The organism is Planococcus sp. ISL-110 (genome assembly GCF_018613575.1).
In the GTDB taxonomy this organism is placed as follows: domain Bacteria; phylum Bacillota; class Bacilli; order Bacillales_A; family Planococcaceae; genus Planococcus.
Genome location: NZ_JAGGPX010000017.1, coordinates 1 through 56567, shown reverse-complemented (window position 1 = coordinate 56567; position 56567 = coordinate 1). Strand labels below are relative to the sequence as shown.

Annotated in this window: 60 protein-coding genes, 7 tRNA genes, 1 pseudogene and 1 riboswitch (1 of these 69 running past the window's edge); of the genes and pseudogenes, 17 read left to right on the top strand and 51 right to left on the bottom strand. The window is 45.8% G+C overall.

Annotated elements, in window-relative coordinates; genetic code table 11:
• The 3 genes in view from J7I83_RS12410 to J7I83_RS12400 are tightly spaced (at most 53 nt apart) and all read left to right on the top strand, a layout consistent with a single transcriptional unit that may run on beyond the window.
• Positions 1 to 94, top strand: the end of a protein-coding gene (locus tag J7I83_RS12410) for an ABC transporter substrate-binding protein (RefSeq protein ID WP_215101232.1). Its footprint begins 1166 nt before the window's first position; 94 of the gene's 1260 nt are visible here — the last part of the coding sequence; the start codon falls outside the window, past its left edge; its stop codon occupies positions 92 to 94.
• Positions 95 to 98: 4 nt separating this feature from the next.
• Complete coding sequence (locus tag J7I83_RS12405) at positions 99 to 974, top strand: carbohydrate ABC transporter permease (RefSeq protein WP_215101176.1); 876 nt, start codon at positions 99 to 101, stop codon at positions 972 to 974.
• 53 nt (positions 975 to 1027) lie between these two features.
• Positions 1028 to 1837: a carbohydrate ABC transporter permease gene (locus J7I83_RS12400; protein WP_215101174.1), complete on the top strand. Its 810-nt coding sequence runs from the start codon at positions 1028 to 1030 to the stop codon at positions 1835 to 1837.
• A 70-nt stretch (positions 1838 to 1907) separates the two neighbouring features.
• On the opposite strand, the gene J7I83_RS12395 is transcribed toward J7I83_RS12400, so the two are convergent.
• The 5 genes from J7I83_RS12395 to J7I83_RS12375 form a co-directional block, all read right to left on the bottom strand.
• The gene (locus J7I83_RS12395) at positions 1908 to 2339 is read right to left on the bottom strand and encodes a hypothetical protein (RefSeq protein WP_215101230.1); all 432 of its coding nucleotides are present in this window, start codon (positions 2337 to 2339) and stop codon (positions 1908 to 1910) included.
• A gap of 7 nt (positions 2340 to 2346) precedes the next feature.
• Positions 2347 to 2694 (bottom strand): ASCH domain-containing protein, encoded by a 348-nt coding sequence (locus J7I83_RS12390; protein ID WP_215101172.1) that lies wholly within the window; start codon positions 2692 to 2694, stop codon positions 2347 to 2349.
• 102 nt (positions 2695 to 2796) lie between these two features.
• Positions 2797 to 3420: a cell wall hydrolase gene (locus tag J7I83_RS12385; RefSeq protein ID WP_215101170.1), complete on the bottom strand. Its 624-nt coding sequence runs from the start codon at positions 3418 to 3420 to the stop codon at positions 2797 to 2799.
• Positions 3421 to 3693: 273 nt separating this feature from the next.
• On the bottom strand, positions 3694 to 4224 hold the full coding sequence (locus J7I83_RS12380; protein WP_215101168.1) for a dihydrofolate reductase family protein: 531 nt from the start codon (positions 4222 to 4224) through the stop codon (positions 3694 to 3696).
• A gap of 67 nt (positions 4225 to 4291) precedes the next feature.
• Positions 4292 to 4576: a hypothetical protein gene (locus J7I83_RS12375; protein ID WP_215101166.1), complete on the bottom strand. Its 285-nt coding sequence runs from the start codon at positions 4574 to 4576 to the stop codon at positions 4292 to 4294.
• Positions 4577 to 4714: 138 nt separating this feature from the next.
• Here J7I83_RS12375 and J7I83_RS12370 point away from each other — a divergent pair, with 138 nt between their 5' ends.
• Positions 4715 to 5215 carry a metallophosphoesterase family protein gene (locus J7I83_RS12370; RefSeq protein WP_215101164.1) on the top strand — a complete coding sequence of 167 codons (501 nt, stop codon included), beginning with the start codon at positions 4715 to 4717 and terminating at the stop codon, positions 5213 to 5215.
• Between the two features lie 151 nt (positions 5216 to 5366).
• Here the strand turns inward: J7I83_RS12370 and J7I83_RS12365 are convergent, their stop codons facing one another.
• The gene (locus tag J7I83_RS12365) at positions 5367 to 6236 is read right to left on the bottom strand and encodes an STAS domain-containing protein (protein WP_353048274.1); all 870 of its coding nucleotides are present in this window, start codon (positions 6234 to 6236) and stop codon (positions 5367 to 5369) included.
• A 336-nt stretch (positions 6237 to 6572) separates the two neighbouring features.
• Between J7I83_RS12365 and J7I83_RS12360 the strand changes: the two genes are divergently transcribed.
• Complete coding sequence (locus J7I83_RS12360; RefSeq protein WP_215101162.1) at positions 6573 to 7766, top strand: DUF3238 domain-containing protein; 1194 nt, start codon at positions 6573 to 6575, stop codon at positions 7764 to 7766.
• 69 nt (positions 7767 to 7835) lie between these two features.
• On the opposite strand, the gene J7I83_RS12355 is transcribed toward J7I83_RS12360, so the two are convergent.
• From J7I83_RS12355 to J7I83_RS12335, 5 genes are all read right to left on the bottom strand, one after another.
• On the bottom strand, positions 7836 to 8234 hold the full coding sequence (locus tag J7I83_RS12355; RefSeq protein WP_215101160.1) for a thiol-disulfide oxidoreductase DCC family protein: 399 nt from the start codon (positions 8232 to 8234) through the stop codon (positions 7836 to 7838).
• A gap of 56 nt (positions 8235 to 8290) precedes the next feature.
• Entirely contained in the window at positions 8291 to 8653 is a 363-nt protein-coding gene (locus J7I83_RS12350; protein ID WP_215101159.1) for a nuclear transport factor 2 family protein, read from the bottom strand.
• A gap of 89 nt (positions 8654 to 8742) precedes the next feature.
• A complete protein-coding gene (locus tag J7I83_RS12345) occupies positions 8743 to 9270 on the bottom strand; it encodes a TraR/DksA C4-type zinc finger protein (protein ID WP_215101157.1) in 528 nt (175 codons plus the stop codon).
• Between the two features lie 94 nt (positions 9271 to 9364).
• Positions 9365 to 10300, bottom strand: coding sequence for a phosphotransferase family protein (locus tag J7I83_RS12340; protein WP_215101155.1), 936 nt, complete (start codon positions 10298 to 10300; stop codon positions 9365 to 9367).
• A gap of 149 nt (positions 10301 to 10449) precedes the next feature.
• On the bottom strand, positions 10450 to 11352 hold the full coding sequence (locus tag J7I83_RS12335; protein ID WP_215101153.1) for a cation diffusion facilitator family transporter: 903 nt from the start codon (positions 11350 to 11352) through the stop codon (positions 10450 to 10452).
• Between the two features lie 105 nt (positions 11353 to 11457).
• Positions 11458 to 11505, top strand: a riboswitch (PreQ1 riboswitch).
• 97 nt (positions 11506 to 11602) lie between these two features.
• Here J7I83_RS12335 and queF point away from each other — a divergent pair.
• Both queF and J7I83_RS12325 read left to right on the top strand, forming a co-directional pair.
• Positions 11603 to 12097 carry a preQ(1) synthase gene (gene queF / locus J7I83_RS12330; RefSeq protein WP_215101151.1) on the top strand — a complete coding sequence of 165 codons (495 nt, stop codon included), beginning with the start codon at positions 11603 to 11605 and terminating at the stop codon, positions 12095 to 12097.
• A 12-nt stretch (positions 12098 to 12109) separates the two neighbouring features.
• Positions 12110 to 12763, top strand: a complete 654-nt coding sequence (locus J7I83_RS12325) for a queuosine precursor transporter (RefSeq protein ID WP_215101148.1) — start codon at positions 12110 to 12112, stop codon at positions 12761 to 12763.
• A gap of 44 nt (positions 12764 to 12807) precedes the next feature.
• Here J7I83_RS12325 and J7I83_RS12320 read toward each other — a convergent pair whose 3' ends face one another.
• From J7I83_RS12320 to J7I83_RS12290, 7 genes and pseudogenes are all read right to left on the bottom strand, one after another.
• A complete protein-coding gene (locus tag J7I83_RS12320) occupies positions 12808 to 13647 on the bottom strand; it encodes an endonuclease/exonuclease/phosphatase family protein (RefSeq protein WP_215101146.1) in 840 nt (279 codons plus the stop codon).
• A 234-nt stretch (positions 13648 to 13881) separates the two neighbouring features.
• A pseudogene (locus J7I83_RS12315) lies at positions 13882 to 14626 on the bottom strand (MerR family transcriptional regulator).
• Between the two features lie 62 nt (positions 14627 to 14688).
• Positions 14689 to 16428: an ABC transporter ATP-binding protein gene (locus J7I83_RS12310; protein WP_215101145.1), complete on the bottom strand. Its 1740-nt coding sequence runs from the start codon at positions 16426 to 16428 to the stop codon at positions 14689 to 14691.
• Positions 16429 to 16456: 28 nt separating this feature from the next.
• A complete protein-coding gene (locus J7I83_RS12305) occupies positions 16457 to 17017 on the bottom strand; it encodes a GNAT family N-acetyltransferase (RefSeq protein WP_215101144.1) in 561 nt (186 codons plus the stop codon).
• 60 nt (positions 17018 to 17077) lie between these two features.
• Positions 17078 to 18295 (bottom strand): MFS transporter, encoded by a 1218-nt coding sequence (locus tag J7I83_RS12300; protein WP_215101143.1) that lies wholly within the window; start codon positions 18293 to 18295, stop codon positions 17078 to 17080.
• A gap of 136 nt (positions 18296 to 18431) precedes the next feature.
• Positions 18432 to 18743, bottom strand: coding sequence for a DUF3817 domain-containing protein (locus J7I83_RS12295; protein WP_215101142.1), 312 nt, complete (start codon positions 18741 to 18743; stop codon positions 18432 to 18434).
• A gap of 132 nt (positions 18744 to 18875) precedes the next feature.
• Positions 18876 to 20069 carry a class I SAM-dependent rRNA methyltransferase gene (locus J7I83_RS12290; RefSeq protein WP_215101141.1) on the bottom strand — a complete coding sequence of 398 codons (1194 nt, stop codon included), beginning with the start codon at positions 20067 to 20069 and terminating at the stop codon, positions 18876 to 18878.
• Positions 20070 to 20187: 118 nt separating this feature from the next.
• Here J7I83_RS12290 and J7I83_RS12285 point away from each other — a divergent pair, with 118 nt between their 5' ends.
• The gene (locus tag J7I83_RS12285; protein ID WP_215101140.1) at positions 20188 to 20388 is read left to right on the top strand and encodes a hypothetical protein; all 201 of its coding nucleotides are present in this window, start codon (positions 20188 to 20190) and stop codon (positions 20386 to 20388) included.
• Between the two features lie 81 nt (positions 20389 to 20469).
• Here J7I83_RS12285 and J7I83_RS12280 read toward each other — a convergent pair whose 3' ends face one another.
• A complete protein-coding gene (locus J7I83_RS12280; protein ID WP_215101138.1) occupies positions 20470 to 20826 on the bottom strand; it encodes a SpoIIAA family protein in 357 nt (118 codons plus the stop codon).
• A gap of 34 nt (positions 20827 to 20860) precedes the next feature.
• Positions 20861 to 21217: a SpoIIAA family protein gene (locus J7I83_RS12275; RefSeq protein WP_215101136.1), complete on the bottom strand. Its 357-nt coding sequence runs from the start codon at positions 21215 to 21217 to the stop codon at positions 20861 to 20863.
• A 182-nt stretch (positions 21218 to 21399) separates the two neighbouring features.
• On the opposite strand from J7I83_RS12275, the gene J7I83_RS12270 reads away from it, so the two are divergent.
• Positions 21400 to 22062 (top strand): GntR family transcriptional regulator, encoded by a 663-nt coding sequence (locus tag J7I83_RS12270; protein ID WP_215101134.1) that lies wholly within the window; start codon positions 21400 to 21402, stop codon positions 22060 to 22062.
• 100 nt (positions 22063 to 22162) lie between these two features.
• Here J7I83_RS12270 and brnQ read toward each other — a convergent pair whose 3' ends face one another.
• Positions 22163 to 23533, bottom strand: coding sequence for a branched-chain amino acid transport system II carrier protein (gene brnQ / locus J7I83_RS12265; protein WP_215101132.1), 1371 nt, complete (start codon positions 23531 to 23533; stop codon positions 22163 to 22165).
• Between the two features lie 474 nt (positions 23534 to 24007).
• Here brnQ and J7I83_RS12260 point away from each other — a divergent pair, with 474 nt between their 5' ends.
• On the top strand, positions 24008 to 24382 hold the full coding sequence (locus tag J7I83_RS12260; RefSeq protein ID WP_215101130.1) for a CidA/LrgA family protein: 375 nt from the start codon (positions 24008 to 24010) through the stop codon (positions 24380 to 24382).
• A gap of 2 nt (positions 24383 to 24384) precedes the next feature.
• Complete coding sequence (locus tag J7I83_RS12255; protein ID WP_215101129.1) at positions 24385 to 25077, top strand: LrgB family protein; 693 nt, start codon at positions 24385 to 24387, stop codon at positions 25075 to 25077.
• A 66-nt stretch (positions 25078 to 25143) separates the two neighbouring features.
• On the opposite strand, the gene J7I83_RS12250 is transcribed toward J7I83_RS12255, so the two are convergent.
• From J7I83_RS12250 to J7I83_RS12240, 3 genes are read right to left on the bottom strand one after another with little or no spacing between them, the layout of a single operon-like run.
• A complete protein-coding gene (locus tag J7I83_RS12250) occupies positions 25144 to 26748 on the bottom strand; it encodes an ABC transporter permease (protein WP_215101128.1) in 1605 nt (534 codons plus the stop codon).
• On the bottom strand, positions 26748 to 27665 hold the full coding sequence (locus J7I83_RS12245) for an ABC transporter ATP-binding protein (protein WP_215101127.1): 918 nt from the start codon (positions 27663 to 27665) through the stop codon (positions 26748 to 26750). The genes J7I83_RS12250 and J7I83_RS12245 overlap by 1 nt, the downstream gene beginning before the upstream one ends.
• 11 nt (positions 27666 to 27676) lie before the next feature.
• Complete coding sequence (locus tag J7I83_RS12240; RefSeq protein ID WP_215101126.1) at positions 27677 to 28300, bottom strand: TetR/AcrR family transcriptional regulator; 624 nt, start codon at positions 28298 to 28300, stop codon at positions 27677 to 27679.
• Positions 28301 to 28531: 231 nt separating this feature from the next.
• Here J7I83_RS12240 and J7I83_RS12235 point away from each other — a divergent pair, with 231 nt between their 5' ends.
• Complete coding sequence (locus tag J7I83_RS12235) at positions 28532 to 29329, top strand: transporter substrate-binding domain-containing protein (RefSeq protein WP_483313458.1); 798 nt, start codon at positions 28532 to 28534, stop codon at positions 29327 to 29329.
• A 111-nt stretch (positions 29330 to 29440) separates the two neighbouring features.
• Here the strand turns inward: J7I83_RS12235 and J7I83_RS12230 are convergent, their stop codons facing one another.
• From J7I83_RS12230 to J7I83_RS12215, 4 genes are read right to left on the bottom strand one after another with little or no spacing between them, the layout of a single operon-like run.
• Positions 29441 to 30703, bottom strand: coding sequence for a TIGR02679 family protein (locus J7I83_RS12230; protein WP_215101124.1), 1263 nt, complete (start codon positions 30701 to 30703; stop codon positions 29441 to 29443).
• On the bottom strand, positions 30700 to 34797 hold the full coding sequence (locus J7I83_RS12225) for a TIGR02680 family protein (protein WP_251047635.1): 4098 nt from the start codon (positions 34795 to 34797) through the stop codon (positions 30700 to 30702). Before J7I83_RS12225 ends, J7I83_RS12230 begins: the two co-directional genes overlap by 4 nt.
• Positions 34798 to 34804: 7 nt before the next feature.
• Complete coding sequence (locus J7I83_RS12220) at positions 34805 to 35977, bottom strand: TIGR02678 family protein (RefSeq protein ID WP_215101120.1); 1173 nt, start codon at positions 35975 to 35977, stop codon at positions 34805 to 34807.
• The gene (locus J7I83_RS12215; protein WP_215101119.1) at positions 35974 to 37446 is read right to left on the bottom strand and encodes a TIGR02677 family protein; all 1473 of its coding nucleotides are present in this window, start codon (positions 37444 to 37446) and stop codon (positions 35974 to 35976) included. Before J7I83_RS12215 ends, J7I83_RS12220 begins: the two co-directional genes overlap by 4 nt.
• Before the next feature lie 147 nt (positions 37447 to 37593).
• Here J7I83_RS12215 and pxpB point away from each other — a divergent pair, with 147 nt between their 5' ends.
• The 3 genes from pxpB to J7I83_RS12200 are packed head-to-tail and all read left to right on the top strand — an operon-like array spanning position 37594 to position 40017.
• Positions 37594 to 38292 (top strand): 5-oxoprolinase subunit PxpB, encoded by a 699-nt coding sequence (gene pxpB, locus J7I83_RS12210; protein WP_215101118.1) that lies wholly within the window; start codon positions 37594 to 37596, stop codon positions 38290 to 38292.
• Complete coding sequence (locus J7I83_RS12205) at positions 38276 to 39250, top strand: 5-oxoprolinase subunit C family protein (RefSeq protein ID WP_285228698.1); 975 nt, start codon at positions 38276 to 38278, stop codon at positions 39248 to 39250. Before pxpB ends, J7I83_RS12205 begins: the two co-directional genes overlap by 17 nt.
• Positions 39247 to 40017 carry a LamB/YcsF family protein gene (locus tag J7I83_RS12200; RefSeq protein ID WP_215101116.1) on the top strand — a complete coding sequence of 257 codons (771 nt, stop codon included), beginning with the start codon at positions 39247 to 39249 and terminating at the stop codon, positions 40015 to 40017. The genes J7I83_RS12205 and J7I83_RS12200 overlap by 4 nt, the downstream gene beginning before the upstream one ends.
• Before the next feature lie 85 nt (positions 40018 to 40102).
• Here the strand turns inward: J7I83_RS12200 and J7I83_RS12195 are convergent, their stop codons facing one another.
• From J7I83_RS12195 to J7I83_RS12125, 16 genes are all read right to left on the bottom strand, one after another.
• Entirely contained in the window at positions 40103 to 40747 is a 645-nt protein-coding gene (locus J7I83_RS12195; protein WP_215101114.1) for an NUDIX hydrolase, read from the bottom strand.
• A gap of 104 nt (positions 40748 to 40851) precedes the next feature.
• Positions 40852 to 41316 (bottom strand): hypothetical protein, encoded by a 465-nt coding sequence (locus tag J7I83_RS12190; RefSeq protein WP_215101112.1) that lies wholly within the window; start codon positions 41314 to 41316, stop codon positions 40852 to 40854.
• Between the two features lie 36 nt (positions 41317 to 41352).
• On the bottom strand, positions 41353 to 41544 hold the full coding sequence (locus tag J7I83_RS18125; RefSeq protein ID WP_353048273.1) for an HAD family hydrolase: 192 nt from the start codon (positions 41542 to 41544) through the stop codon (positions 41353 to 41355).
• Positions 41545 to 41585: 41 nt separating this feature from the next.
• Entirely contained in the window at positions 41586 to 41777 is a 192-nt protein-coding gene (locus J7I83_RS18120; RefSeq protein ID WP_353048272.1) for a hypothetical protein, read from the bottom strand.
• 18 nt (positions 41778 to 41795) lie between these two features.
• Complete coding sequence (locus J7I83_RS12180; RefSeq protein WP_215101110.1) at positions 41796 to 42569, bottom strand: hypothetical protein; 774 nt, start codon at positions 42567 to 42569, stop codon at positions 41796 to 41798.
• 229 nt (positions 42570 to 42798) lie between these two features.
• Positions 42799 to 43281, bottom strand: a complete 483-nt coding sequence (locus J7I83_RS12175) for an SRPBCC family protein (RefSeq protein WP_215101108.1) — start codon at positions 43279 to 43281, stop codon at positions 42799 to 42801.
• Between the two features lie 375 nt (positions 43282 to 43656).
• Positions 43657 to 44475: an STAS domain-containing protein gene (locus J7I83_RS12170; protein WP_215101106.1), complete on the bottom strand. Its 819-nt coding sequence runs from the start codon at positions 44473 to 44475 to the stop codon at positions 43657 to 43659.
• Between the two features lie 303 nt (positions 44476 to 44778).
• Positions 44779 to 46581: a glutamine--fructose-6-phosphate transaminase (isomerizing) gene (glmS, locus tag J7I83_RS12165; RefSeq protein ID WP_215101104.1), complete on the bottom strand. Its 1803-nt coding sequence runs from the start codon at positions 46579 to 46581 to the stop codon at positions 44779 to 44781.
• Between the two features lie 1097 nt (positions 46582 to 47678).
• Positions 47679 to 49028, bottom strand: coding sequence for a phosphoglucosamine mutase (gene glmM, locus J7I83_RS12160; protein ID WP_215101102.1), 1350 nt, complete (start codon positions 49026 to 49028; stop codon positions 47679 to 47681).
• Between the two features lie 68 nt (positions 49029 to 49096).
• Positions 49097 to 50101: a CdaR family protein gene (locus J7I83_RS12155; protein ID WP_215101100.1), complete on the bottom strand. Its 1005-nt coding sequence runs from the start codon at positions 50099 to 50101 to the stop codon at positions 49097 to 49099.
• On the bottom strand, positions 50094 to 50930 hold the full coding sequence (gene cdaA, locus J7I83_RS12150) for a diadenylate cyclase CdaA (protein WP_215101098.1): 837 nt from the start codon (positions 50928 to 50930) through the stop codon (positions 50094 to 50096). The genes J7I83_RS12155 and cdaA overlap by 8 nt, the downstream gene beginning before the upstream one ends.
• Positions 50931 to 51033: 103 nt before the next feature.
• Positions 51034 to 51669: an anti-sigma factor family protein gene (locus J7I83_RS12145; protein WP_215101096.1), complete on the bottom strand. Its 636-nt coding sequence runs from the start codon at positions 51667 to 51669 to the stop codon at positions 51034 to 51036.
• Between the two features lie 12 nt (positions 51670 to 51681).
• Entirely contained in the window at positions 51682 to 52245 is a 564-nt protein-coding gene (gene sigW / locus J7I83_RS12140) for an RNA polymerase sigma factor SigW (RefSeq protein ID WP_215101094.1), read from the bottom strand.
• 191 nt (positions 52246 to 52436) lie between these two features.
• Positions 52437 to 53345 (bottom strand): arginase, encoded by a 909-nt coding sequence (rocF, locus tag J7I83_RS12135; protein WP_215101092.1) that lies wholly within the window; start codon positions 53343 to 53345, stop codon positions 52437 to 52439.
• Positions 53346 to 53415: 70 nt separating this feature from the next.
• Positions 53416 to 53979 carry a GNAT family N-acetyltransferase gene (locus J7I83_RS12130; protein WP_215101090.1) on the bottom strand — a complete coding sequence of 188 codons (564 nt, stop codon included), beginning with the start codon at positions 53977 to 53979 and terminating at the stop codon, positions 53416 to 53418.
• Between the two features lie 145 nt (positions 53980 to 54124).
• Positions 54125 to 54877, bottom strand: coding sequence for a LysR family transcriptional regulator (locus tag J7I83_RS12125; RefSeq protein WP_251047632.1), 753 nt, complete (start codon positions 54875 to 54877; stop codon positions 54125 to 54127).
• Positions 54878 to 54980: 103 nt separating this feature from the next.
• Between J7I83_RS12125 and J7I83_RS17865 the strand changes: the two genes are divergently transcribed.
• Together J7I83_RS17865 and J7I83_RS17860 are read left to right on the top strand one after the other, a co-directional pair.
• On the top strand, positions 54981 to 55256 hold the full coding sequence (locus tag J7I83_RS17865) for a citrate/2-methylcitrate synthase (protein WP_251047631.1): 276 nt from the start codon (positions 54981 to 54983) through the stop codon (positions 55254 to 55256).
• A gap of 168 nt (positions 55257 to 55424) precedes the next feature.
• Entirely contained in the window at positions 55425 to 55709 is a 285-nt protein-coding gene (locus J7I83_RS17860; RefSeq protein WP_353048271.1) for a citrate/2-methylcitrate synthase, read from the top strand.
• 127 nt (positions 55710 to 55836) lie between these two features.
• Here the strand turns inward: J7I83_RS17860 and J7I83_RS12115 are convergent.
• From J7I83_RS12115 to J7I83_RS12085, 7 genes are all read right to left on the bottom strand, one after another.
• A tRNA-Ala gene (locus tag J7I83_RS12115) sits at positions 55837 to 55909 on the bottom strand.
• A 29-nt stretch (positions 55910 to 55938) separates the two neighbouring features.
• A tRNA-Lys gene (locus tag J7I83_RS12110) sits at positions 55939 to 56011 on the bottom strand.
• Between the two features lie 11 nt (positions 56012 to 56022).
• Positions 56023 to 56097: transfer RNA gene (locus J7I83_RS12105), tRNA-Gln, on the bottom strand.
• 13 nt (positions 56098 to 56110) lie between these two features.
• Positions 56111 to 56194 (bottom strand) — tRNA-Tyr (locus tag J7I83_RS12100).
• 20 nt (positions 56195 to 56214) lie between these two features.
• Positions 56215 to 56290: transfer RNA gene (locus J7I83_RS12095), tRNA-Val, on the bottom strand.
• Positions 56291 to 56297: 7 nt separating this feature from the next.
• A tRNA-Glu gene (locus J7I83_RS12090) sits at positions 56298 to 56372 on the bottom strand.
• A 56-nt stretch (positions 56373 to 56428) separates the two neighbouring features.
• A tRNA-Thr gene (locus J7I83_RS12085) sits at positions 56429 to 56501 on the bottom strand.
• Positions 56502 to 56567: the final 66 nt, after the last annotated feature.

Sequence of the window (56567 nt, the reverse complement as noted above, 5' to 3'; positions counted from 1 at the left end):
TGTCCTGAGCTCCATAGAAAACGTACTGGGCGGAGCAGATCCGATGACGGCCGCTGAAGAAGCACAGCAGCTCGTAGACGAAAACAGGGAATAATAGGATGAAAATTTCTAAATCCATTTATTTATTTTTTTTACCGGGCGTTCTCCTATATGCCATTTTCTTTGTTTATCCGACAATCAGCGCCTTGTTTTATTCGTTTACAGACTGGGATGGGCTAAGCCAAAGCTTTCAGTTTGTCGGAATCGACAATTACGAACGTGCCTTTACAGGGGATACGATTTTCCGGAAGACCATCGGCAATAACCTGAAATTCATGCTCGTTGTCGTTGTCTTCCAAACACTCGTCGCCTTGGCTTTCGCCTTGGTCGTCCTGAAAAATACTAGAACCACCATCTTTTTGCGCGCACTTTATTTTTTCCCAACCATCCTGTCATCTGTCTCAGTCGCCTTTATCTGGTCATTCATTTACGATCCGTCACTTGGCATCCTAAACCAGGTATTGGAACTGGTCGGACTTGGATTCCTGGCTCAAAACTGGCTTGGAAACGCTGATATTGCCATCTATTCTTTGGCCGTGACGCAAATCTGGTTCCATGCCGGACAAATGCTCATCATTTTTGTAGCAGGATTGCAGGCGATTCCGGACGAGCTTTATGAAGTGGCCAAAATAGAAGGCGCCAACAAATGGCAAACGTTCCGCACGGTGACGTGGCCCCTATTGGCACCTTCCGCTACGATCGTCATTGCATATACCACTATCCAGTCGTTCAAAGCATTCGACCTGGTCTTTGCGATGACAGGAGGAGGGCCAAATAATTCAACCGAAATTGTTGCCACCTATATTTTTGACATCGCCTTCAGAAACTATCAATTTGGCTACGCGAGCGCCATTTCAGTTATTTTCATGATCATTATCGCCATTATTACCTTCTTGCAGTTCAAAGCCCTGCGTTCTGATCGGATTTCTTATTAAAAAAATCGAAAAAATTATAGTTTCTTTAAGTTTTAAGAAAGGAGGGCAACAGTTTGTTCTTCAGAAGGTTTTCTCTTATCATCTATGCACTGCTGATTTTAGTCCCTTTGCTGATTGTGGTTTTGACTTCCATGAAAACGATTCAGGAAACGTTCAGAAATCCACTCGGCCTGCCGGAAGCTGGGATCCAGTTTGGGAATTATACAGCCATATTCCAGGAACAGACGATGGCTGGCTACTTTATGAACAGTGCAATTGTCACTTTGTTTTCCGTGTCTTTGACACTGTTCTTTGCTTCGCTGATCGCCTACGGCATAATTCGGCTCAATAATTGGATGGGCAATTCCTTGTTCATTCTGTTTACACTTGGCATGATGGTGCCGGCCCAGGTCAGTATGATTCCCCTCTACTCGCTGATGCTCGACCTCAGCCTGACCAATAGCCTGCTTGGATTGATTCTTGTCAATATCTCCACCACGATGCCAATAGCTGTCTTTATCTTGACCGGATTCATGAAAACCTTGCCGAAGGAATTGTTTGAAGCTTCGACAATAGATGGGGCTGGAAATTGGATGATTTACGCTAAAGTGGCAATCCCACTGTCGCTGCCCTCTTTGTCAGCTACAGCAATTTTTCTATTTGTGATGCATTGGAATGATTTATTGTATCCTTTGCTGTTTATTACGGACAACGCCTACAAGACCCTGCCGCTCGCTTTGTTGGAGTTCCAGGGCGAATACTCAACCAACTATCCGATGCTCTTTACAGGCGTCATCATTGCTTCAGCGCCTATGGTCGTCGCCTATGTTTTCCTGCAGCGCTATTTCGTTGCAGGCATGACGGCAGGGGCAGTAAAAGGCTAATAAAAAAAGGACGGCATCGCTCATTGCAGAGCGGTGCCGTCCTTTTTAGGTTGCTGTATGCACTTTCCTGTTACCAAAACATCGGTTTGTCGACCATGAACCACAACATGAGCAACAACAATAAAATATAAATCCATAAGGAACGCTTCAGCTTCTTAACAAGCAGCAATTGACTGGCATCCTCATTGCCAAACTGATGGAGAATGGGTGTAAAGGCGCGCGCCAGGAAAAAAACAGAAGCAACCATTACGGCCAAGGTGCAGACGATCCATGAAGTTCCCCATTCCCATGGCCCTTGCCAAATCAGCAGGATGCCTGTTGCGACCAATACATGGCCTGCGTGTTTAACAAGGCGCGCAGCAGACTTGAATGTTGTGACTTGTGAGTCAAGCACGTCACCTGCTGCTGTTTCCATTCGCTTGACTAAAGGAAGCAGTACAAAAAACGGACCGATGGATAAAGCTGCGCTTAAAACATGAGCGTACAGCATGAGTGTATACATCACTTAATTACTGTGCTGCCGAATGGAATTCATGGACCCAAACAGTCATCTCTGGCAGCCAGGGCATGCCGGGATGAAATGATAATATAGACTGCTTGTATTCTTCAACGGTCGCATATCCTTCCCGAAGGATCATTTCGTCTGTTAGCTCGCCAAGTGTTTGCTGATATACCTGATTTACGATAAATCTCTTGTCGTCCAGCACCATGACTTCCCCTATATCTGCATAACGGCCATTTCTTCGCGTTGCGGACTTCGTACCGGCCAAAACTTTCTCTACATCCTGCTTATTAGTTACAAGCTTTTCGATTGTGCAGGTTTTTGGCGGCAATTGCTGTTCACTTTTTTCAGACATTTCTATTCCACCTCTCATCATTCTTTTTCAGTATAAGCGTTTTTCTTCTTTAACTCACTCCATAAAAAATCGCCCTGATCTTTATCAGGGCGAAGCTTGAAATCATTTTGCAAACACGTGCTTACCAATATTAGTGATCGTAGTACGTGAGAAAATCCACGTGTCCGTCACCCCGCTCGGATTGTAGTAATAAGTTGCACCAAGTGATGGGTCCGATCCCTTAAAAGCGGCTTTCACCGCCTGATATGCCGAAGCATTCGGTTTCAGTTTGTATTGGCCATCATTTACGGCAGTAAATGCATTCCGTTGGAAAATAACATTGTATGTACTGTTTGGAAACAGAGAAGAATCCATACGATTCAAAATGACAGCTGCTACCGCTACTTGTCCGGTAAAGCTCTCTCCACGTGCTTCTCCGTTTACCACACGTGCCATCATATCGACTTCTGAAAGTTTCGCCCGTGTCATTGAACCTGTAAATCCAGTGTTAGGAACATTGAAATCGCGCTGGAACTGAATAACTGCATTTTTTGTTATAGATCCATAATAGCCTGTAGGTGTTGTCTGGAAGTAACCCAATTTCTTCAAAGTTGACTGAAGTTCAGTTACGCCTTGTCCGGAAACGCCTTCATGCAGGTCTGGAGAATGTGCTTCTGCGGAGGTTTGAGAAAAACCTATGAATAGAACTGTGAATAAGGCAAATACTAATACTTTTAATTTTTTCATGCTTTCTCTCCCTCCTATTCCAAGAATCTACAAAAGATCCTTCTTAATAGTATATAATTGGAATTATAAGAATACAATCCCTCGTACTACTTAAATTTTGATGGTAGAATAACCAAAAGTAATAGTTTGTTGTCTTTCAGTGAAAAAATGGAACTTTCTCATGAGGAAATTAGGCATTTCCACTTATGAAATTGAAACGAATATACAGTTTTCTTTTAGAGTAATATATAAAAGGCTGCCTGGAGGTGCTCGGCAGCCTAAATAAAAGAACGCTTATTTTCTTTCGTAATGCAGCTGTGCAAATTGGCCATATGCTTTCACCGACTTGAGCTTTAAACGAATTTCAAAATCAAATTCCTGGAATAGCGGAATCCCTTTACCGATCAACACAGGAGCAATGGAAATGATCCATTCATCGATCAGGTTTTCTTTTACGAAACTATGCAGCAAGTTACTGCCCCCAATCACCCAGATGTCTTTTCCTGGTTTGTCCTTGAGGCCTTCTGCAAAGCTGGGAATGTCTTGATCCGTAAATTTTACGAACGGATTTTCCTCAGCCGCTGAAGTTGTGAAAACATAACTGGCCAAACCTTGATAGGGAAACTTGCCATTTTCCGCTGCCATTACCCAATCGTAGGTTCTGCGTCCCATAATCACTGTATCAATCGTTTCCATGAATTCAGCATAACCTGCATCCCCTTCTCCTGCCGTCTCAAACAGCCATTCAAGAGAATCGTCTTCCGCTGCAATATATCCGTCCAGACTGGTCGCAATGTAACATATAATTTTCCTTTCAGTCTCCATGACTGTCTTCCTCCTTCAAGGATTTTCACCCCAAGAATGGCCTCAGCACAAAACTGAAGCCATCTTTTTACTTACTTTCCAATTTTGCCATCGCTTTATGGGTTTGAGGAAATCCATTTGCCTGCCATTCCGATCGATAGGCAGAGTCCAATTGGCTCAAGCCGATTTCCGCTTCGTCCGTATTGGCATTGACACTTTCTTCGTGATCCACCGTCACGCTATTTCTCATATCATTGTCTTCATAAACCCAAACTTTTTTGGCTTTATTTTTTCGATAGGCAGTCAGCAACAGAATGCTGCCAGCCAGTGCCGCGCCAGTGTAAATAAAGTTTTTCGTAGGATTCTTTTTCATGGGTATCCCTCCAGTTATGTTCATCGTTTCTATTCTCTATCAATTCCCTTTTTGCTGAAAATTAAGCATTGTTGTTTGGGAGACGGCTCGGTATTTATTTGGTAAAGTGAAAGAAAGAAATTGACTGGAGGTGTTCAGATGAAGAAGATCGTTATCGTTTCAGACACACATATTCCATTCCGCGCCAAGAAATTGCCTCAACAACTATTGGATGCATGCCAAGAAGCTGATTTCATCATCCATGCAGGTGACTGGCAGACTTTGGATGTCTATCACGAACTGGCAGCTTATGCTGAAATCGATGGTGTAACCGGCAATGTCGATCCATGGGATATTCTCGAAAAGTTCGGCCGGAAAAAGATCCTCACTTTTGGAGATTTAAAAATCGGTGTGGTCCACGGTGACAGCGACCGAAAACCTACTGAAAAGCAGGCTTATGACACCTTCACTAATGACGATGTTGACATCATTGTTTTTGGTCATTCCCATACACCCGTGATGCGCGAAGTCGATGGTGTGATGTTATTTAACCCCGGTTCGCCAACAGATAAGCGCCGACAAGACCAATTTTCGTTCGGCTTGCTGGAAATCGGCGATTCCTGGGAACTCAAGCATGTCTTTTTTGATAAAGAAAGTTAGCCAAGAGATAAGCAACTAACGAATATGTACAGTTTTTTCGTATACCGGCTGGCAGGACAAGGCTGAAAGAACCAACTTTAAGCAGACGCATGACCCATAAATCATTGATTAATAGACTGTAAAGCAATACATCAAAAAAACCAGACTTTCCTCAAAGAGAGTCTGGTTTTTCTTCGCATTCTTTTATCAGCACAAATCCGAGTTGCTTTAATGCCGACTCCAGATTGGCTTCAATTAGTATACCTTTCAGTGCAGCGGCAAAATGTGGGACTTTCAACGCCATAAAGGGTTGAATCCCCGTAATGACCGGTGTAACGCCTATCATCTTAAGAATGTTTACAAGCTTCAGCAAGTATTCCCCAACGACAGAGTTGATCTGTAGAACCCCTGAAACATCGATAATCAAATACTCCATTTTTTCCTTGCTGCATTTTTCGAGGACATGGTCGATGATGACCTGTGCACGCGGAGCCGTAATTTCGCCGATCACCGGCACAATCGCCACACCCTTTGTGACAGGCACGATGGGTGCAGTCAATGTTTGAATTTGATCGTTCGCTTTTTCAAGTTCCAGTACGTAGGTCAACAGCGTTGACATCATTTCAAAATTAGTAAGTTGTTCTTCGGAAAGTCTGTGGTATTGGTCATCCAATCCACAAATAGTTCCATAGACTTTACCATCATTGTAATAAACCGGGACCCCGACGAATGTGCCGCTTCCGTAATTCGCAGTAATTTCCATCGAGCGGGTCAACTCGTTTTCCGAAACATCTTCTATGACTAATACAGAAGGGCCATGGTTGATGCTCAAGCTGCAGAAGGACTGTGGGAGAGGCATCGAACTGCCTTCTTCCACCAGCTCTTTACTGGAATTGTGCACTTTAATAATATTGTTTGTCTGCCCATCATTTTTAGCAATAAATATCGAATTGATTCCGATTTGTTTGCTCAGCAGCTGCAGAATATACGCAGCTGCTTCATCAAAGTTACTGAAATTCCGTTTCTTTTGAACGCTTTCCACTGTCAGACCCCCTTTCTCTTTGTCCACTCTCTAAGTACTTTGTTTTTTATAGTAAAGGGTAGAAGCTTGAAATTGAGAAGTGAAAACTCTTCGAATCTGTTTCTCGCCTGCCCATGCTGAGATGGAAAGCAGGTGGAAAAACTGATCTTTCTGTTTCACTTATAATATCATGTAAACAAAAATGGATACGCCTATATTCCTACATTAATTATACAGTGAAAATCTTTACTTTCACATTTAATTTATGTAACAAACATTGTACTTCGGCGTAGGAAATGTTCATCTTTTTTCCAAATAGGGTATGCATTTTAAGAATAGCATTTGGAGGTGGAAAAAATGGATAGTAAACTGGATATTCTTGTATTGGAACAATCCAATACAATGATTTATTTTAGATGGACAGACACAGAAGATGTCTGCCGAGTGAAACGGGATAATCAAGTCATTTATACCGGCACACAGAATCTGGTTAAAGACGAAGGATTAAAGAAAGGCGAATTATATACGTATACCATCGAACGGCTGGATGCTTCGGGCAATTGGACAGATAAGATCAAGCTTCATACCGGAACAGAAAACTCTAAACCGGACAGCATCAATCGCCTGGAAGAAATTGCCCTGACAGCCATCGTTTCCAAGGAAAGAATTTCCTTGGCTTGGGGAGAAATTGAAGGCATCACGAGATTCGATATTTACCGAAATGGCGAACTGATTAAGACGGTCGAAAAAAACCAATACACCGATCGCCAAGTTCCAATGAACCAGGAATTCACCTATCTGATTCGCGGAAAACGCCCTGTAGCTGAGTCAGAAGGAAACTTCAGCCAAGAAAAGTTCACCATGGCCAAGATTTTCGGGACTTTGAATCGGAACTCTTCGAAGGAAAAAGCTGCGATGGAAGAGTTTTGGCTGACCAAAAAAATTGCTTCTTTGGATTCTTTGCTGTCTGATGAGGAAAAGCCAAAAATTTACCCAGTCTGGCATTTCCGCTACCAAACCTTCCTGCCCGATTTGGTGCTGAAAAATCCCAATCTACTATCGCCTTTTTCTTACTTCCAGGGCGATGGCAGAGCATTCGATCCTGAATCGCTTCATTACCGGACGCAAGTCAATTTTACGGTCGACTTAAAAGAAGAAGAGTCCTCATTTGACTATGATAAGGACGTCGGTCCCACAATCGGCTACAATTGGAGAAAAAAATTCAGTAAGGCGGACGTCGCTTCTGCTGAAGGAATTGAGTTGGAGAAGCTTGAAGAAACGGGCCATAAAGTTTCCATTACATTAAAACATAGCGTCGGAAATCCGATCACCACTTCGCCTAATATCGATTACGATGTGTCAGCCGACTTTTACCGGGACGGCACTTATGACATTCTCGGGATACATGATCAAGCACCGAATCATGAAGTATACTTGAAATTTGGCGATGACGGCGAATGGATGGACATCCATCAAACTGAAAGCGAAGGCATGGCCTTTATGGCAGAACCTATTGCCAACCATTATTGGCGGATCTCTAATTTCTATTGACACTCTTTGATTGTACTTATCCATTGCTAAAGCCCGAACCGGAGTAATTCCGGATTCGGGCTTTATTGATTATTTATCTAAAAATCGTTTGCGGATATGAGGCGGCGGCAGCATGCAGCTGTCCAGCTTGCCAAATACTTTGTAACGATTTTTGGCTATGACATCATATGCTCCATCCCGGAATACACGGGGGAATGGCTTCAGGTAATATGCCAGTTTCCAAAGGCCTGTCAGATGATTCGAAATCATCAAAGCTCCTTCAGATTTCACATATGCCTGTCCATCCTTTATCAATACAAGGCTATCGACATCTTCCGGCACCTTATGTTTTACAGAGAGTTCTTGGCCGATTTCACTTTGCAATGAAGCAAACTGATAATAGCCGGCCGGATCATGATTTATGATAAACTGAACGCTTGAATCGCAAAAATTACAATCTCCATCGAATAACACGACAGCATGTTCCATAACGGTTTCCTCCTTCGGAAAAAATGGTTCTGTTATGTAACTATCCTCTTTTGCCTTTATTGAAACACCTCTTCAGTTGAAACCGTTCCTTGATGGAAAAATAGTTTCCAGCCATTCCGACGTTTTTTCCAAACGGAACTTCGGTTTGTCAGTTTCCCCGTCTGCCGGTTATGAATTTGATACGTAGTCAGTACAGCGGCTGGTCCCAACTCATGCAGTGCAAAATCCTTTATTTCCATTGGGGCCGGATTCAAGGCATGATCTCCATCATAATGCGATCGCTTGATGATTCCGCCCGAGCTCCCAAATTCAAAAAACTCATCGTCCAGCACATCGCCTAGCTTTTCTATCGAAACCCGGACCTCCGGCTGTAGATGACTGCATTCCAATGCATAGATTTCTTCAGTTAATTTATCCATGCCCAGTGTCCTGCCCCTGATATTTCCCGGGAAATGATACGTTCTTCCAAATACCCCTCCTTGCCTGAAGGCAGGAGGGGCATTTGGTTTTATTTATCGTCTTTAAAGAACTTCTGTGGATCTTCACCCGGCTGATCCTGTGGGGTATCAGATGATCCAAAATCCTCTACATCCTCAAAGCTGTCCTGATAATCCCGGATGGCACCAGCTTCCTTCTCAACTGGCTGTGCTGTAGAAGCCCGCAGCACACCTTCTTCCGATGGCCGGCTTTCCAAGTCTGGCTTATGATCAGCATGGTCAATGCAAGTCAACGCGGTCGGCAATGCTTCCAATCGTTCGAACGGAATGTCTTTGCCGCACACGGCACATGTCCCGTATGTCCCATCTTCGATGGCTGCCAAAGCGGCTTTCGCATCTTCCAGTTCTTCTTCTTTAAACTGAGTCATCGCCATGCCGCGCTCCTGATCGTATAAATCAGTGGCGTTGTCAGCGGGATGGTTATCGTAATTTGAAAGCTCAGTCGAATCCAACTCTTCTGAATGATCAACACGCTCTTCCAGCGATTCTACCTGTTCTTCCAACTGTTTTTTCAATTGCTTTAATTGTTCATCCTTCATCCGATTTCCTCCTCAAAAAGCTCACTTATCCTTTATATTGCCTTTATCGGGGAAATCAAACCTAGAAATATGCTAGGCTTTGCCGTCTTAACGCTTAAAAATCGTCGAATCGATCCAACAGGCTCAATAAATAATCATCCAGTCGGTGGCGCATCAATTCATCGGACAATCCTTTCATGCCGAAGGATTCCCAACCCGGATAAACTACTGGTGAGCCATCCAGTGTATCCGTCAGCGATATGAGATCCCAATACGGATCATAGGTGAATGAGCTGCCGGCATGGCGTTGATAAGCTGCCAAAAAATCATTTGCGATGGAAATTCCATACATCTGAGCCAGATTGACCCGACAATGTCCGACATCGATTCCCGCCGGTCCCCGACAAGCATTTACCCAGTCTACGATAGCAGTGATCTCTCCATTTCCCCATAACACATTCGCCGGGTGAAAATCCCGGTGGATAAAGCATTCCTGAGCTGTTGGCCGGCTTTCCGCCACAATGTAAAAAGCGCGCATCCAATCATTCTGGAATTTGGACCACGTCGGTTTTTCCAATAAAAATGCGTCATTATAAGGGAAATATTTGTAAGGGAAATCTTCTGCCCTCGTTTGGTGAAGCTTAGCTAAAGCCGCTGCCAAGCCATCCAACCACTTCTCGTCATTGGTCGGCTGAAGTACGACAGATCCAGCCACTTTTGTCATCAATACAGCCGGCATTCCACTCCCGTCCCCTGTTTCATCATAAGCAATTAAATGGGGGACAGAAAAGCCTGCCTGTTCAGCGAGTTGAAGGCTTGCTGCTTCATGCTTTGCTAAATCCGGCTCTTTCTTCAGCCAGTCTTCTTTATGGAAAAGCCTCAGAACATAGTAGAGGACATTGCCGTTCTCTTGGACAGTCAATTCAAACAATAGTGAAGACGTTCCGCCTTTCAGCGGCTCGATACTTGTGATTTCTGCCGTTTCTCCAAGTTGCATTTTTACCCATTCCACTGATTGCGTCTGCAATCCATTCCGTTCATTTCCTGCCATCCTGGACACTCCTTTCTGCCTAGCTTTTAACTTTAGTGTACCATGAAAAATTCAGGTCTCCATAATTTAGGAATAGGGAAAATGATCTGGAAAACGGCAGATTTCCTTCTGCAAAAAAGCTCATCTCAGTCGAATCCCGCCAATAAATTTTACACTTTCAGTGAATGATGCACGGTTTGCGGCTTTTCAACTTGTATGGTGATGTGCTCAATTCCATAATTATTATGGATCAGTTCAAGAGCCTGCTGTAGAACAAGCTGTTCGTCCACATCTATTTTGACATCGATATGGCATGTAAACAGATCCAGTCCGGACGTAATGGTCCAAACATGAAGATCATGGACATCCAATACCCCATCAATTTCCAGCAGCAATGTTTTCACTTCCTGCGCATCAACCGTTCGGGGTGTTCCTTCCATCAGAATATGAAGGCTGTTCTGGAGAATGCCCCATGCGCTCCGCAAAATCAACAAAGCCACGATCACAGAAATAAGGGGATCGGCCAGTGTCCAGTCAAACAATAGAATAAGTAATCCTGCCAGAATCGCACCGACAGAACCAAGTGCATCACCCATAATATGCACATAGGCACTCTTCATGTTCAGATTGCCATGGACATCTGCGTTTCGGTTCAGCACCCAAGCACTTAACACATTAGCCAAGAGACCAATTGCAGCAATCGCCAGCATCCAGCCACCCTGTACTTCCGGCGGCTCATAAAAGCGTTTGATAGCTTCGTAGATGATAAATCCCGCTATGATAAATAAGGTGACGCCATTAATAAATGCTGTAATGATCTCGAAACGGTAATACCCATAAGTTTTTCTAGCCGAAGCTGCTTTTCCGGCAAACCAGATTGCGGTCAGGCTAAGCGCCAACGAAACAGTGTCCGACAGCATATGGCCGCTGTCCGCAATCAAGGCCAGGCTATTGGTGAAAAGCCCGCCGAAAAACTCCAGCAGCATGATGCCAGCTGTGATGCCGAGCGCCAGGGCCAATGCTTTTTTATTGCGGCTTCTTGCAGTTTCAAAGTGGTTATGGTCGTGTCCCATCTTTCTTTCGCCTCCATCTTATTGCTGTTATTTTACCAAAATTGACTGATTGACAACGAATAGTAAGTCTTATACGATAGATGAGGAAAAATAAATACCCCGGCAACGGGAGAGGTTCATAGCATTTCACCCTCTATAAAAAACTATGGATTGCCGAAACTCAGCCAAATCCACATGCGATTTGGCTTTTTCTTTTGTCCGTTTTTTATAGACCTCTTCCAAGTCCGCCATCTAAAGGAGGCCGTTTTTCATGTCAGGAAGAAACGAAGACACACTCGACCATTTATCATTGCTTGGCAATCAGAATACCAAGTATAAATTTGAATATGATCCGGAGATTCTGGAGCCGATCGACAATCTGCACAGCCGTGATTATTTTGTGAAATTTAATTGCCCTGAGTTCACATCGCTTTGTCCGCAAACGGGACAGCCGGACTTCGCTACCATTTACCTGAGCTTTATTCCCGATAAGAGATTGGTGGAAAGCAAATCGTTGAAGCTTTATTTGTTCAGCTTCCGTAACCATGGAGATTTTCACGAAGACGTCGTCAACATCATCATGAATGATCTGATCAAGTTGATGGATCCCCGCTATATCGAAGTGTGGGGCAAATTCACGCCACGCGGCGGGCTATCCATCGACCCTTACACGAACCACGGCAAACCAGGAACAAAATACGAAGAAATGGCATCATACCGGATGATGAATCACGACATGAATCCGGAAACGATCACCAACCGATAAGGAGCAAAGCAGATGTTACTTTATCTCAATGGCGCATTTGTCGGCTTGTTGATCTTATCAAATATTTTGGCGGTCAAATTGTTCAGCATCAGTGAATGGGCCGTTTTGCCGGCGGCTGTCATTGTCTACGTCTTTACATTCCCGATTACCGACACAATTGCGGAAGTATATGGCAAAGAAGCTGCGCGACAAACCGTTACGGCAGGGTTTGTCACACAGCTTTGCGCATTGGCATTCATTTTTTTCGCCATCCATTTGCCGGCGGCTCCTTTTTTTGCAGACCAGGAATCATTTGAAACCATTTTTTCTGCAGGCTTTCGGGTTACCCTGGCGAGTCTTGTTTCTTATTTCATCAGCCAAAATCTGGATGTCACCATTTTCCATAAGCTGAAACAGCAGCATGGGGATTCTAAGCTATGGCTGCGCAATAACGCCTCTACAATGACCAGCCAATTGGTGGATACCAGCATTTTCATCACTATCGCTTTTTACGGCACCGTGCCTACCAGCGCATTGCTGGGAATGATTGTGACCCAATATGTATTTAAATGGCTGGTGGCTGCGGCTGATACGCCTTTTGTTTATTTACTGGTCAAGTTATGCAGACGCGAACTGCGGTCCGGCAAGCGGATTTATCGACACCAAAAACCGGAAGCTCTCCAGTAGGAGCTTCCGGTTTTTGGTGTCGGTTTAAATATGAGAGCAACTGCTTAGCCGTTTGTGCGTGCTTTCTGTACACGTTCTTCTACGCCTGCCTTAGCATCAGCCAAGACCATATCTGCTACAATCGGTAAATGATCGGAAACCGATGTTTCAATAACCGCTACCTGAACGACATCTATTTCACTATCTGCAAAAATGTAATCAATCCGCGTTGCCGGCCAGAAAACTTCATCCGTCTCTTTATTCACGTAAGAAGCAGGGTATGTGTAGGCATCCCCTCTTTTCATTTTCAGGAACGCATCCCGAAAATGCTTGTTAAGCTTTTGCATGTGGATATTCGAGGCAGTTGCATTAAAATCTCCTGCAAGAATCCTTGGGAAATGGCTTTTGCCTGTAATTCTCAGAATTTCATCGACACTGACGGCCAGTTCTTCATCCTTCAACGCCAAATGGGTGCTGAATACACTCAAGTAAATGCCATCCACTTCAATGACCGTCTCTAAGATTCCACGCTGTTCATTGTTGCCAAAAGAACAGTACACCTGGGTCAACCAATGGTTTTCTACATACTTGATCGGGTGCTTGCTTAAAATCATATTGCCGTATTGGCGATTCGGCCGTTCCGAATCTTCAGGCGCAAAATTCATATTGGCTCCGTAAGCAGCGTACATGCCAAGCCTTTCGCTCAACCACTCTACTTGGTCTGCAAACGAACTGCGGTCAGAAAAATAGCGGTCAACCTCCTGCAGGGCGACGATGGTAGCACAGGAATCCTCAATGACTTCAGCGGTCCTCTCCAAATCAACTATTCCATCCATCCCTAAACCATGAGCAATATTAAACGACATGACTTTTACAATCGGCGCCTTCTTTTTCTTCCCGTGCATGCAAACCTCTCCTTTTTCGATTAAAACGAATCGTTGGCAGCTGCTTTAATTGCTTTTAGTATATACCAAGCCCACAAGAACATACCATAACAAGGGCGTAAACAATTGTTAACAATTTGTAAACATGGCGAAGCGGTGTCTCTTCAGCCGCACAGCCAAATTGGCTCTTTTCCCTATACTTAAACATAAAAATACAGACACCCCATTTTGGGTATATCTGTATTTTTCTTACCACTATTCCTGTTGTGTATAAACAACAATCGCATCCCGCAGGAACTGTGCAGCTCCCGGCTGCACTTTATCATAATATGCGGCAAACCGCTCATCTGCCACATACATCTCCGTAAGCCATCTATGTGCTCTTTTGCTTGTAGGACGTCCATGTAAAGCCCAGCCACTGGCGATGCAAATCAGCCGTGTTCTGTGCCGCATCACTCGATGGGTCGCCTGTTTTGATGGCGTCTGCCAAACGGTCTAATACCTGCTGTTCCAAACCTATGAATTTCTGGTATTGCCCTTCGCTCATATTCAACATTTTGGCATTGGATTGGTCGACTAGATCGTTGCTGTATTCGCTGCGTATTTCGCTGTCATACTGTTGTTCGTTGTCCTCCAACAGCTTTTGCTTAAAGCCCCGAAACTTCTCTTTATCAGCCATGGTGCTCTCTCCTTCTTTTGTAGAAATGGTTTTTTCCACATTCGTAATCAGGAGGTCCAATTGCATCCGTTTAGCGAGAAGTTTTTCACGATGTTCTTCCAAAGCACAGGTATCGTTGAAACTGCGATCGTTGACGATGTTTTTTATTTGTTCCAGCTCCAGTCCAAGTTCGCGGAAAAACAGGATTTGCTGCTGGCCATAAATCCGATAGCCCGATGATCTCTTTCTTGCCGGCTTCAATAAATCGATCTCATCGTAGTAACGCAGGGTCCGCGTACTGACCCCGGCCAAGTTCCCCAGTTTTTGCACGGTGTATTCCATATCTCCACCTCCTGATAAACCCAATATATACCTTGACGTAGCGTAAAGGTCAAGCGGCACCATCAAGTTAATTGCTGTTCGGCAAACTCACGGTAAAGCGAATGAGAAGCTGTTAATTCACGGTGCGTCCCAATTCCTGTCACATGACCTTTTTCAATAAAGACAATTTTATCTGCATCGACAATTGTCGAAAGCCTATGGGCAATCACTAAAGTTGTGCGCCCTTCCATCAAACGGCTTAACGCCTGCTGAACAATGCTTTCTGACTGGCTGTCCAGGCTGGCTGTCGCTTCATCCATCATCAAGATTTTCGGATCACGCAAAAAGGCTCGGGCGATGGCGATTCGTTGTCGCTGGCCGCCTGATAATTTAACGCCGCGCTCCCCAACTTCCGTATCCAATCCATCGGCAAATCCCCGGATAAAATCTTCCGCATAAGCCATGCGCGCTACCCGCCAAAGCTCTTCGACTGAAATCGTTTCCGGATCCGGCAGGCCATAAGTCAGGTTTTCCCGGATAGTACCGCCCATCATGGCACTTTCCTGCGAGACATAGCCGATCTGATCTCGCCAGGAAGCGATTGAAATCTCATTGATCGGGATGTTTCCAATTGTGATTTTGCCGGATAACGGCTCGTAAAATCGTTCAATCAAACCGAAAACAGTGGTTTTACCGCCGCCGCTTGGTCCCGCAAACGCAATCATTTCTCCCGGCTGCGCTGCAAAAGACACATCCGCTAAGACCGGCTCCCCTTTATCGTAAGCAAAGCTTAACCCGTCCAGCCGCAGTGCTTTACCGGCAATATCCATATCTGGCTTTTGCTGTCGTTCTTCCAGTGGCAGTTCCAGAATGCCAATGATACGTTCTGTAGCGCCTTTGGCTTTTTGGAGCTCTGTAAAGAATCGTGCGAACGTCGCCATCGGCACAATAATCTGGAATAAATACAGGAGAAAAGCGACCAGCGAACCTGTCGACATTTCACCGTTTGCCACACGGATTCCGCCATAGCCGATAATTGATACAATAACCACCATGACCACCAAATACATCAGTGGAGCAATCAATGCATAAATTTTGGCTTCTTTCATGCCAAGCGTGAATAATTTGTGGATTCCCTGTATTCCTCTTGTTTCTTCGGTAGCTTCTGCTGTCGAAGATTTCATCAATCGGATTTCACCTAAAGTCTGCTGGACATGGCCCGTGAAATGGGCGGTCTCATCTTGCAGGTTCCGTGAAATCTTAGCCATCTGGCGTCCGAGAGGAATCATCACCGCAATCGTCAACGGGACCGATACCATCATGACGAGGGTCATCTTCCAATCCAAAATGACCAAAATGATTACTGCCCCGATAATGGAGATGATGCCTGTGACGAACGAAGGAAAATGGTCCGTGATTAAATTTCGAACGATTCCCGTGTCATTGACGACACGGCTCACCGTTTCCCCACTCGAATGCTGATCGAAATAACTGACACGCAACCGGATCAACTGCGCCCACATCCGTTCTCTCAAGCCCGCCACTACCCGCTGCCCAACCATGCTCAGCAAGTAGATCGAAACGCCGTTGATGACGGCTTGGACAATAAAAGCAGCACCGATCCCAGCAATCAACGGTGCACTTAACGAGTCGAAGGAAAACCCGTCAACCAGATTTTTCGTCAAGAGCGGGACCACCAAACCAACAAGTGTGGTGACCAAACTGGCAAGCAGTCCGATGGCCAGTGCCAGCTTTGGAATCTTCAGCGTCAGCAACAGCGAAATAAATGGCTTCAGACCCGTTTCTTTATTTTTCTTGTTCATCGTAAAAGCTCCTGTTCTTTGAGTCGCATTAAGCGAATTTGGCGTAAATGCACGTATCGGTCAAGCGTTTGCCGTCAACCGAGCGTTCGTCATTTTTCAGGATTCCTTCCAGAACAAAGCCAAGCTTTTCAGGGATTGCCCGGCTTTTGAGGTTTTCTGCATCGCATTGAATTTCAAGGCGCTTGCATTTCAGTGTCTCAAAAGCCACATCTGTCAACGCTGAAACAGCCTCCATCATATAGCCTTTCCCGGTAGCTCGGGAATCCAGCCAATAGCCGATCTCCATTTTCGGAACATCCCACTCAATGCTGTGAAATCCGCTAGTGCCGATGAAACTTCCCGTTTCTTTATCAAAAATCAAATAGCGCAAAACTTCCTTTTTCATAAAACTCAGGTGCGATTCCAGCTGATTAATTTCCGTATCTTGTAGAGATGGCTTTTGCTGCGCAAATCCGAGCCACGGTTTTAAGTCCTCAAGGGAAGCATGAATAGCCTCATTGACAATTTTCCCATCCCCAGGCATCGGCATACGCAGCAGCAAACGCTCTGTCTTTATTCTGGTCGGTACTTTCGGCAATTCAATCGTCATATCACATTCCCCTTTACTCATATATATTGGACTTTTTTCACTTTCTAATTTTATTAGAAATCACGAAGCAGCCACTATTTTCCGGTCACGCGGCAGCCACAGGCCGACTAAGGCAATAATCGGCAGAAATGACACAACCACCATAGTCTCGTAGACACCGATTGAATCCATTAAAATTCCGATAACGACTGCTCCAATGGCACCCATGCCAAAAGCCAAGCCAACGGTCAATCCGGCCATCGTGCCGATTTTGCTCGGCACCAGTTCCTGTGCGTAAACGACCGTAACGGAAAAACTCAACATGATGAAAAAGCCAATCAATGCCAGGAAAAACAAAACGGCGTAAAGCGGCAAATATGGCAATAAAGCGGCCAGCGGAATGGGAACGATGATCGACAAAAGAATGACATTCTTACGGCCGATCTTATCCGCCATGGGTCCCCCAAAGAATGTGCCCGCTGCACCGACACCCAGAAACAAGAAAACATACAACTGCCCCTGCTGAATCGTCAGACCATAGGATTCAATCAAATGAAATATATAAAAGCTTGTCATATTGGTCACGTAGAAAGAGCGGGCAAAAATAATAATCATCAAGAGAGACAAAGCGATACCCACTTGTTTTTTCGTCATTTCAGGCAAAGAGGACAACAGCACCTTTTTAACTTTCTGAAGTTTTTCCTGCTCCAGCTGCTGCTTGTACCAGATAGAAATTCTCGACAGAATAAAAATGCCGAGCGCAGCAACAAACAAGAACAAGGCAGCCCCTATTTGTCCGAGCGGTACCAGGATAAAGGCACTGATCAACGGCGCAAGCGCCTGTCCGGAATTTCCACCGACCTGATAAATTGACTGGGACAAGCCCCGCTTGGACCCGGCCGCCATGTAGGAAACACGTGAACCTTCCGGATGAAATACAGCCGAACCAAGGCCAAGAAAAATGACCGAAACAAGAATCATCCAATATTCCGGGGCAAACGCCAATCCGGCAATTCCGATAAATGAGCTGGTCATGCCAAGCGGCAGCGCAAAAGGCATCGGCTTTTTATCACTGACAAATCCCACAACCGGCTGCAGCACGGAAGCTACAATGTTCAGCACAAAAGCGATCAAACCCAATTGTGTAAACGTTAAGCCGAGGTCTGCTTCGAGTATCGGGAACATTGCTGGAATCACAGACTGCAAAGAATCATTCAGCAAATGGCAGCCACCAATCGCGAACATTACCGGATAAACTGGATTTCCGGCTAGTGAAGAAGAACTTATCGCTTTCGCCATGGTGAAACCTCCAATACGAGTCTATACCTTACAATAATTTCATTATAGAGGAGTTGCCTGCGTTCCGTTAACCCAAAATAAAAACACCTGTGGGAGTTCCCACAGGTGACTGATCTACCGATTGTTTATACGGCCATTACGCAGCTGAAGGTTTGAGCTGCTGCCAGTTTTCAAGGCGTTTATCTAACACAAAATTGCCAAACGGCAGAAATGCTGAAATAACAGCTCCAACTGAGAAACGGAATGGCCATTTGAAGATAAATGTCATATAAATGGTGATCAAAATGTATATACTGAACAGGGCTCCATGAATAGGTCCGATGACACTGACCGCTTCTGGAAATCCAAAGAAATACTTTAACGGCATGGCAATAAAGAGCAAGATCAATAATGAACCGCCTTCAAGCAAGCCCATAAACCGAAATGTTCCCAACGCATTCTTAAACATCGACTATCCCTCACAATCTGCTTTCATTATAAAAGCAGGGGGAAACGCTGTACAGGGATTACCAAAGAAATCGACGAAGGTTTCGCGACAACGCACAAATTTTCGACACATACTGGAATCCGGCTTGTTTCCTCAGCCAAGTTTCACGAAAAGAACCTTGAGGTAGTCGCCTTCTTTGAATTCCTTTTGCACGCGAAAATCATTGGGCAACGTAAATTCTTCAACGATGCTATATTTACCGCCAAGCTCTTTAAATGCTTTGTCGATAAACCCTTTGAACTTTTTCATTCCAAAAGAGGCACTGTTGGTCGAAGCGACGATGACACCATTTTTTTCCGTAATCGCAATCGCTTCTTTCATTAAGTTTGTGTAATCCTTTGATGTGCTGAACGTGTATTTTTTTGAACGCGCAAAGCTTGGCGGATCCAAGATGACCACATCGAATTTCAATTCTTTCCGCTTGGCGTATTTGAAATAATTGAAAACATCCATGACCAGAATATCCTGGGTCTCAAAATCGATGCCGTTAACGCTGAATTGCTCGATCGTCTTGCTGGAACTTCTTTTGGCCAAATCGACACTCGTCGTCTTAATCGCTCCACCGAGTACTGCCGCCACGGAAAAAGCGCCTGTATAGGAGAAGGTATTGAGTACGGTTTTGCCCTTGGCGTATTTTTGCTTAACGGCATTTCGCACCTCCCGCTGGTCCAGAAAAATCCCCGTCATCGCCCCATCGTTCAAGTAAACAGCGAAATTCACGCCATTTTCTTTGACGATCATCGGAAATTCACCGCGCTCCCCGGCAACGAAATCGTCTTCTTCAATATACTGGCCTTTTGTATCAAAGCGTTTTTTCTGGTAAATGCCTTTGCATTCGGCAACGTTCTGCAGGGCAGCAATCACCTGGTCTTTGAACGTATAAACCCCTTCACTATACCAGCTGAGCAAATAAAAGCCGTCGTAATAATCGATGATCAAGCCGCCGAAACCATCGCCTTCGCCGTTAAAGACACGGAAAGCTGTCGTTTCCGGATTGCTGAAAAACGTTTGCCTGCGGTTGATGGCTGTTGCCAGCTTGCGTTCAATAAACGCCTGATCAATGCTGTCATTTTCGTCACGCGTCAAGACCCATCCGTACCCTTTGTTTTGCAGGCCGTAATAGCCTTTTGCTAAAAAACGCCCTTGCTTATCGACCAGCTTCAAAATGCTTCCTTCGGTTTCCAGAACCTCCGGATTCTCCAAAGCCTCTTTGGAAACCAAAGGATAGCCTTTGGCATATTCCGCTTTGAATTTATCATTTATTTTAATTGAAATTTCTGATTTCACAATCTCTCATCCTATCTGTAAAACACCGTTTTGCTTTATAATTAGTGTATACGATAGTTACTCTTATTCCCACCCTCGCCATGTGAATTTTCCAAGATCATCTTTAGGAGGGATTGCTATGAAACAGAAGTTCCATGTCTACAACATTCTCTTGACCACCGGGGAACACCTCGAGAATATTCGTATTGAAGGACCTCTGGAAGATCATTTTTCTGGAGTAGCGGTCAGTCTGTTTCCAGTGAAGGATGTCGAAGGAAAAACAATGGTTTTGAGCATTTTTCACATCGTCAAAGCAGACTTGATTAAAGTTGAAGAGTAAAGGATTGCCGTTGCAAAAAATGCCTGCATTTAACGGCAAAAAAGCGTTTTGCATGATCTATGCAAAACGCTTTCCTTCTATCTATTCCTGGATCCATTCCCAGGCTTCGTTCATTTCATCCATCTCAAAATGTTTAACTTTAAGCTTTGGCAGCAGGTTTTCCATTTCCGTTAACTGACCCTCCAAATGGGTCGAGCTGATCACTGCGAATTTGTGAAATTGGTTCCATGCGTTCATATTCACTTGCATGCTTTCCCCGAGACCCGTAAAAGTCGAGCTTTGTACATCGTTTATCACTGCATAAATATTGAACTTTCCTTTGTCAGCAAATTTTTCCTGGATGATTTTATTGATTTTTGCTGCGTCTTCTTTTGTGGCTGTTCCTTCAAATTCAATTGCGATAGTCTCCATATCTTTACTTGGTACAAATGATAGCATAATGTTCCTCCTCTGATTTAGTTCCTGAACCTGTTTACTCTTTAATCCAGCTCCATGCTTGTTCCATTTCATTCATGTGGAAATGTCGGGATTGGATGCCCGGCAAAAAATTACTCAGTCCGGTCATCGTTTCAAGAAATTTCTTTTCGCTGATGACAGCCAACTTATTATATTGGCTCCAGTGCTTGATATCGATTTTCACTTCTTCAATAAGGGCTTTAACCGTCGGCATCTTTACCTGCTGCATGATGGCAAAGGCATTGAATTGCTGATCTCCGGGAAACTGTTCCTCAATTGCCCGTTTTAGCTTGAGCAGATCTTCTTTTGTCACCGTTTCATTGACTTCAAAAGCGATTGTTTGAGAATCCTGGCTCGGAATAAATGACAGCATATTAATCTTCCTCATTTCTATGAATAAAGTGTTACTTTTCCTATTCCCTATTTGTCTGCTGACAAACGGCCGTAAAGAGGCTCATCCATGCTGTTTACTGATATATTGCATTAAATATTTTATCGGTGATGTAAACTGGTGTATAATGGCATTAAACATGCAGTAGAAAAGGAGAGCTTGCAATGCCCATTCCTATAAATCATTCGAAGCCTATACGCGTTTCAGCCAAAGAAAGTGCCTACCTTCAATTGCAGCAATGGATTATTGATGGCACATTACAGCCTGAAGAAAAATTAGTGGATACGGAACTGGCACAAGCATTGAGCTTAAGCAGAACTCCTATCCGTGAAGCACTTCAATTATTGGAAGTCCAAGGATTCGTAGAAATGTTTCCTGGAAAGGCAACACGCGTGACGACTATAAAACAAGACGACCTCAAGCATCTACTGCCTCCTCTTTCTGTTTTACAGGCTCTTGCAGCGGAACTGGCTATTCCCAACCTCGATGACCATGTCTTTGGATTATTGGAAGAAACCAACCAGCGATTCATTGAAGCAATCGATAGCCAGGATGGTTTTTCAGCCTTAAAAATTGATCAGGAATTTCATCAAATTATCGTTGATGCTGCACAAAACCCCTATATCCACTCAATACTCGGCAGCCTTCAATCGCATGTGAGAAGACAGTTTTTCCACCATTCCCTCATGCTGACGAAAAGTTCTTACGATGAGCACGTCCAGATTATCCAAACCTTAAAAGAAAAAGATCCAGAAAAAGTGACACAGCTTATGAAATCCAACTGGGTCCACACAATAGAAGAGCTGTCAGCCGAAAAAAGCCTGTAAGCCAAAATGAAAAGCTGCATCAAAAGCCACTTCGCTTTTGATGCAGCTTTTCATTTTGGAAGCTGGCCCGTTTTTCCGGACCAGCCTGTATTCGTTAAACTTAAGCGTTATGCTGTACTGCCTGAACCTTTACATTCTTTTTGCTGCGGGCAATGATCGTCGTGATGGCGATGACGATCAACGCAGGCAAGAGCCATCCAAGGCCATTGCTATAAAGCGGCAATGCGGCTGCATAAAAGTCGACAATTGCCTGTAGCCATACCGGATTGTCCACGCCCAGCGAAGAAGTCAGGGTTTTCAATCCATCGATGATGCTGATAAAGAAGGTAACAATGATTGTGGACACGTAAACCAACTGCGCGTGTCTGAATATGGGAGACAGGAAAGCCAGAATGATTAAAACGATGGCCAATGGATACAGGAACATCAAGACAGGAATCGAATAAGTGATGATATTCGCAAGGCCTGCATTGGTGACGGCCAACGAAAACACTGAGAAAATAACAACATATATTTTATAGCTGATTTTCGGTGTCAGTTTATGGAAAAATTCAGCGTTGGCGACCGTTAAGCCAATGGCGGTCGTCAAACATGCAAGGATGATAATGACTGCCAGCAGCGTCGCTCCGAAAGTTCCAAAATAATATTCGGAAGCTCCGCTCAAGACAGGGCCGCCTGTTTCCAAAAGACCTAACGCACCCGTGCTTGTCGAACCAAGATAAGCAATTCCTGTGTAGACGATGGCTAACAGAGCCGCAGCTACTACACCACTTTTCAAGGTAGCCATCAAGACACCTTTAGGTGAATTTACGCCCAGTTTGCGGACAGCTGAAATCACGATGATTCCGAATACCAGCGAAGCGAGTGCATCCATAGTGTTGTAGCCTTCTGTGAACCCTGTAAAGAAAGCGTCACTTGTGTAAACTGGCTGCGGTGCTTCCTGGCCGCCCATTGGTTTCACGAAAGCCGCGACCAATAAAACGCCTAGGGTCACCAGAATTGCCGGTGACAGGATCTTGCCGATACTGTCGACCATTTTTGTCGGGTTCAATGAAACTAACAGTGAAATCCCAAAGAAAACGAGCGAGAATACTAGCAAGCCGATTGTTGCATTTCCTGCTCCAATAAATGGAGCCACCCCAACTTCATACGAAACCGCGCCTGTTCTTGGCAAAGCGAAGAAGGGCCCGATCGTTAAATATAACAACGCCGTGAAGACCAGTCCGTACATAGGGTGCACACGGCCTGCTAAATCCTGCAAGTCATTGCTTTTCGAATAACCGATTGCCAGTATTCCCAGCAAAGGCAATCCGACACCCGTAATCAGGAATCCAAATATGGCTACCCACACATTTGTTCCTGCATATTGTCCCAGTTGAGCAGGAAAGATTAAGTTTCCTGCTCCAAAAAACAGCGCAAACAACATCATCCCTACTACTGCGTATGACTTAAATGACAACTTACTATCCATTGCTATTTCCTCCTATAGATTAAAACCACTGATTTTTTCTTTCTTATCTACAATTTCAATATAATACATTTCTCTCTTTAGAAATGTATGCGATATATTGCATAAAGTAATAATACAACATTTAGCCCAAAATGCAAGCTTTCTAAACCAAGATATTTTTTAATTCTGCCTATTTCATCAATCACCATTTTCAGTTTATTTTTTCAATATAGCATATATGCTTTCGAGTGTATAAATAACCATTCTTGCTGGTTCCCTTCGCTGAGCCTGCAAAGCTATTAGGCCAATAGCTATTGATGTTTACCTATACCGCCCATCCACAAAAAATACATTCCGAACTTTTTACCGAAATGTCCAAGCTGGTTGAATCAATACGGAATCTGCTCTCGCTTTTCAAATAGAATGCTGTAAAATAACTTATTATGGAAAGAACAGGGTTTTCATCTCATTATTAACCGGAAGGCGGCGTTGTCCTTGAAAATCATCTACATCCTTCTTCAACTTCTTGCCATCACCGGCTTTTATTTATTGGGCGAAGAATTGCAGGCTTTTTTCAATATTCCGCTGCCCGGCAGCATTATTGGCTTTCTTTTGCTGTTTGCTGCACTTATGCTGAAAATCTATCCGCTCGAGTGGATTGATTCAGGTGCCCATTTTCTGCTGGCTTTTTTATCCCTTTACTTTGTCCCGGCTACTGTCGGGGTTGTTGAATATGGGGAATTATTTTCCGGAAAAGGAATTTTGCTAATACCGATCGTCATGGCCAGTACGTTCCTCACCATGGCGGCTTCCGGGTGGGTCAGCCAATATGCCGCCAAAGCCAGCACTGAACGAAAGGAGCGATCCTGACGATGGAATTTAATGTGACGGCTGCTCTCTTTGCAGCTCTGACAGTGGTTATTTATCTGCTGACGAACTCCTTTTATCTAAAATACAGAAAAACCTTTTTAAATCCAGTACTTGCTTCTACAGCGATTATCGCCCTCATTTTAGTGCTGGGCAATATCCCTTACGATGCATATATGACGGGGGGGAGCTGGATCGGTACACTTCTGGGGCCTGCAGTTGTAGCTTTGGCAATCCCTCTATATAAACAGAGAGATCTGCTTTTCACTAACCTGCTGCCCATCGTATCCGGTATTGCAACAGGCGTTGCAGTCGGGATGGCCAGTGGCATTCTGTTTACGCAGCTTTTCCGTTTTTCAGAAGAGCTGATCTTGACCGTATTGCCGAAATCATTGACGACACCTGTAGCCATGCAGGTTGCCAGCAATCTTGGGGGCATCCCGTCGCTGGCAGCGGTTTTTGTCATGGTGGCGGGTTTTACCGGCTATATCATCGGTCCTGTCCTGCTGAAATGGCTGCACATTGATTCGGCGATCGGCCGCGGCATCGGCCTCGGCACTTCCGCCCACGGCATGGGCACTGCAAAAGCCTTTGAATATGGCCAGCAGGAAGCCTCGATGAGTTCGGTAGCGATGACCTTGAGCGCTGTACTGGGTGCCTTATTGGGTCCTGTAGCTGCTTGGCTGCTGCTCCTGTAAACCGAAAGAGCCCACTTTCCCATACAAATGGAAAGTGGGTTCTTTTTATCGCTTTTCAACGCAATTCTATCTTCCGATGTCCCTGCGGTTAAATCCTAGCAGGCCAATTGCCGTAAGAATAACAGCGACGATAATCAATATGGCGGCATTGAGGTAATTCATTTCCTCGATTGGAATTTCGGAGACATAGCCGTAAGGCGTCAGTTTCCCCATCCACTCAGGGAACTGGAACAAGCCACCCAAGTAAATGACGACAAATGAAAAGGCTAAATACAGCCACACCGCACTGGTTAAATTGGGAGCCCAGCCGATCAACACCGCCGCTACACCGACCATGACCAGTACTGCAGGCAAATAAGCCATTCCCGAGCCATAGAACATGCCAACCGAAAGTGGCACCTCCAGCACTGCATTTCCTACCAATCCTAAACCTAGCGCTGCCAAGGACAGCATGGCAAATCCAGTCAGAATGGCCACTGCAAGATAGCCGCCCATCAACTGATTTTTGGAAACCGCACGGCTCAGGATGTGCTCGAGACGGTCATTTTTCTCCTCTATTCCCAGTTTCAGGACAGCAAGCAATACAGGAATCGTTCCGAGTATTGCCATTACCGCCATCAGGATCGGAATAAATTGTTCTGTCAGTGAAAATCCTTCTGTCTGGACAATCATTTGTTGCATAAGATCGATGTCTTCAAAAAACAATTCCAGTTCCCCAAGGACGGAACCATAGGAAGCGCCAATCAGCAGCAGTCCTGCTCCCCAGGCGATCAATCCGGTTCGCTGAAGCCTTAAAGCGAGGCCAAACGGGCTTAAGAGTGATTTTGAAGCCTCCGCTTTTCCTGCCCGTGAAGGCAGAAAGCTGGAACCTAAATCCCGGATCGAGTTAAGATACAAAGCTAATCCCATCAGCAGCAACGCTGCCGCGACCGTCATCAAAATCGGCCACCAGTAGTTATTAACGTAAGCTTCCGTCCGTAAAATCCAGCCCAGCGGAGAAAACCAGGACAGCGTTTCATTTGTTACATCCCCGATGGCCCGGATGATATAGGATAGCAGCAAAACCATAATCGATAAGCCGAGTGTACTTCTGGCATTTGGGGACAGTTGCGCGCAGACCGCGGCAACGCCGGCAAAAATAATGCCACTGGCACCTAAAGCAGAGCCGTATACCAACGACCCTTCCAAATCCATACTTTCGATACCCAAAGCGGCCAACGAAAAAGCGGTCAGCAACGCCAGGACGACATTGGCACCAATCAATACCAGTAAAGTAGACAACAAGTTCGACAGGCGCCCTACCGGCAAAGAGCGAACCATTTCGATGCGTCCATCCTCTTCATCTGTACGGGTGTGGCGTGTCACCAGCAAAATGCTCATCAATCCGACCACTACCGCCGTCATCAACAGCATTTCGTGGGCGGTCATGGCCCCCACCGTGTAATTGTCCACGCCATATCCTGGTCCCAGCATCGCCGTCATCGCAGGATTCTGCATCGTTTCAGCCATTGCTTGTCGTTCTTCCTCATTCTGATATAACCCCACAAAGGCTAAGGCAATAATTACCGAGACGACCGCAAAAGACCCTATCCAGAGCGGCAGGCGCAATCGGTCTCGGCGCAATACAAAACGCACCAACGTTCCTGTACCGTCAAAAAGATGTCGGGCCATTATGATTCGCCTCCCGCTCCTGATTCCATCGCTTTGCCGGCCCCTTCATAATGGCGCATGAACAGCTCTTCCAAAGTTGGCGGTGAACTTTCGATGCGTGTCACTCCAAACTGGCTGACATAGCGGATAACTTGATCTACTTCTCCAGCATCTACCTGAAAAGATAATGCCTGCCCTTTTTGCTGGATGCCATTGACTCCTTTGATCTCTTCTAAGGCGGTGATTGGCTCCTTAGTCTCCACAAGCAAGATCGGTCCCGTCAAATGGCGCAACTCTTTTAAAGTTCCCGTTTCAATGATCCTTCCTTCGCGGATGATCGCCACTTTGTCACATAACTTTTCGACTTCAGACAGGATGTGGCTGGACAGCAGGATGCTCTTTCCCTGTTTTTTCGCTTCGACGACGTATTCCTGAAAAACCCGCTCCATCAGTGGATCGAGGCCGGAAGTCGGTTCGTCCAATACATACAAATCCACGTCTGACGAGAGGGCCGCAATTAAGGCCACTTTCTGCCGGTTCCCTTTGGAATAAGTGCGGCATTTCTTTGTTGGGTCCAGATCGAACTTCTGGATCAATTCCTGACGCCGGTCCAAGTGATTGCCGCCTCGCAGTTTAACGAACAGATCGATGACTTCACCGCCTGTCAGGTTTGGCCATAAGTTGACTTCTCCCGGTACATAAGCCACACGTTTGTGAATTTCCACTGCATCCTTCCAGGAGTCCTTGCCGAAAATTTCAGCCCGCCCTTCTGTAGCCTTCAAAATGCCAAGAAGAACACGCAAAGTTGTGGACTTCCCTGATCCGTTGGGTCCGATAAAACCATAGACTTCCCCTTTTCCCACCTCAATATTCACTCCGTCCAATGCCGCAAAGTCTCCAAATTTCTTCGTCAGGTCAATCGTCCGCAAAACTGTCATGGGTCTCCCTCCTAATTTGTGTAGAAGCTTTTCTTGAGAATATCAAGATATTCGTAAAATTCATTCCAGTAAGGTTCGAAATCCAGGTCCGTCATTTTTTTCCCTTGCAGCCTGTGCAAAAGATCTTGTTGATAGCCATCAATCCCCCAGCGAATTAAATTGAACGCCTTGTCAACGTCCACATCTTTTCTGAAAAGCGTTTTATCGATGCCTTCGTACAGCAATGCATATCCCTGCTTTTGTAATTCCTCATAACGTTTCTGCAGATGCGGAGGCAAATCCAGATCTTCTGTCAGCATGACCGTCCCCATAAAGTTGAAGACATGCTCGTTCTCCAACTGCGCCTTCATTTTTATTTGAGCTGCCCCTTTCAATCGTTTAATAAAATCGGTTTCATTGCTGTCAACTAAACTCAGGTATCCATTGATGATGAAATTCAGGCTGTATTCAATTAGGTACTCATACAGATCTTTTTTGTTTTTAAAATAATAGAACAGCATACCTTTACCGATGCCGGCCTGTTTGACGATGCGATTGGTAGAGGCTTGTTTATAACCATTTTCGGCAAACTCCATCAAGGCCGAATCAAGGATTTTTTTCTGTTTCCTAGGATCGAGATTCTCAAATTTCTCCATGCCCATCTCCTCTTTCTATACTTTAGACCTTAGTGGTCGACTCCAGAATACAATATTCGACCATATTGGTCAATTTATATAACTGAATAATCAGTTTTTTATTTCCAAGCCGAAAAATTGCTCCAGATCCCTGTTAATGCTATGTTTTAGTTGCAATAATAGTTATAGGAGGAATAACAATTGAAAAAATTATCTTTTGGTAAAAGAGGGTTTATCGTTGCCGGATTAGTGATGCTGTCGCTTCTAGGTGCCTGTGGCAATAACGACGATACAGCTACTGAAGAAACAACGACCGCCTGGGACGAAATTCAGGAAAAAGGCAGCTTGACTGTTGCAACATCAGGCACCCTTTTTCCCACATCCTATCGCGAAGAAGGTTCGGACGAATTGACTGGCTTTGAGGTTGAAGTGGTTCGTGAAATTGGAGAGCGCCTGGAATTGGAAATTGAATTTACGGAACTTGGTTTTGATGAAATGCTGACTTCCGTTCAAACGGGACAGGTTGACCTTGCTGCCAACGATATTGAAATAACGGAAGACCGTGCAGAAAACTTCATCTTCTCTACGCCATTCAAGTATTCTTATGGAACCGCAATCGTCCGTTCTGAAGATTTATCGGGCATTGAAACACTGGAAGACCTGGAAGGCAAAAAAGCCGCAGGTGCCTCAACTTCCGTCTACATGGAGACCGCACGTGAATACGGGGCTGAAGAAGTGGTTTACGACAACGCCACCAATGAAACTTATCTTCGCGATGTCGCCATCGGGCGGACCGATGTTATTTTAAACGACTATTACCTGCAGACTTTAGCGATTGCCGGATTTCCAGAGCTGGATATCACCATCCACCCGAATCTAAAGTATAGCCCTTCCGAAGTCGGAGTTGTCATGAATGAAAATAACGAAGAGCTTGCCGAGAACGTTGACGCTGTAATCGAAGAAATGCTGGAGGACGGCACGATTGCCGAAATTTCAGCAGAATTCTTTAACGGCGCGGATGTGACAGAAAAAGTTGATATTGAAGAATAAACCCAAAGAAGCCGCTCCTGATTGAGCGGCTTCTTTGGGTTTAGGCTGTTTAATGTGATCCACTTCAATTCTTTAAGCAATAGAAGTTTAAAGAAATTTTCACTATCGTCTTTATTTCTTTAAGTCTTCAGCCATCTTCTCAAGCAAGGCCTCTTGGTATCCTGCTTTTCCAACCCGGTTCATTTCTGCAACCAACCCCCTCACTTCAGAATGGTTAATGTTATTCAATTTCCCCAAACGTGTCCCGAGTTCCACTGGTGATAATGAATCTATATAAGAACCTACATCCATACACCAAAGTCGAATTTTTTCCGGATGCCGTTCCAATAACCGGACTGCCATCGATACACCTTCCGGATCAAAATCTCCTGCGTAATAGAGTGTACTTCCCGATGCGACGAGACAGTCGATCAGCCTCAGACCTGCCAGTTTGAATTGGCCATGCGTACAAACAAGTGGCGCATACGGAATTAAATCAAGCAATGCAGAAAAGACACCTGAATTTTCAACGATATAAACATCGGTTCCTAAGGCCGGATATGCCTTGTCAATCTTTAAAAGTTCACGCAGCGGCATATTGACAGCACTCCCAGCTTCAGCGGCCGCTCGCCAAACCGGATGGAACTTCCCTTCCTGTTCACCAAACAAATTGGCGAACGATACAAAATTCGTGATGTCGTCACGCAAAATATGGAAGTTTAAAAGCAATTCATTGACCGCTTCGGTTTGGGAAGGCAGCCCGCCTTTGCCGTACAATTTAAAATGCAGCAAGTGGATGAGCAATTTTCCGTTGGCCGTCGTTAAGTCGAAAGTGTGTGGATCTCCACTGAGGCGCTGGCTGAAAAACGGCAGCCGCTCGTAGCTTTTTGGAATCTCTTCATTAGCTCTAGCCAAATGCTTTATAGCCACTCCAAATTCATCAGTCAACAACATTCGCATAATCCAATGTGAATCGCCGTTTCTCTGGCCAAGGTAGTCAAAATAAAAAGCAAGTGAAGAATGTGTAGCTGACAGTTCTGCCAGCTTCGCTTGTTCCTGCTCTCTTATGCTTTCCTTCACTGACTTTTTTGACTGAATGGGTTCCTTAAAATATGCTTCCAACAATTCATAGAGTCCGACTTCTTCAAATTTCGTTTGCTGCAGCCTTTTTTCGAAGGCCGATAAGGAGATTGTTTTTTTCTTTTTCAGCGCGTTTGCAGATGTACCGAAGAACAAAGCAACCGGTTCCAGCTCTTTTTCACTGTAGGATTCCAACTTCACGGTGCCGCCAACTCTTCCAAACGATTCAATTTTTTCCCGGAACTGCTGGAACAGTTTTTTATATACTCCTTCGTTTGAAAAATAACCGACAGCCTCGTCGACTTTATTCGTCATTCGACCAGCACTTCTTCCGTGTCGGGACCATTGACTTCAATCAATGAGCGGCCGTTCCATTTATAGCGGATGACCGTCACGAAATCTGCGTTTTTAGGCCGCACCAGTTCACACACTGCGAGCGAACTGACCGTTTCGTAATCACCCCACAGCACCTGTGAATTCATCATATAATCAAATCCCAGCTGCTCGATGATCTCGAACATTTCCTTGATATTATTTTCATCAACACCGGCAAACGCTTCATCAAGTGAAATGATATAGGGCGCAGTGTCAGCCGCTTCCTGGTAACGCGAATAGCAGGCCGTGAACAAAGGAATATACATCGCCATCGCTTTCTCGCCCCCACTGAACGTGAAGAATTTAGTATTGGTCAATTCACGGCGTTTTTCATTGGTCCGTTCATAGGAAAGAACAAATGAAAACCACTTACGGTAATCAAGAACCGTTTTTAATACTTGAAGAAGTGTCTGCCCCTCCCCTTTCTCCTTCATCCACCTTTTCGCGGCTTCAATTTTTGAGCGAAAGTGGGCTGAAATCCGTGCCATGTCTTCTTCTCTCAATAACCGGGCGTCTTGCTTCAGCATGTCTACCAGCTCTTTCGTGTCCAGTTCCTGCTCCGAATCCGCCGTTCTCGGCTGCCATTTGATTGAAAATTTTAAGCCGGAAGACGAATCGCGGCTTTCCATCAGCACTTTCATCTTGTCAGTCCATTGCTCAGCACGCCGGATGCGGCTCCGGAGTTTATTGCCAACAGCATTAAACAAGATTTCTTCGTACAACTCCTTGTCTTGTTCGTTCAACCGGTTTTCCTGGATAAATTGGTCGTGCGCTGTTTCTTTGTATAATGTATACGGCGTCACTTGGACTCCTCGTTTATCAAAATCAATGATGCGGCGGCTTGTTTTGAGTCTCCATTGCTCGATAATGGAAAGCCATTCTTCTGAATCGACATTGTTCATCCAATCTTCAAGCGGCGTTTCAACAGAATAATCGCGCATGCGATGTTCCGCTAAATCAGATTGCACTTCATAGAAATCCCTTGTCAGCTTCGCTTCAATCTGACTTTTTTCTTTTGACGGCTCTGCCGTTAATGCGGACTCGATTTGTCCGAGACCCGCTGTTCCGGTCTCATCCAATTCAATAAAGCCTCTTTTCACTTCTTGCTGCAGCGCTTTCTCCCAGCTCTTTTGCATGTTTTTCCAGAATCCAAGCTGTCCAAAAGATACCGCCTGCTCTTTTCCCAAAGTTTTACGGCGTTCTTCGCGCGCTGGCAAGTCGATGTGCTTTTTCGAAAGTTCCAACTCTACTTCCGCCAGTTCCGCCTGTACCGTCCGAATTTGTTTACGGACATCTTCAGCTCCTTCCAGAGCCAATTGTTCGTCCATTTGCTGAAGATTCTTTTCGGCGATGGCAATGGAATGGCGGAGAACATTCAGCTCGCCTTTTTGAACGTCAATGTCCGCGATCAAATCTTCCAATCGCTCCTTCTCTCTTTTTGCGGTTTCAGCAATATGGATAAAATTCATGTGCATTCTGTGCAGTTCAGCCAATTTCTTGTCGTACTTCCGCAACTGCGACAACGCTTCCCTGTATACTTCCGTTGTCGCATCAAGACCGATTGCCGCTGTTTTTTCATGCACTTGTCGTTTGATTAATTGAAAATCGCTATCCAATGCACGGAGCTCTGTCGCCAAACTTTCGATTCTGCGGTTGTGGACTTCAACCAGACGGCGGGCATCCATCATTTGATTAAAGCTTGTACGCAAATCCGCATCTGCCGGAAAACTGCGCCATGCCTCAGCCGAAATATCCAACTCAAGTGCCAGCTCCATTTTCTGTGCCGTCAGGCCGATAATAAGCTGTTCAATACCATTTATGTCCCGCTCCAATTGTTCAATCAACATTGCGCGAAAGCGGATACGCGCTTCGCGTCCGACATAACGCACTTCTTCGATCGGAACAGCGTGCCCTGAAAGAATACCAAGATGGTAAGTTCCATCTTCGTCCATTCCAAACGGCGCTTCGTGGTCTCCCATGAGCACGCTTTGCAGGATTTCTTCCACACGCTCCGCTGGAATCATTGTCTGTTTCATGTCCGGCTTTAAATAATCTGCGAGTGTATGCGCGAGCACATTAGGATTCGCAGTTACTATACGATCATGCTGAACTTTCATATCTTTTTTCGTCACTAAAGCATCCAATAGGCCAATTTCACTCAAAGCGCTTTCAATCCGCTTTTGGACATCGCTTGAGATGTTCGGCTGAAACTCGACAACTTCGTATAAAGACGCAAATTCCACGCCTTGTTCACGAAGTGTTCGACGAGCTTCTTTTGTGGCCGGGTGGCGCTCCGGTTCCGGATCCTGCTGCGTTTTCCAATCAGCAAGTTCGTCCAGTTTTGCCACTTTCTTTTCCTGCAGCGCTTTGATTTCGGCTTCCTTTTCCAATCGTTCCATACGCAATCTTTCATCATGATCACGCACAAACACAAGAAATTCATTTCTTACTTCTTCATAAGCATGCGTTTCGTATAACTCTTCCATCATAGGTGCTATCTGCTGAAATACCTTGTTGTCGATTTGGTAATGGCTGTGCGTTTGTATCCATTCATGGATCTCGCTAGCCTTTTTTTGCTTGTCTTCCAGAAGCGTCGTAAACCAAGCTTTCTCTTCCTGTCGTAAGCTATCCCGTTCTTTTTCTTCTTCTCCAATCTGTTTTCGCTTTTGTTGAATTTTTTCTTTCAGCATTTCGAACTGCTGTATTCTGGCATGTCCTTCTGTAAGCAGCTTGTCGTGAGCTGCTGTTTCGCTTTTCCAAACATCAAAAAGGAAAGTTTCCATCCGATGGCGTTCAAAATCATTGGCATTTTGCACATGCTGTGAAAAAGCACTTTCTTCACTTTCATATTCCATGTCTTCTATATGTTCCGATAAAGCTTTCGACTGTCCTTCAAGCTCATCGTTCATCTTCTCGATCGCAGTCGTGCTCTGCAGTTCTCTTCTGGCCAATTCGGACACCCGCTCATCGACGCGGCCGTATTTACGCTGATCTTCGTCGAAATTGTGTTGCAGCTTTTCCCTTTCTTCTTCCAGCGACCAAACGCGATGTGATGTCAGCCGCTCTTTCGTCTTTTTGAGCACTTCTTCATTTTGCTGATGCTCTTCAATTTCTTTTTGCAGCCGGTCAACTTCCAAGCCGGTCGATTGCAGTTCACCAGTGATCCGAGCTTGTTCGTTTTGTTCTTTTATAACGCGGGCATTGGTCTTTTTCAATTCACTCACCTGATCGAATAAAACACGGTGATTGTACACATCATAGGCTTTCGTCAATTTCCCGAGTGCATTCACTTCGCGGTCGAGCTGTTCGATTTGTTGTTTCGTCTCGTCCATCTGTTCAATCGAATCAGACAAATAGCGCAGATCGTCATCCGATAAAGGTGGCAATGCGTCTTCCAGAATTTCATAAATGACTGTTGGTTTATAGTCTTTGGACAACTTTGGGCTGCGCAGCTGAATCAGCAGTTTAATCAAGTCATCATATGCTTCCGGCGTTTCGAAACCAAAAACGTATTTATTCACAAGCGCCATGTATTCCTGATTGGATTTCACCACTTCTCCGCCCGTGTTGATCAGATTTTCCAGTTCGATGCGTGAACGTGGGATTTTCACTGTCTGGCCGCTTTGATTTTCCGTTTTGTACAATTCGAAATCATGCCCGATTCGGCGGTTGTCGGTAATGGCAAAGCCCCATGACTTCAAATCTTTTCCCCGCTTTGCCTGCATACCAATTCCTGTCGTCACATATTCATTCGTATGTTCTTTTTTATATTCAAGAAATAAATAACCTGTCCGTTCTTCACGGTCCGTGATTTCTTTTTCACCCAACAGATAATCTTCCATACGCCGTGATTTTGAACCAAAAGGATCCAAGCGGTCAGGAGATTTCCTGCCGTCCAATAAAACCGGCAAGAAGCTTTGCATCGTCACTGATTTCCCTGAACCATTACTGCCCCGAAGAAGCAATTTGCCATTTTCAAAATCAAAGGTTTCTTCATCGTAATACCAAAAATTAAGAAGGCCTGCCCGGTTCATTTTCCATTTATTTTTCACGTTTCTCACTCATTTCTTTTAAATATTTTTTCGGATAATGGGCAATCATGCGTCCTGCTCCAGATTTTACAACAAGCATGCCACTATCGGGCTCTTCTTCCGCCATTTCCCATTCTTGCCAAAGCTTCAGAATCTCCCTCGCCGTCTCTTCCCCCGATTCCTTCCTGTACTGCTTGCTCCAGCCATGGCCGTAAATTTCCTTTACTTCAGCGACAAGGCTTTCAAAAGTCGCATATGGCAAACGGATGGTGCCTAGCTCAGTCGGTTCTAAATCTTCTAGATTTCGTAGATGCGCCATTGTGTGTAATGCCACATCACTGATTGCCCGTTGATCAGGGAACAGCGTGTAGCGTCTTTTTTGTTCAGGCAACGTTAATAAAGCGACATTTTTAAACACTTCAAGCCCGAAAGGAGTGTGTTCTTCCAAGTCTTCACGCAACCGGTTGCGGTAATTTCGGATATAGGCAAAATCTGCATCTTCGGTATTTTCGCGATGTACCACAGGCGAAAACAACAGTTTCCGATAAACACGTTTTCGCCTGCGGTCGTCTGGATGCCGCAGCCACTCACTTTCTAAAATCTCTTCCATCGAATGAAAGCGAAACAGATCATCGGGATAAGAACGCATGAAATAACGTCCATAAATCGACACTTCATACAGCACTTCCTCTTCTTCATTTGATTGGAATAAGTCGATGCTGCCATCAATGGTTTTGACCAATTTTAGTTTTACAATTTCTTTTAATGCCCGAACGAGCGAGCGCCTATGCTGATAATTCGTCCAATCGAGCGAAAACTCGCCTGGATACATTTCCTGAATGTTTTCGACCAAATCAGAAAGCAGGAATTGTTCGTCCACCGAACGTTGTTCCGTATAAGCCAACGCGCAACAGAAAATGGCGTAGTCCATTGGTTCTGCAAACGACTGGATGCCCATCCAAATTTTAGGTTCGACCGGAATTTTTTCAAGCTTAATAAAATGCTGGTGAATGATTAAATCAAAGCCAAATTTATCGCTGATATAGCGCTTCAATTTATGTTCCCGCTCACGAATCAATTTATATACTTGTGGTTCATCCTCGCGCAAAACCCAAAATTGTTCAAACAATATACCCAGCGCTTCTACCGTCGCTTCATCAAAACGTTCTTCTCTTTCACTCATGCCTTCACCTCTTCTCGAATAAACCGAAACCGGACATTCGGCATTTCCAAGGTTCCGTCATGTGATTGGAGAAGAACCTTTTCATGTCTATCCAAAGTAACTTCCACTTTCATTCCATATTCGGTCTTGATCGTGTGATCTTCTCTCACCATCGCTTTGCCGATCCATGACAGCAAAAGCTTTCGAACATGCGGTTCTACGATCGGCAATTCATGCAGGAGGATTTCGCTTTCATTCATATAACTTTCAATAACCTTTTTCTCAGCATTTCGCTGTTCAAGATGCAGCCGTTTCGTTTCTTCTTTCTTCAATCGGTGATCCGTCATTTCTGTCGGCTTTGTCGTTTCACGGTACTCACGGATACGGGGCTGTGTTTCATGGTCCATCGGTGTTTCCTGCCATGTATCGATGTAAATGTCATCCGTCGGAATGTGATCTGAATAGAAATGGCGTGTATGAAATACGCCAAAGGCAACAGAAGACAATTTATGCGCTTCTTCAATTGAGTTCATGTCGGCAAACCACTTTGCCAAATGCAGGTAATCCTCCTTCCTGCTACGGAACTGTTGATTGCGTTCACCGAGCCGCTGCACAATTCGTGTTATACGGCGAATCGCATCATTGGTCTTTCGCTGAAGCATTTCATATTGGCTGTCTTCGCCACTTAAAAACCAATCCTTCAAATTTACCCATCTCGCGTCCAGTTCTGCAACGGGATCTATGTGGAACTGTTCAAAACGGAAGGTTTTTCCCTCATGGCTGACCACTTTTTCAAAAAAATGTGTGATTTGCTGTCTCTCCATGGATGTCAGCAGACCCTGAATCTGTGAAGCGGTTCGCTGCAGCGCAATGATGAAGTCCCGCAAATAAGTCGTAAATTGATCTTTATACGTGAGGAAAGCTTCTGATTTCATTTGTTCGTTGGCATCTTCACTGAGAAGATAGGCAAAATAATCGGATGTATTCTGCCTAATTTTATTAAAATAAGTAAGGACATCATCCCAATACTGTGCACAGATTTCTTCGTTGTCGTTTTTTGAATCTGCCACCCTTTGAAGCGACTGGTACAAACGTTCGAACTGTGTTTTTTCAAGCGAACCTCCGAATGTATCACCGGCTTGCTCAAAATTCAGCAGCATCCGTTCAAACTCGACAGTATACGGCGTGCATTGGTAGCGGAACCGCTTTTTCTTAAACTCCTCAATCGTTTTGGCATTGCCGCTTTCCTGCTGTGCCAAAAGATTACCCCATTTCGTAAGAGAAGCCAGGTCTATATGCAGTTCGTCAATTGAATAGGTTTTGAAGAAAGCCGACTGCTTTAAATGTGCCAAAATCTCTTCTGGAAACAAAAACTCTCTCATGCGCTCATGCTGTATATAAAAAAACCTTAGAATCGCCCGGTACGTTTCGCTTTTTTCCGTAGACAAATACGTCGCTTCTTTAACTCGCTTAAACTGGCCTTCAATCATCCGCTCATCTCCTTTACCGAAATTTCCTTTCTTCTATCGTATCGGAAATATTCTTTCATATCTATACACGCTGCCCACTTTCGTTAATCGGCTCGAAACCGTATACTACTATAAGTAATCAGAATAATTATACAGGGAGGTTGAGCTGTGAATCCTTCTTTTTCACCACTCGGCGACCAAGCAATTGTCATTGAACTCGGCAATGAAATCAATGAACAAACAGAACAGCTGGTCAAAAAAGTATCGGCTCTGCTCGAAAGCCGGAAGCCGGCATGGATGGTTGAATTTATTCCGGCATTCACAACCGTAACTGTCTTTTACGATCCGTGCATAGCCACATACGATAATGTCCGAACCGAATTGACGGAACTTTTGACGCATCTCGGTGAAGACCGTGCTGTTGAATCCAGAACCGTTGAAATACCCGTCTGCTATGGCGGTGAATTCGGCCCTGACCTAGAATTGGTGGCGCAGCATAATGGGCTGACGCCACGTGAAGTCATCGATATCCACACTTCCGGTGATTATTCGGTCAACATGATCGGTTTTGCGCCGGGCTTTCCCTTTCTTAGAGGGATGTCCGAGCGAATTGCAGCGCCGAGGCGCGATTCACCACGCCTCCGCATCCCCGAACGGACAGTAGGCATTGCCGGCATGCAGACCGGTGTTTACCCGATTGAAACCCCGGGAGGCTGGCAGTTGATCGGCAGAACACCGCTTCGCTTGTTCCTGCCCGAAAATAGCATCCCCAGCCTGCTCCGGGCAGGTGACAAAGTGATTTTCAAGGAAATTTCAGAAGACGACTATTGTGCATGGGAGGAACATCCAGATGTTGAAAATCCTTAAAAGCGGACTGCAGACCACTGTGCAGGACTTGGGCCGGACCGGCTTCCAGAAATACGGTGTCATTGCCAGCGGCGCGATGGATCCTTTCGCACACCGCCTGGCCAATTTATTGGTCGGCAATAACGAACAGGCGGCAACTCTTGAAATTACATTGGTCGGACCCGCTATCCAATTCACCGAAGATGCGCTCATCGCTGTATGCGGTGGAGACCTGAGCCCCAAAGTGGATGGCAGTACGGTACGCACATGGCAAACCCTTGCTGTCAGAAAAGGCAATACCTTGACGTTTGGTGAGCCTCGCGTAGGTGCCCGCTGTTATTTGGCCATCGCCGGCGGCATCAACGTACAGAAAGTGATGGACAGCCGGTCTACTTACCTGCGCGCCGGAATCGGCGGATTCCAAGGAAGGGCTTTGGAAAAAGGCGATGAACTTCCAGTTGGCCAAGCTTCTCTTCAACAAAAAGTATTGCAGCATAGTGAAAAAGGGTTTGATTGGCTGCTGCCACCTGCCCGTTATTTTGAAGAACCGGTGATCCGGATGATGCCAGGACGGCAATTCGACTTATTCGACGAAGCCAGCAAAGCGCGAATCTTTCAGGAGGCTTTTGCCGTTTCACCCAATTCTGACCGAATGGGATACAGGCTGGAAGGCCCTTGCCTGGCACTTGAAACTCCCGCAGAACTGATTTCGGAAGCGGTGGCTTTCGGCTCTGTCCAGGTACCCGGGGACGGCAACCCGATTGTCCTGCTGGCAGATCGCCAAACGACGGGCGGCTATCCGAAGATCGGACAGGTTGCGTCTGTAGACTTGCCCCTCATCAGCCAATTAAAGCAAGGGCAACAGCTGCGTTTCAAAAAGATCTCCATGGCAGACGCCCAACAACGTTGGATCGAGCAGGAACAGTCGATTCGCCAAATAAAAGCTGCAATCCAGTTGAAATGGGAGGAATGGACATGAAGTATAAAGTGGATTTGAACTGCGATATGGGGGAAAGCTTCGGTGCCTATAGGATGGGCAATGATGAAGAAATACTCGATTACGTAACGTCAGCGAATATTGCCTGCGGCTTTCACGCCGGGGACCCAGCGACCATGCGCAAGACCGTCAAATTGGCGCTCGAAAAAAACGTCGGCATCGGTGCTCATCCAGGCCTTCAGGATCTGGTCGGATTCGGACGCCGAAACATCGCCTTGTCGCCTCAGGAAGCCTATGATCTGACCATCTATCAAATCGGTGCCTTGTCGGGATTTGTCAAAGCAGAAGGAGGCCAGCTGCAGCATGTGAAAGCGCACGGCGCTTTATACAATATGGCTGTAAAAAATGCCGCCTTATCAGAAGCCATTGCTGAAGCCGTCTATAAAATCGATCCAGAGCTGGTGCTGTTCGGCCTATCAGGCAGTGAAATTACCAAAGCTGGCGAGAAAATTGGGCTGCGGACAGCCAACGAAGTCTTCTCCGACCGAACCTATCAAAGAGACGGCTCATTGACGCCGAGGACGGAAAGCAATGCATTGATCACCGATCCCCGGATCGCCATCGATCAAGTTATTCGCATGGTCAAGGAGAACAAAGTCGCCACTGTTGAAAGTGGTGATGCCGAGCTCCAGGCGGAGACCGTCTGCATTCACGGGGATGGCATTCATGCACTCGATTTTGCCATCCAGATTTCGAGATCCTTGAAAGAGGCAGATATCGAGATTCTTAAAGTAAGCGAATTCGTCTAGTACGAACCGCGGAGGATTTTGATCGCGGAAAGAAAGTGGCGATCATCAAAAAAGGCAATGCCCATTACCGGGGCATTGCTTTTCTTCATGTATAAAAGATTCTCTTGCTTAACTCCTGCCCAATCAGCTCAGCAATCTTTTCGAAGTAAACTGGACTGTGCGGCACCAAATCCTTTAAGCTGATCGCCCTGTTAAAAATTCTCTTGCTGCCATCCGATAGTATCTCAAAGCCTTCGATGTCCACTCTTTCTTCCTTTCCCGCAAATAAATCTTCCAATGCCTCAAAATCAAGCTTTGCCATGCCGGACACTTCTTCCAACTGCAACTCAAACCTAACATCAACGTTCTCTAAATCCTGGTATAAGAAGCACTGGCAGCGTTCATTATCCAGAAAACCGGGCAACGCAATTTGATCCTTGATCATTCCAAGAGGGGTCAGATCAGTAAAATCCACTTGAATACCAAGCTCTTCCTGGATTTCCCTGATGCCATCTTCAACTGTTTCGTCCGCCAACAGATGGCCTGCTGCCGTGATGTCGAAAAGCCCTGGAAAGTCCTTCTTATCTTCACTGCGCAGCTGAAGATACACGACGTTCCTATTGCCTTGGCGGCCAGCCAACCAGCAATGAAAAGTTTCATGCCAATAGCCATTTTCATGTACAGCCTTCCGGTCAGCTATGCCTTGTTGTATTCCCTGTTCATCGTAAATGCGTATTTTTTCCGTCTCCATTTCCGTGCCCCTTTTTTCTTTTAGCATCGCAAAAAAACCGGCCATTTATCCGGCCGGCCTCAGCCTCCCCAATAATAGCTTGATCTGCTTGCCCTTAAGTCAAATTAGGTATATTGGTTAAACCGGGCATCGTCTGGCGCGACATGCTTGATGAACAGCAGGTCTTCTTCCGTAATGTCTGGAACGAAAAATTCGGTGCCCCAATGCTCTGAAGAGAAAATGTGCTGCTCTCCTCTGCTGAGGAAAACCGAAAACCACTTTAGCTTATTCTTTCTGCTGACATGCCGGGTCATCAGGAATTCAGCGATGTCCAATGTCAGAAGTCCGGAAAAAATGGTCATTCCCTGCTTTTGATCGATATCGAATAATCCAGGTAAATTTAAAGTGAGCTCAACAATTGTTTCCGTTTCTTCATCGAAGCAATGGATTTCAAAGAGATCGGATTTGGCCAGAAAATATTCCATTAAAAGGAGCCAGTAGTCATAGTTTCCAATCGCCGGTATCCGCCCCAATTCCCGGTCATCTGCGAATTCGGTAAGTTCAAACTGCAATTGCGTTTTAAGTTCCATGCATGCTTCACCTGCCCTTTTCTCCCTATAAGCACATTAATCCTCGGTATTCAAACGCCTAACCAGTCCAGTGACTTCGCTTAAGCCATCAATTTCCCCGTCTGCATCCAGACAGCTCCAATGCTCGTCTTTTTTCCAAATGGCCTTCATGCCGATTGCTTTTGGAGCCTGTATGTCATTTTTCGGATGATCTCCGATATAGATAGCTTCGCCCGGTGAAACGCCCAAGTTTGCCAACTTATCCTTTCAATTTTGAACTCCTCGATTAACTACTGATAGAACCGGTCTTTCCAAACATAGCCTTTGGCATCCAATTCGATAAGCCGTTTGATGAAAAGATCTATTGGAATATGCTTTAAATGTTCGCTTAATCGGTTGTACTGCTCAACTACAAACGCTGCCAGCGAACTGTCCCGGTCTAATAAAGTGCCATCCAAATCAAAAATAACGGCTTTGATCATTCCAATTCTCCAGTCCCTTCATTCGCTGCTTCCCAGATTCAACCTCTGGTAAAAGCCTAAGGATTCCATTAGAAATTCTTTATCATAATGCGTTTTTTCATGTATTCTTTCAACCCATTGCTCCATCGTTTCAATCGGGGAATCCTTGTAGAGCCTGGTGCTCGTACTTAAAAAACTTTCCCAATTGTCGAATTCCCAATGGACGGTTTCGCCTTTTCCCCTCAGCCGAACCTCGACCAGCGGTTTCGGATGAATATGGTGCTGGGAATATTCAGCCGCTTCTAAAAAATCCTTGCGTTCCACCGCATCTATTCCATAGACCTGATTGGACTGTTTGCCATTCGGCCGGTAATAAATGACCTCAATTTTTTTATCAGCCGGCGCTATCTGAACTTCCGCTCCGGGGAAAAACCCTGGCAGTCTATCGCTTTTAAACTCAGGGTTGTCCACATCAACCAGAATCGGCTGGATCCACTGATCTCCTAAATCGCATAGGAACCTGCTTCCATCCGCGTCTTCAGCCATGATCGCTGCATGTGACTGTTCCGTTCCCAGGCCGCTGCCTACCGGATAGGCTTTCACGCCGGCCTCATCAAAAGCTGCCAGCAGCCAAATCGCCAAATCAAAACAATTTCCGGTGATACCGAATTGGTCGCGATGCTGTTTCATCAGTGCTACACTGCGCTGCTTTTGCTCGCCAGACTGCTGATAATGCCAGGCTTTGGTCAAGGTCTCCATCGGAAAACCATCAAACTGCCGCCATACGGAAAGGATTTCTGCCGGTGCTTCCATTTCCTCCACCTTCTCTTTTTTCGTATGGCTATTACTTCTGTTTTTCCTATAGAAATTCCTTCCACCATCAAAAAAACTTCAGATATTCGGCTGCGATAAAACAAAAAGGAACAGGGCTGTGGGTCTGCTCTTTTGCTGCATACTTGTGTTTCAACTACTCTACAGTCTTCGAATAAAGTTCTTCAACAAAAGGCAGCTCCCTTTTACAGGAGCTATCTCAATCTCTTCTCTACTCTACTCTTTGTTCAACCAGCTTCTTTAAATTCTCAAACATCAAGCCCCAGCCTGCGCGGCTTTTCTCGCTAGACTCTGTACCGGTTCGCTTGACGTCCTCTTGTGTCCAACCCTCTTCATGCGGCACGACAATCTCCTGGACAAAGGCCATTTCACAACTTTTCTGCACCATCGAAATCCAAACCGTGATACGGTCTTCATGGTCGCTGAGCTGTGGCATCTTGAAGCTGAACATCAGCTTATGCGGCGGCTTTAATTCCAAGTATTCGCCAATCGCCCGGTACTCCACGCCTTCCCGGCGATCGACGATTTCCCAGCTGCCGCCTGCACGCAACACATTCTTCGCCACTTGGTTGGTGTCCTCTTGCGTGAACAGCCATTTCTTCATGAGTTCCGGGTTGGTCCATGCCTCATAAACTGCTTTGTCACTAGCATTGAAACGGCGCGCCATTGATAACACGACAGTTGAAGTTGTCATCTGAATCATCCTTTCCGAATTGGAATAGACAGCCGTGCGTTTTATTGCCATCAGTGTAACCCAGAACTTTTTATCAGGCAATATAATCCTCATTGCCTTTTGTCGTGAAATAAGGCGGCCCTATTTTTGCTAACTTGCAGACATGCAGTCATATACCCGATTCAAAAGACAGAAACAGGGTAATTTCTCGCTTTTATATAGTGACCAAACCGAAAATATCACAGCTTTCACTACTTTAATAAAACATTAAGTTTAATGATTGCACTTCAGCCCCACCATTCCTTTATTCTTTATCGTTTTGAACAAAAAAATCACCTTTGCAGATTAATCTGCAAAGGTGATTTTTTGGCTTTATTCTACACCAGGATTTTTAAACTATCTTACGCTTTCCAATGCCTGTTTCACCGTCGCATAGGAATCCACATCGAGCATATCAATACCGCTGTAAACGATGGTCTGGACCAGGTCCGGCCGTAATCCGGCAATTACTACATGAATGCCCATCAATTGGAGTGTCCCACCGATCTGCTGGATCGACTGCGCAATATGGTCGTCAATGGTCAAAACACCTGAAAAATCAATGACGACATGATTGACGTTCATCTCCGCAATTCTCGGAATGACATTGTTTAAGATATGCGTAATCCGGTAGCTGTCCATCACACCAATTAGTGGCAGGACAACGACGTCATCAAGAACCGGTACGATTGGCGCTGACAGATTGAGCAGTTCCATCTGGGTTTCTGCCTGGTACCGTTCCGACAGCCGCTCAAAAGCATAGAATGTTTCATTTAAACTAACATCCAGTATTGCATCAATGCCTCTGGTTGCTTTGGCATTTTCCACTACCGTCAATCCGAACTGCAGGCTGAGCCGCGTAAAAATCTCCGAAAAAACTTGCCGCGTCACTGGATAACGAATGACAATTTCCGAAATCTTGCCGCCGGAAGCCACCTGCATTTCCGCATTCTTTTTGCTCCACTGGATCAACGAATCCGGAACTTCAATGCGGTTCCCTTCCGGAAGGGATTGCCCGAAAAATCCGAGAAGCTCAACATACATGCTGGCGGCCTGCTCTTTTTCCCATTGGGGAATCTCCAGGTTCATCTCCTGCACTACCGATTCAACCACTTCCGCTGATAACGATTCAGCATTTTCACTTATGTATTGGGAAAAGTCATTAAACGAAGACATTCAATTCACACCTTTTTCTTTATGCTACATTAAGTATACCATTTGGCAGGGGATGGGATGGGAAATCCAAGGCTAATCTTTGTCCATTTCTTAAAAAAGTACCCGATTGATAATTTCCAGAGCTTCAAGTTCTCTCGTCTTATTAACTATTTAGAAAAATTCTTTGTAGCTACCTGCTTAAATAAAAGATAACAAGGTTATTTCTGCTCCTCATTTACCATATCTTTTAATACTGCAAAAAGCAAAACCCCCTTCGGATATTAATCCAAAAAGGGGGTATAGTCTAGCCAGCAGCTGACTTTATTATTCCACTGTTACTGATTTCGCCAAGTTGCGTGGCTTATCAACGTCACAGTCGCGGTGAAGCGCTGCGTAATAGCTGATCAGCTGCATCGGGATGACCGATACGAGCGGTGACAACAATTCGTTGACCTTCGGAAGGACCAGGCTGTCGCCTTCTTCTTGCAGGCCTTCCATTGAAATGATGCATGTGTGAGCGCCGCGTGCCGCTACTTCTTTAACGTTTCCGCGGATGTTCAAGTTAACCGACTCTTGTGTTGCAAGAGCGATAACCGGTGTGCCTTCTTCGATCAAAGCGATTGTTCCGTGTTTTAATTCGCCACCGGCAAAGCCTTCTGCCTGGATATATGAAATCTCTTTCAATTTCAATGACCCTTCAAGTCCAACGAAATAATCCATGACACGGCCGATAAAGAAACAACTGCGTGTTGTAGACAAGTAGTCTGAAGCAATCTGCTCCATTTCTTCTTTCGAATCAACTTGCGCTTGAATGGCATTCGCAACAATTCCAAGTTCCTGAACCAAGTCAAAACCAATATCGATGCCGCGTGCTTCCGCTGTTACTGCACCCAAAATAGACAATACTGCCAATTGAGCTGTGTAAGCCTTAGTCGAAGCAACGGCAATTTCAGGACCTGCATACAACAATAAGGTATGGTCAGACTCACGTGACAAAGTAGATCCTGCTACGTTTGTGATGGTCAATGAGGCATGGCCCAGTTCTTTGATTTTCACCAATACCTGGCGGCTGTCCGCTGTTTCCCCTGATTGGGAAATAAAGATGAACAATGGGTTTTCCGACAGCAGGGGCATGTTATAGCCGAATTCGCTTGAAACATGAACTTCAACTGGGATGCCTGCTAATTTCTCGATGTATTCTTTTCCGATCAATCCTGCGTGGTAGCTTGTTCCAGCCGCAATAATATGGATGCGGTCAGCAGCCTGCATCGCGTTTAGGATTTCCGGTTGGATGGTCAATTTGTCATTTTCGTTCTGATACGCCTGAACAATTTTACGGACAACCGCTGGCTGCTCGTCAATTTCCTTCAGCATGTAATGAGGGTAAGTCCCCTTTTCGATATCGCTCATGTCGATTTCTGCAGTGAACGGCAGACGGCTAACTGTCTCGCCTTCCAAGGTCAAAATTTCCACGCTATCTTTGCGGACGATGACGATTTCCTTATCCATCAATTCGACAAACTGATCTGTCAATTGAAGCATAGCCATCGCATCAGATGCTACGACATTAAAATCTTCGCCAAGTCCCACAAGCAACGGGCTTTTGTTTTTCGCTACGAAAATCGTTTGTTCTTCTTCCCCGTCCAATAATGCAATCGCATATGAACCCTTCAGTAAGGTAAGAGCTTTGCTGAAGGCTTCTTGTGTTGTATGGCCTTCTTCAACAAACTTACCGATCAATTGAACGATGATTTCTGTATCTGTATCCGACTCCATAGCCACGCCAGCCAAATAATCGCGCTGAATGTGGTGGTAGTTTTCAATCACGCCGTTATGCACGATTGTGAAACGGTCAGATGTATTCTGGTGCGGGTGAGCATTAATGCGGTTCGGTTTGCCATGAGTAGCCCAGCGTGTATGGCCGATTCCTGTAGTCCCCATCACTTCTTCTTCCACGACGCCGCGAAGATCTGCAATGCGCCCTTTTTCTTTGAAGACTGTTACGCCCGTGCCGTTGCGAACAGCAATTCCTGCTGAATCATACCCACGGTACTCCAAACGTTCCAAGCCTTTCAATAAAATTTCTTTCGAGTCATTTTCTCCAATATATCCAACAATTCCACACATAGTCTAATTCCTCCGTTTTTCTAAAAATCAAATGAGTATTTGTCTGTTTCACAAACACTTCTGGTTGAGCCCATCCATCTTGTTGTCCAATCGATCGCTCGACTGTTTTAAGAATGGACATAACGACCGGGCTTCACGGCCGGAAGGTATCCGCCGAAATCTCGATACTCCTTCTCCTCGTCTACTGAAGATGACTGATCCGTCCGATTTCTTCAGTACAGGCGCTGTAATTGTTTTCCTCGCACTAACTACTATCCCCCTTTTGCTACGGTAGTAAACCGACTTTATTATCATACAGCTTTCACACAATCTCGTCAATTAAAGCAGATAGTTATTTAGGTCTATATCACCAAATTTTTCCGTTAACTGGTTCTTTTTCCTTTTTTTATATTTCATCTTATAAAAATACTTAAAGAAGCCGCTTCGGCCGCTTTAGGGATGCTTCAAGCAAAAAAACCAGGCAAAGTGTGCCAGCAATCGGCCAAACTTCAGTACAAGGACCGAATCAATAAACGCGGAAATGGAAATAAGCGGCTGTGAAAAACCCTGTACAACATGTTGATGAATAGGATCTCCTGGTGGGCGAAGATGCAAAATGCCATTGTGGATCATTAAAAAAGTACTCAATGCAATGTCCCATCAGGTTGCGGTGATTGCCTGTATGAATAAGTCTTGAAAGTCGCATTTCACCTTATCCAACACAGACGACTCTATCAGCACGAATCCGGCAAGGCTTCGCTAACGCATTCTCTTCCAACACACAATCCCCACGATAAAAAGAAGGATCGCCAGGTTTATTTGGCCTGCCGATTTTCTCTTTGTTTCCTGCTTGCCGGTTGCTTGGCGTGCAGGTGCTCAACTCGCGGGATAGCGAGACGACCGAGACCCCGCAGAGAGCAGTGCGAGCGAGGAGGCTTGGGCGCGAGCGCCGGAACGCCAAGCACCCTATTCGAACTCCTCGCTTCCTTGCCTCTCCTGGCTAATCCATCAGAAAAATCCTTGACTACCGATAAGAAAGCGTCCGTCTGGAGCGACTTCTTCACATACAAAAAGACCGTAAGCAAAGATGCTTACGGCCTCCAGATTGCTGTATTTGATTAGTTCAAGCCCATTTCGCTGCGTACAACTTCCGCAATGCTTTCCACATAGTTTTCACAGTCTTTTGCAGAAGCTGCTTCTACCATAACACGCACCAACGGTTCTGTACCCGATGGACGCACAAGCACGCGGCCGTTGCCGTTCATCTCAGTCTCCACTTTGGCAATGACAGCTGCCACTTTGGCGTTGTCTGTAACGGCATGTTTGTCCGTTACACGAATATTCACAAGTTTTTGCGGGAAGATGGTCATTTCAGACGCCAACTCGGACAATTTCTTGCCAGTGATTTTCATGATATTGACAAGCTGCAAGCCAGTCAATAAGCCATCACCCGTCGTATTGTAATCCAGGAAAATAATGTGGCCGGATTGCTCGCCACCCAGGTTATAGCCGTTTTTCTTCATTTCTTCCACTACATAACGGTCGCCGACAGCGGTCTTGTTGCTCTTCATGCCGTGGTTTTCCAATGCTTTATAGAAGCCCATATTGCTCATGACAGTTGAAACCACTGTATCTTTTTTCAGGCGGCCTTCTGAATGAAGGTGCTTGGCGCAAATGTACATAATCTGATCGCCGTCCACGATTTGGCCTTTTTCGTCCACTGCAATCAGGCGATCACCGTCACCGTCGAATGCAAGTCCGATATCCGCACCTTTAGCAAGAACCAGTTCCGCCAATTTCTCTGGATGAGTAGAACCCACTCCGGCGTTGATGTTCAAGCCGTTCGGTGAAGCTCCCATTGACGTGATGTCTGCATCCAGATCCGCAAATACATGCGTCGCCAATGTAGACGTTGCACCATGCGCACAATCAAGCGCCACAAGGATGCCAGCGAATTCTTCATCGACTGTCTGCTTCAGGTACTGCAGGTATTTCTGGCCGCCTTCAAAGTAATCCGTGATGCTGCCAAGATCGCCGCCAGTCGGGCGCGGTAGTAGATCTTCACTGCCGTCCAGCAAGGCTTCAATTTCCGCTTCCTGCGCATCTGACAACTTAAAGCCGTCTGAACCGAAGAATTTGATGCCGTTGTCTTCTACAGGATTGTGCGAGGCAGAAATCATGACACCCGCTTCAGCGCTCATGACGCGCGTCAAGTAAGAAACGCCTGGTGTACTGATGACGCCAAGACGCATAACTTCTGCGCCTACAGAAAGCAGTCCGGCAGCCAAAGCGCCTTCCAGCATTTCACCTGAAATACGTGTATCGCGGCCAATTAGCACTTTCGGTTTGTCTTTTGCACTTTTCGTTAAGATATATCCGCCAATGCGTCCTAATCTAAAAGCCAGTTCAGGTGTCAGCTCCGTATTGGCAACTCCCCGTACTCCATCTGTTCCAAAATATTTTCCCATTCTAATTTTCGCTCCTTCAACCATTTGCTTCTGATTGTTTTATTTAAGCTTTCGCTTCTTTATTGCCTTTATGGTGTTGTGTCTTCAGCGGTATCTGAACTCCCAAGATCTTCTGGGGCCTGTGCAGAGCCATCGACAATCGTTTCCGCCTCTACCGTGACTTGCCCTGGTGATACCGCAGAAGCACCAGAAGGGCTTTCCAGCTCGATTTCCAATGTGCTGTCCTCTGCAGTGACGCTTGCGGCATCCACTTTGATCACATATTCGGTAAGTTCATCCACGACCGTTTCCGGTCCGAAAACGCGGACTTCTTCGGTGGATGTACTCCAACCAGTGATGGTAATGCCTGCACGGGCTTCACCGGTCGGTTCGATTCTCACCGGCACTACCTTGCTGTATTCAACGACATCTACTTCTACTTCCACTTCTGCGGGTTCAATTTCCGCATTTTCCAGCTTCGTCAAATCCTCTGCCAAGACACGGACATGGGCCGCCGTCGTAAAGGATTCCTTTACTCCCTGCTCCCCGGAAACTGTTGCTTTGACAAAGCTGATGGCATCAATCATGCTTTTTGGACCGGTCACCGTCACCGTTTCCGGTTTGACAGCCACGCTATCCAAAATAAAGCCGTCCGCCAGCATTCGTTCATTTATTTCCGGATCGATGCGGAACTCCTGAGACACCCGCTCTTCAATCACAACATTCACAAACGCCGGATCTACGCGGATATTTAATTGTTCAGACAGATTTTCGGTTTGAATTGGGACTTGATGCTCGCCCATCGGCAAATTGCGCAAATCCACAAACAATGTGAAGTCTTCCAGTTGACGGGCGGTCTGTATAATACTGACAGGACCGTTCAAATGCAGATCTGCTGTTTTTGGTACACCACTGACCATGAGGCTATTATCGTAGTATACCTCCAGTTCCACATCTTCAATCACTTCCGACGTCCGACCGGCGTCTGTTGTCCCTGTGGTATTATCTTCCGCCTTCACGGAGAAAAATAAAAGGAAGGCCAACAGCAGCGCCGTAATCCGTAAAAACCAGCGATTGTCCATCATCTTATCCATTTTTTTTCCCCCTCCAATTCCACCAGGAAAGAGCGACTTCCTGCTGTGCTGCGCCGAACCAGATTCGGCGCAGCTTCACTTCGAAGTCTTCCAGTGACAAATTGCGGTGCAAATCGCCATTCGCCGTCAGGCTGATGGCACCTGTTTCTTCCGACACGACAATCGTGATCGCATCGGTCACTTCACTGATGCCAAGGGCTGCACGGTGGCGCGTTCCCAGCTCCTTCGAAATGAACGGACTTTCAGACAGCGGCAAATAGCAGGCCGCGGCGGCAATCCGGTTTTTTTGTACAATCACCGCTCCATCGTGCAGCGGTGTATTCGGAATGAACAAATTGATCAGCAGCTCGGACGTAATATCCGAATTCATCGGAATGCCGGTCTCGATGTATTCGCTCAAACCCGTTTCACGTTCTATCGACACCAATGCCCCGATTCGCCGTTTGGCCATATAGCTGACGGATTTGGACATCGCTTCGATCAACCGATTGCGTTCGGACTCTTCATTCAGCGTACTGCTGGAGAACAGCTTGCCGCGGCCGAGCTGTTCAAGTGCACGGCGCAGCTCTGGCTGGAAAATGATGATGATGGCCAGGAAGCCCCATTCCAGTACCTGTTGCATGATCCAGCCCAGTGTTTCCAGGTTGAGTGCTTGCGTTACAAGGCGCGCGATAATAATGACAAAGATCCCTTTCAGCAATTGAACAGCCCTTGTTCCTTTGATGACGGTGATCAATTTATAGATAACGAACCAAACTAATAAAATATCAATAATATTCCCTAGAAGTTCGAGTGGTGTTTGGTCTGTTAAATTTTCCAAAAAAGGCATCTGCAACCCTCGCTTTTCTACATCTGCATATACGTTCAGTATATCATAAGTGAATTGGGCTTGCCTTCATAGAAAAAACCCATCCTTTAGGAGAGGATAGGTTTTACTCTTTTGTTTGGCTGTCGTCTGTGTCAAAAATAGCGGCTGCATCTTTTAAGCCATTTTTAATGGTGTACCACAGCCATTCAAACGCTTTGTCAATTTCCTCAATTTCACCGGTAATGACCCCGCCCGAGGCCATGTATTGGCCATTGATGATCGTCACATCTCCGTGAAGCTCGCCTTCCACGCGCAAATCGCCATTGCGCACAGTCAAGTCGCCGACTACTGTGTGTCCTTTAGGAACCACCACTGTCTGGGCCTCTACCACCAGATTCGGCTGCTTGGTAAAAGAAAATTGCTGATCGTCGTTGAAGTTCGTAAATAATGCCGCGCTCATCAATACGCAGAACAGCGCTGCAGCTGCCAGCATCGGATGTCTTCTGAACCAGCGCTGGACACTTGCCCCTTGCCTTTCTTTCGGCAGACGCCCCATGGTCTTCTGGACAAAATTAGAAGGTGCCTGTATATGTGATGCACTTTGGACAAATGCAATGGTTTTGCTTAATGCCTGATACTGCTTTCTGCAATCGCTGCAGCTCTCCAAGTGCTCTCTTAATTGTCTCTCATCGCTTGGACTGATATCCCCATCAAGGTAATCGTCCATTAGATGAATCACGTTTTCCGGACACGCATTCATCGCGCTCGCCTCCTACAAATTGCTCAATTGCTTGCGAAGAGCTTCTCGCCCTCGGTGTATACGTGTCTTTACCGTACCCAACGGCAAATCCAAGATCTCACTGATTTCCGCCAGCGGCAATTCTTCAATATACTTTAATACAATAGCGGCACGGTACTTATCTGGCAAGCGGCTGATTTCGTACTGTACCCGCTCCTGAACTTCCATCCGCATCAACTCTTCTTCCGGAAGCTCATCGTCATTGGCAATTTTCGAATACATGTTCAAGCCTTCCGTCCCGCGCACTTCAGCATCCAGGTGATAGTCCGGTTTTTTCTTACGGATTCGGTCGATGCACAGATTGGTGGCGATGCGGTACAGCCATGTCGAAAATTTACGCTTCTGATCAAACGTGTGGATATTTACATAAGCGCGCATAAAAGCTTCCTGGGCAATATCTTCTGCTTCCTGCTTGTTGCCAAGCATCCGGTAGCAGATTTGATACAGCTGGTGCTGGTAAAGCTCCACGATTTCGGCGAATGCGTTCTGATCGCCTTTTAGTACCTTAGCTATTCGTTTATTGACTAACGCATCCATGATCTCATTTCCCTCCGCCTATGCGGCTGTACTTTATATACGTCCCTTGTCTCTAAAAGTTTCAATTATTTTTTCTTATTCTATCGTATCAGACAATACCCAAATAAATCCAACTAATTTCGAAACGTTTTCCATCCGAAAAAGTTTCCTGTTTCACGGCATAAAAAAAACAGGCTTTCGCCTGTTTTTGATTACAATAATTTTTCGCCGAATAAAGAACCGATCAATGCAACCGCTACATCAGCTGTCCGATTTTTTTCATCCAGAATCGGATTGACTTCTACAAACTCAGCAGAAGTAATGATGCCTGCATCAAACAGCATTTCCATCGCTAAATGGCTCTCGCGGTAGCTGATGCCGCCTGGAACTGGTGTGCCGACACCTGGTGTGTACATCGGGTCAATGCCATCAAGATCCAACGACAGATGGACTGCATCCGTCTTGCGCTCTTCTTTCAAATAGCGGATGGAATCTTCTATTACCGCATTCATGCCCATTTTGTCGATTTCGTGCATGCTGTAAACGCGGATGCCGTGTTCTTTGATCAACTGGCGTTCGCCTGGGTCTACTGAGCGTGCGCCGATGACGACGATGTTTTCAGGCTTTACTTTAGGTGAATAGCCGCGGATGTTCGTCAGTTTTTCATGGCCGTGCCCAAAGCTCGCCGCAAGCGGCATACCATGGATATTGCCGGATGGCGATGTATCACTGGTGTTCATGTCCGCATGCGCATCATACCAGATGACGCCCAGGTTTTCGTGGCGTTCGGAAACCCCTGAAAGAGTTCCGATGGCAATGCTGTGGTCGCCGCCTAGCACCAATGGGAAATTACCGGCTTCGGCCACTTGGAATACTTTATCGCCCAGCGCTTCTGTCGCTTCCGTAATCGCTTTCAAATTACGCAGGTTTGTTGATGCATCGACGCTGCCATCTGCATGGCCAATCTGAATGTCCCCTTCGTCTGATACGGTGTGGCCTAATTCTTCAATACGGTCTACTACTCCAGCGTAGCGGATAGCACTTGGCCCCATGTCGACTCCGCGGCGATTTTGTCCGTGGTCCATTGGAACCCCAATAATAGATATGTTTAATTTATTCATTATTTTATACCCCCTTAGCAAGATAGATTCATTGTAACCGCTAAGGTCTATTTGGCTCAACCTGACAAAATCAGGTATATTTATTCATTTTTTCCGCGAGATCTTTTTTCACTTTCGGCCAGTCCTGATCAATGATTGAATAGACCACCGCGTCTCTCGGCTTACCGGTCGAACGGATGCGTTCATTGCGCAATATCCCTTCTTTTACAGCGCCGATGCGCTCAATGGCCTTCTGCGAGGGGACATTGTCGGCATCCGTTTTGAATTGTACACGGATCATGCCACGCTCTTCAAAACAGTAACTCAGCAAAGCGCGCTTGACTGACGTATTGACATGCGTCCGCTGAGCAGACTGTGCGTAGAAAGTGGCGCCGATCTCACAGCTTTTATTGGTTTCGTCAATTGCATATATGCGTGTGGTGCCAAGGATCTCATCCGTCTGCGGGTTTTCCACCACAAAAATAAGTACGTTCGATTGGTTCAGACCCGCTTCCAACCAGGTTACCATGTCTTCAAAAGACTCTACTTTATTAAGCATATGTTCAAATATTTCCGGGGTATACAGCGCCCACAACGCTTCAAAATCTTCCCTCTTCAATAAACGCAAACGAATGCCATCCGATTCAATAATCATCCCTATCTCTCCTCTTTAAGTAAAATATACCAACTGGATGCGCCGCAGAAAATGTGTTTCAAGCTCACCCATCGTTTTCGTCAAAAAATAAGTGGAGACTATAGAAAGAGGAAACAAGTCGAAATGAGCTTCCATCAGTCTCCCTTCAACCAACTCCCGCCGAACCATCGACTTTGGCAAAAACGAGGCTCCCCAACCCTTCTTGGATAAATCGTTTGGCAATATGGGCCTGCATCACTTTCATGGTCCGAATGCCTGGTACATGAAGCCGCAGTTTTCCTAGAAGCTCTTCCCAAAACACAGGATGATGATGCGTAAACAGGATCGAATTCCGCAATGCCCACCCCACTGAAACGACTGGCCCATTCTCGTCATCACAAGTATCTCTTGGCAGAATGAACAGCAGCGGATCTTCATAAACAACGCGTTGAGCAATAGCCCGTCCGAGAGGCGGCAAGACCGAAATACCTGCAGTTACCTGCTCTGATTCAACCAGAGCTTGGATTTTCTCGGATTCTTCCACGCGGATCACCAATTCCACTTCTGGATGCTGGCCTATAAACAATTTCAGCACATAAGGCAAAATCGTTTCCGCCATCAAAGGGGAAATCGCCAAAATCCATTTTTCGCGGTAACCCTGCGCAAAGGAATGAAGTTCTTCGACACTGTCATCCAGTTGTTCCAGCACCTGTGCTGCCTTGTCTTTAAAATGCCGCCCTTCTTCTGTCAAGGAGACCCGGTTATGGCTGCGTTTGAATAAAGAAAGACCCAGACTTTCTTCCAGCAACCGGATATGGACAGCGACACTGGGCTGTGACATCATCAAGCGTTCCGAAGTCATTCGGAAATTCACGGTTTCTGCAACATCCACGAAGGTTCTTAAGCACTGGACTTCCATGACGTTCCCCATTTCAATTACTATTCTTAATTGTATCAATTATATATCTTTAATTTTTTTTATCAAGATAGGAGATTAAACTAAAAGAAAAAGAGGAATTCTCATGTTTCAGCAAGGATTGAAAGGTGTCGTAGCTGTTCAAACAGCGATTGCTTCTGTAGATGGAGACCGGGGAGAACTGCGCTACCGGGGACAATTGGTGCCAGACTTAATCCAGGGCAGGTCGTTCGAAGAAACTGCCTATTTTCTTTGGCATGGCCATTGGCCCGATGCTGCGCAACTAACAAACTTACAACAGCAATTGATCGACTGCCGTAAACTGCCGGCGCATATTGCCGGCATCACGTCACGCAGCTATTGCCAAAAGAAACATCCTTAATGGACGCTATGCGGACGCTGGCATCAGCTTATACCCACGCCGACTTCCAAACTCTGCCCTCCCCAGAGCAGGCTATTGCGCTGACAACTGCACTGCCAGTGATGACCGCTTCATTTTATCGCCTTCAAAACGCTCAGGAGACGATCTAGGACACACAGCCAACTACCTGTGGATGATCAACGGCCAGGAACCGACCAGCCCACAGAAGACCCTCGGTCAGTTATTCTCCGTAAGAAATGCCTGGAACTGCAAGGGGAAGATTCATGGCTCGACTTGGCGGCTGCTGCCGAGACACGCATCCCCGAGCTGCTGAACGAACGCAAACCGGGGCGCTCGCTCTGCACCAATGTAGAATTCTATGCCTCAGCCATCATGCGATCGATTGCGATGCCGCCAGAGCTATTCACACCCACATTCAGCATTGCCCGCATAGTCGGATGGACTGTGCATTAGAGCAGCAGGAGAACAACGTCATTTTCCGCCCTCAGTCCAAATACATCGGAAACTAAAAAAAAGCCGTATCCAAGTTAATGGATACAGCTTTTTTTACACATGGATAGTACAAATACACATGGAACAATGGAGCCTAGGGGGCTCGAACCCCTGACCTCGTCACTGCCAGCGACGCGCTCTCCCAGCTGAGCTAAGGCCCCGCGCTGAACAGGCGCAAGGAATTTGAAAATGAGCCATGAAGGATTCGAACCTTCGACCCTCTGATTAAAAGTCAGATGCTCTACCAGCTGAGCTAATGGCTCATAATAAAAAATGGCTGGGGTACCTGGATTCGAACCAGGGCATGACGGGATCAAAACCCGTTGCCTTACCGCTTGGCTATACCCCAAGTATAATAAAACTGGTGGTGGGGGGCAGATTCGAACTGCCGAACCCGAAGGAGCGGATTTACAGTCCGCCGCGTTTAGCCACTTCGCTACCCCACCGTATGCACTTATCAAAAAAATGGTGGAGGATGACGGGATCGAACCGCCGACCCTCTGCTTGTAAGGCAGATGCTCTCCCAGCTGAGCTAATCCTCCATAAAATTGGTGACCCCTACGGGATTCGAACCCGTGTTACCGCCGTGAAAGGGCGGTGTCTTAACCGCTTGACCAAGGGGCCTTGATTAAAATAAATATGTTTAACTTCCTGCTAAGAAACTCCTAAAAGAAAACAAAAGCTTCCAACCGGATTCGAACCGGTGACCTCTTCCTTACCATGGAAGCACTCTACCTGCTGAGCTATGGAAGCAAGGTAAAAGAATCATTAGGTACAAAAAAATAAACATAGAATAGCCCAGCGACGTCCTACTCTCAC

Bases quoted from the DNA above. Each gene is read 5' to 3' on its own strand.
- J7I83_RS12405 (WP_215101176.1), top strand. From the start codon at position 99: ATGAAAATTTCTAAATCCATTTATTTATTTTTTTTACCGGGCGTTCTC.
- J7I83_RS12395 (WP_215101230.1), bottom strand. From the start codon at position 2,339: ATGTATACACTCATGCTGTACGCTCATGTTTTAAGCGCAGCTTTATCC.
- J7I83_RS12390 (WP_215101172.1), bottom strand. From the start codon at position 2,694: ATGTCTGAAAAAAGTGAACAGCAATTGCCGCCAAAAACCTGCACAATC.
- J7I83_RS12385 (WP_215101170.1), bottom strand. From the start codon at position 3,420: ATGAAAAAATTAAAAGTATTAGTATTTGCCTTATTCACAGTTCTATTC.
- J7I83_RS12380 (WP_215101168.1), bottom strand. From the start codon at position 4,224: ATGGAGACTGAAAGGAAAATTATATGTTACATTGCGACCAGTCTGGAC.
- J7I83_RS12375 (WP_215101166.1), bottom strand. From the start codon at position 4,576: ATGAAAAAGAATCCTACGAAAAACTTTATTTACACTGGCGCGGCACTG.
- J7I83_RS12370 (WP_215101164.1), top strand. From the start codon at position 4,715: ATGAAGAAGATCGTTATCGTTTCAGACACACATATTCCATTCCGCGCC.
- J7I83_RS12360 (WP_215101162.1), top strand. From the start codon at position 6,573: ATGGATAGTAAACTGGATATTCTTGTATTGGAACAATCCAATACAATG.
- J7I83_RS12355 (WP_215101160.1), bottom strand. From the start codon at position 8,234: ATGGAACATGCTGTCGTGTTATTCGATGGAGATTGTAATTTTTGCGAT.
- J7I83_RS12350 (WP_215101159.1), bottom strand. From the start codon at position 8,653: ATGGATAAATTAACTGAAGAAATCTATGCATTGGAATGCAGTCATCTA.
- J7I83_RS12345 (WP_215101157.1), bottom strand. From the start codon at position 9,270: ATGAAGGATGAACAATTAAAGCAATTGAAAAAACAGTTGGAAGAACAG.
- J7I83_RS12340 (WP_215101155.1), bottom strand. From the start codon at position 10,300: ATGGCAGGAAATGAACGGAATGGATTGCAGACGCAATCAGTGGAATGG.
- J7I83_RS12335 (WP_215101153.1), bottom strand. From the start codon at position 11,352: ATGGGACACGACCATAACCACTTTGAAACTGCAAGAAGCCGCAATAAA.
- queF (WP_215101151.1), top strand. From the start codon at position 11,603: ATGTCAGGAAGAAACGAAGACACACTCGACCATTTATCATTGCTTGGC.
- J7I83_RS12325 (WP_215101148.1), top strand. From the start codon at position 12,110: ATGTTACTTTATCTCAATGGCGCATTTGTCGGCTTGTTGATCTTATCA.
- J7I83_RS12320 (WP_215101146.1), bottom strand. From the start codon at position 13,647: ATGCACGGGAAGAAAAAGAAGGCGCCGATTGTAAAAGTCATGTCGTTT.
- J7I83_RS12310 (WP_215101145.1), bottom strand. From the start codon at position 16,428: ATGAACAAGAAAAATAAAGAAACGGGTCTGAAGCCATTTATTTCGCTG.
- J7I83_RS12305 (WP_215101144.1), bottom strand. From the start codon at position 17,017: ATGACGATTGAATTGCCGAAAGTACCGACCAGAATAAAGACAGAGCGT.
- J7I83_RS12300 (WP_215101143.1), bottom strand. From the start codon at position 18,295: ATGGCGAAAGCGATAAGTTCTTCTTCACTAGCCGGAAATCCAGTTTAT.
- J7I83_RS12295 (WP_215101142.1), bottom strand. From the start codon at position 18,743: ATGTTTAAGAATGCGTTGGGAACATTTCGGTTTATGGGCTTGCTTGAA.
- J7I83_RS12285 (WP_215101140.1), top strand. From the start codon at position 20,188: ATGAAACAGAAGTTCCATGTCTACAACATTCTCTTGACCACCGGGGAA.
- J7I83_RS12280 (WP_215101138.1), bottom strand. From the start codon at position 20,826: ATGCTATCATTTGTACCAAGTAAAGATATGGAGACTATCGCAATTGAA.
- J7I83_RS12275 (WP_215101136.1), bottom strand. From the start codon at position 21,217: ATGCTGTCATTTATTCCGAGCCAGGATTCTCAAACAATCGCTTTTGAA.
- J7I83_RS12270 (WP_215101134.1), top strand. From the start codon at position 21,400: ATGCCCATTCCTATAAATCATTCGAAGCCTATACGCGTTTCAGCCAAA.
- brnQ (WP_215101132.1), bottom strand. From the start codon at position 23,533: ATGGATAGTAAGTTGTCATTTAAGTCATACGCAGTAGTAGGGATGATG.
- J7I83_RS12255 (WP_215101129.1), top strand. From the start codon at position 24,385: ATGGAATTTAATGTGACGGCTGCTCTCTTTGCAGCTCTGACAGTGGTT.
- J7I83_RS12250 (WP_215101128.1), bottom strand. From the start codon at position 26,748: ATGGCCCGACATCTTTTTGACGGTACAGGAACGTTGGTGCGTTTTGTA.
- J7I83_RS12245 (WP_215101127.1), bottom strand. From the start codon at position 27,665: ATGACAGTTTTGCGGACGATTGACCTGACGAAGAAATTTGGAGACTTT.
- J7I83_RS12240 (WP_215101126.1), bottom strand. From the start codon at position 28,300: ATGGAGAAATTTGAGAATCTCGATCCTAGGAAACAGAAAAAAATCCTT.
- J7I83_RS12235 (WP_483313458.1), top strand. From the start codon at position 28,532: ATGCTGTCGCTTCTAGGTGCCTGTGGCAATAACGACGATACAGCTACT.
- J7I83_RS12230 (WP_215101124.1), bottom strand. From the start codon at position 30,703: ATGACGAATAAAGTCGACGAGGCTGTCGGTTATTTTTCAAACGAAGGA.
- J7I83_RS12225 (WP_251047635.1), bottom strand. From the start codon at position 34,797: ATGAACCGGGCAGGCCTTCTTAATTTTTGGTATTACGATGAAGAAACC.
- J7I83_RS12220 (WP_215101120.1), bottom strand. From the start codon at position 35,977: ATGAGTGAAAGAGAAGAACGTTTTGATGAAGCGACGGTAGAAGCGCTG.
- J7I83_RS12215 (WP_215101119.1), bottom strand. From the start codon at position 37,446: ATGATTGAAGGCCAGTTTAAGCGAGTTAAAGAAGCGACGTATTTGTCT.
- J7I83_RS12205 (WP_285228698.1), top strand. From the start codon at position 38,276: ATGTTGAAAATCCTTAAAAGCGGACTGCAGACCACTGTGCAGGACTTG.
- J7I83_RS12200 (WP_215101116.1), top strand. From the start codon at position 39,247: ATGAAGTATAAAGTGGATTTGAACTGCGATATGGGGGAAAGCTTCGGT.
- J7I83_RS12195 (WP_215101114.1), bottom strand. From the start codon at position 40,747: ATGGAGACGGAAAAAATACGCATTTACGATGAACAGGGAATACAACAA.
- J7I83_RS12190 (WP_215101112.1), bottom strand. From the start codon at position 41,316: ATGGAACTTAAAACGCAATTGCAGTTTGAACTTACCGAATTCGCAGAT.
- J7I83_RS18120 (WP_353048272.1), bottom strand. From the start codon at position 41,777: ATGATCAAAGCCGTTATTTTTGATTTGGATGGCACTTTATTAGACCGG.
- J7I83_RS12180 (WP_215101110.1), bottom strand. From the start codon at position 42,569: ATGGAAGCACCGGCAGAAATCCTTTCCGTATGGCGGCAGTTTGATGGT.
- J7I83_RS12175 (WP_215101108.1), bottom strand. From the start codon at position 43,281: ATGACAACTTCAACTGTCGTGTTATCAATGGCGCGCCGTTTCAATGCT.
- J7I83_RS12170 (WP_215101106.1), bottom strand. From the start codon at position 44,475: ATGTCTTCGTTTAATGACTTTTCCCAATACATAAGTGAAAATGCTGAA.
- glmS (WP_215101104.1), bottom strand. From the start codon at position 46,581: ATGTGTGGAATTGTTGGATATATTGGAGAAAATGACTCGAAAGAAATT.
- glmM (WP_215101102.1), bottom strand. From the start codon at position 49,028: ATGGGAAAATATTTTGGAACAGATGGAGTACGGGGAGTTGCCAATACG.
- J7I83_RS12155 (WP_215101100.1), bottom strand. From the start codon at position 50,101: ATGGATAAGATGATGGACAATCGCTGGTTTTTACGGATTACGGCGCTG.
- cdaA (WP_215101098.1), bottom strand. From the start codon at position 50,930: ATGCCTTTTTTGGAAAATTTAACAGACCAAACACCACTCGAACTTCTA.
- J7I83_RS12145 (WP_215101096.1), bottom strand. From the start codon at position 51,669: ATGAATGCGTGTCCGGAAAACGTGATTCATCTAATGGACGATTACCTT.
- sigW (WP_215101094.1), bottom strand. From the start codon at position 52,245: ATGGATGCGTTAGTCAATAAACGAATAGCTAAGGTACTAAAAGGCGAT.
- rocF (WP_215101092.1), bottom strand. From the start codon at position 53,345: ATGAATAAATTAAACATATCTATTATTGGGGTTCCAATGGACCACGGA.
- J7I83_RS12130 (WP_215101090.1), bottom strand. From the start codon at position 53,979: ATGATTATTGAATCGGATGGCATTCGTTTGCGTTTATTGAAGAGGGAA.
- J7I83_RS12125 (WP_251047632.1), bottom strand. From the start codon at position 54,877: ATGGAAGTCCAGTGCTTAAGAACCTTCGTGGATGTTGCAGAAACCGTG.
- J7I83_RS17865 (WP_251047631.1), top strand. From the start codon at position 54,981: ATGTTTCAGCAAGGATTGAAAGGTGTCGTAGCTGTTCAAACAGCGATT.